Source organism: Saccharopolyspora sp. NPDC045941, assembly GCF_056431445.1.
This window is the reverse complement of record NZ_JBWKKU010000028.1, coordinates 1-57671: the sequence shown is the minus strand read 5'-3', so window position 1 is coordinate 57671 and position 57671 is coordinate 1. Positions and strand designations below refer to the sequence as shown.

The following is a 57671-nucleotide window of genomic DNA, read 5'->3' as shown; positions in this document are numbered from 1 at the left end:
TCGCGTTCGGTCTCTTCGCCGGCGAGGTGGACTGCAGCGTCATCGAGACTGGAATCGGAGGTCTGCTGGACTCCACCAACACGATCTCGCGGACGGACAAGCTCGCCGTGCTCACCTCGATCGGGCTTGACCACCAGGACGTGTTGGGCGAGACGCTGCCGGAGATCGCCGTGCAGAAGGCGGGAATCCTCGCCGAAGGCGGAAAGGCGATCAGCATCCGCAACAACCCCGCGGTGGACACGGTGCTGGAACAGGAGGCCGCACGGCGCCTGTGCGGACTGGAGTTCGTGGACCGGGCCGAGGCCCATGGCGACATCACCACGCTGCGGCTGCCGGGCTACGGAGAGCTGCCGCTCGGGCTTCCAGGAAATCACCAGGCCATGAACGCGCGCCTCGCTGTGGCCGCAGTACGAGCGTTTGCATCCCGTGACGGCTGGACCATCGATCCGGCCGCATTGCGCGCTGGATTGGAGCGCACGTCCCTTCCTGGTCGTTTCGAGCGCCGAATCGTCGACGGACGGCTCGTGGTCCTCGACGGTGCCCACAACGCGCTCAAAATCGGCTCAGTCGTGCGAATTCTCGATGAGCTCCATCCCGGTCGGGCGGTGCCGTGGGTGCTGGCGCTCAAGCAGGACAAGGAACTCGACGATGTTGTCCGCGCCATCGCACCAGTCGCCGGCCTCGTCGTCGCGACCGAGTTCACCTCGGAATGCGGCGACCACGCAGTTGCGGGCTCACGCCCAGCCGACGAGATCGCCGCTGCCGCTCGCGCTGTCGGCGTGCCCGCTGTCATCGAGCCCAGCCCGGAGTCCGCGTTGCGATGCGCCGCGGCGTTGAGCGATCACGACGTGCCGATCGTGGTGAGCGGCTCGTTCCACCTGCTGGCAGCCCTCGACCTGGCGACCCGTGCCACATGACCGTCGGCATCTCCAGGACGGCGCCAGGTGGAGGCGCCCGATTCGATGATCTTCGCGCCGGGACCGCATTGCGGTTCCCGGCGCCGTCCCGCGTGCTGATCGCGCACCAGCCCGAGGAAGTGGCGCCGATCCTCGACCTCGTGCAAAACGCTACCTCCAACGGGCATTGGACGTTCGGGTTCCTGGCCTACGAGGCCGCGGCAGGACTCGATCCCGGCCTCGCGGTCCACCCCTCCCGCGAAGGGCTGCCGTTGGCCTGGTTCGGGCTCACAGCACCGCCCCAGCAGGTGCCTGTTGTGGACAGTGGTTTCGAGGCGGGCGGTTTCGACGCCCGATGGGCCCCAGACTGGTCACCGCTGGAGTATCGCGCACAGGTGGACCGGGTCCGGGAAAAGATCGCGGCAGGGGAGACCTACCAGACGAACCTCACCGTGCGGATGCGCGGAAGTTTCGCCGGCGACCCGGCCGGGCTCTACAGAGACCTGGCGACTTCCCAAGGCGGGGCCTACAACGCTCATCTCGACCTCGGGCGGTTCGAGATCGCCAGCGCGAGTCCGGAGCTGTTCTTCGAGCTGCGGAGCGACGAGGTGTTGTTGCGGCCCATGAAAGGAACAGCGCCCCGGGGCCGTGATCAGGAGGAAGACCTGGCCCTGGAACGGGCGCTGCGCGGGAGTGCGAAGGAACGAGCCGAGAACGTGATGATCGTCGACTTGATGCGCAACGACATCGCGAGGGTCGCGGTGCCTGGCAGCGTCCGGGTGCCGTCGTTGCTGTCGGTGGAGCGGTACCCCACTGTGCTGCAGCTGACCTCCGACGTGACCGCGCGCCTGCGTCCTCGTACTGGGCTGACGGACCTCTTCCGGGCCCTCTTTCCCTGCGGTTCGGTCACTGGCGCACCGAAGGCGAGCACGATGGAGCTCATCCGTGAACTCGAGGATGGGCCGCGCGGGGTGTACTGCGGCGCCGTCGGCTGGTTCGCGCCTCCATCCGCCCCGGTCAGAGCGCGCTTCAGCGTCGCGATCCGCACCGCTGTCGTCGACCGGGAAGCCGGGCAGATCGAGTACGGCACCGGCGGCGGGATCACCTGGAGTTCGGATGCGGATGCGGAGCATCGCGAGTTGCTCGTCAAAGCCGAAATCCTCCGCCGTTCCGCACTGGAATCCGTGACCTGCTCGCGAGGTCCGGAGAAGCTCACAATGGACCGAAAGTGATTCGGGAACATCGGTACGGGTTTTGTGACCGGCCGTGGTCCGTTGCCGACGGTCACCACCGCGGTAGCCGTGGGCAACCCCGCCGACGCAGGGGGTTGCCCACGGGAGGTCCTACTGCGAATCCGTTCGTACGGATGTCTTGGCCGCTTCGGACGTGCTGCGGGTGTTGCTGGCTTCAGGAGCGTGCACGTCGATCAGCCTGGTGCTGTCGAGGTGCGGCTCTTCCACGGCCTCCTCCGCCAGCTGGGCGTCGGGAGCATTTGGATTGGCACTACGCACCTCGAGCTGGAAGTCCCCGTCGTAGCGCGTGTCTCCGGTGCGCACGGCCGCCTCGATTATCTCGGCGCCCTTCTCGGCGCGCAGGATCAACGGATCGCTGCGCAAGTCCTTCGTGAGCGATACGCACAGCAGGACTATGATTACTGTGAAGGGAGCAGCCACGATGATCGTCAGGTTCTGCAAACCGGTGAGCGCGTTGTCGCTGCCCCCGCCGACGATCAGCATGACCGCAGCGACCGCTCCTGTTGCTACGCCCCAGAAGATGACGACAGAGCTGCGCGGTTCGATCGATCCCCGCTGCGACAGCGTGCCCATCACCACGGACGCGGCGTCGGCGCCGGATACGAAGAAGATCGCCACGAGGACGATGACCAGCACGCCGGTGACCGCTCCCAACGGGAAGTGAGCCAGCACGTCGAAGAGCTGAGTCTCCGCTGCGCCTGCGGAAGCCAGGTCGGTGCCGTTTCGCTGCACGTCGATCGCGGTGCCTCCGAAGATGGCGAACCAGACCACGCTGACCACGGCCGGCACGAGAATTGCGCCGCAGACGAACTGGCGGATGGTGCGGCCACGGCTGATCCGAGCGATGAACATGCCGACGAACGGGGTCCAGGAGATCCACCACGCCCAGTAGAAGATCGTCCACGAGGAAAGCCACTGCTGCATGGCATCCCCGCCGGTCGCGCCCGTGCGCGCAGTCATCTCACCCATGTCGCGGAAGTAGTCCCCGATGGCCGAGGGCACCAGGTCGAGGATGAAGACGGTCGGACCCACCACGAAGAGGAACACGGCGAGGATCGCGGCGAGCACCATGTTGATGTTGGACAGCCACTGGATTCCCTTGGCCACCCCCGATACCGCTGAGGCGATGAACGCGACGGTCAGCACTGCGATCACTGCTACCAGCAGGCCAACCCCGGGCGAGTCCGACAACCAGCCGCTGGCCCTGAGCCCGCTGCCGATCTGCAGCGTGCCGAGACCCAGTGAGGCGGCTGAACCGAAAAGCGTTGCGAAGATGGCCAGTACGTCGATCAGCTTGCCCAGGGGCCCACCAGCGGTCCGTTTGCCGAGCAGCGGGGCGAATACGGAGCTGATCAATTGACGGCGACCACGGCGGAAGCTGCTGTAGGCGATGGTCAAGCCTACGACCGCGTAGATCGCCCACGGGTGCAGCGTCCAGTGGAACAGCGAAGTGGCCATCGCGGTCTCGACGGCCGCGTCGCTGCCCGGCGGGACGGTCCCGGGCGGGGGCTGGGTGAAGTGCGCGAGAGGTTCGCTGACGCCGTAGAACATCAAGCCGATACCCATCCCGGCGCTGAACATCATCGCCACCCAGGACACCGTCTTGAACTCAGGGGACTCGCCATCCGCGCCGAGCGGGATCCGCCCGTAGCGACTGGCTGCCAGCCACAGCGCGAAGACCACCAGGCCGCTGGCGACGAGCACAAATGCCCAGCCCCCGTTCACGATCAACCAATCGAGCACCGCTGAGGACAGCGCGCTCAGCGAGTCGGTGCGCCACAAGCCCCAGCCGACGAAGGCCAGGGCCAGGGCAGCGGAAACCCCGAAAACGATTCGGTCGACGCGGGCTGGTCTGTCGGCTTCGGGGACGGGGTCGGGTGGGTTGGCGGGATTGTTCGGAGCCATGCTGATCGGCGTCCAGGGGACGCCGCCTCCTCTCGTTTCGTTGAAGAGGTCGGGGTTCGGATACCTGCGCGCCAGCACGGAACGAGACGGAGGGAACTGGATGTTTCGTAGCATCTCGGTGGCGAGCAGCGGGCGAAAGCCCTACCAGAGCGAGACAATCTGGCACCATTTCGAGTGCGCTAGACAATGCCGTGCGGCGGACCCGGTGTCAAGAATCTACGTAGATCCACAACGCAGCACGATCGGAAGCGCTTACTACGAAAGGAAGAAACGGAATCGGCGGCGCTGGTAGACCGCGATGGTCAGCTTCGGGGTGGGAGCATCGTGATCAGGTCAGGCTTGATGGTCTGGTGGAGGTTTTTCGTCGAAGGTGGACTGGTTGTGGCGACTGAGGTCGCCTTCACCCATGTGCGCTGCTGTCCACGTCGGCGTGCAACTTGAAATCGTTGGGCGAGGAGCACGGCCGGTGCTCGCGGGGCGGAACTCGTCGACGATCGCGGTGATGACGAGCCCCCGAACTGTTGCGCATAGAAAAACACGAGGTCAAGCCAAAGCTCCTGCTTGACAGTGAGTGCGTCCGGCCCCATCGTGGGGTTCGCGTCGAGGAACTGTGTGCCTTATGCAAAACACAGATGTTCTTGTTTGGGTTTGCTTCGCGGAGGATCTGCCCGTGCGTGGTGAGGTTCGTGACGTGGTGGCACGCAGCGAAGGTGCATTTGTTGAGCTGCCGGAGAACCACTCGTGGTACGACGACCGCCTGCCCGAACACGACTTCCCGGTACTGGTCGAACTGCACCAGTCGGGGCGGACCGACCTGGACGCCTTCGTCAGTGAGCGGCTCGCGCTGGACGAGGTCGAGACGGCGTTCGAGAAGATGTACCGCGGCGGGGTGCTGCGCTCGGTGATGGTGCTGTGATGGCCGGGTGGAGCAGGTGGTGACCTCCGGCGTGCATGACGACGACCGGACCGACGGAGAGCCTCCTGACCACCCCGGCCGGCCAGTTCTACACCGATCCGGCGATCTTCGCCCTGGAGCAGTCCCGGATCGTCGAGGCGGAGTGGTTCTGCGCGGTGCGCAGCGACGATCTGGCTAGACCATCGAGAACTTCATGGAGCGCTACCACTGCGCGACGATCCACCGCGAACTCACCTAGGTGCTCCCGGAGTTCGCCGACGGTTTCGCGGCCCAGTACTACGTCGGCCACGGTGCGGAGTTCGGTTCGGAGATCGAGGGGTTCACGAGGGCTGAACAGCCTGTTGATGCCCTAGGGCATCCGTTGGGTAGCCGATGCACCCGGCGGATCTTGGTCGACATCATTGCTCGGCAGCCAGTCGCCTCGGCACGGACTGCCTGACCGCTGCGCGTAGTGGTGTCGGACGGCAAGGCGCTATTGTGAGGTCCTGCGGGGCCGAAGGGCTTGCGCAATCCTCTGGTCTGGCGTCGACGACGTCGCATCCGGGATAACCAGATCGCGGTCCGAACATGCATGAACGACAGCCCAGGTACCGGGCGGCGGTCAGCGTGGCCGTCGTGAACGTTGCTGTCGTTGCACTGGTGATCTCGGGCTTGCTGGGGACTGCGATCAGCCAGCTCGTTGCGGACTTGACCGGTGTGGTGGCCGCTGCTGCCGCAGCTGCGGTCTTCGCGTGGACGGGGTTGTACGGGACGGGTCCCGAGCGACGCTGGCGATGGTTGATGGCCCTGGCGCTCGGCTGCTTCACCACCGCGCATGCGCTGTGGACTTGGTACCGCAGCATCGATCCGATGACCTTCCCGAATGCTGCGAACGCCCTTTACCTCGGGCTTCCCCTGTTTACCTTCTTTGCTTTGTTCGTCCTGGTGAAGAAGGATCAGGGGGCAGTTGAAGAGCACGAAGTGGCCCCGCCGCTCGTGGTCGTTGTGCTCGATGGGCTCATCATCGTGGGAAGTTTGGCGGCGCTGAGTTGGAAAATCGCGTTCGGTGTGGTTTGGCAAGTAGACGGCGTCCGAGTGGGCAGGCTTCTCGTGGTGACTTCCTACGCCCTGGCCGACCTGATCCTGATCGTCATCGCAATTTTGTTCGCGATTGCGTTGTACGGGATTTTGCGGTTGCCCCTGGCGTGGTTGGTCGCAGGCCTCGTTGCTATTGGGTTTTCTGATGCGGTGTACATGGCGCTGGTCGTTGTTCGGCAGCTCATCACTCTGCGTCAACTGCACGCGGTCCGGCAGCAGCTGAGCTACCAGGCCAACCATGATCCTCTCACCGGTGCGTCTACGCGGAACGTCCTGCTGCTGCGGCTCGGCAGGGCTCTGTCGCAGGGTCAGCAACCTCGACGTTTCGGTCTCCTAGGGCACGAGGCGGGAGATACCGTGCTGTGTACGGCTTTCGCTCGCCTTAGCGCCTGCATTCGGCGCACAGATACGCTTGCGCGCATGGGTGGCGACGAATTCGTGATCCTTCTCGATCCCGCGCCTGAGGATCCTCGCGAGCTCGGCAGGCGAATTCAGGCGGCGTTCGGCGAACCCGTCAACATAAACGGCTCCTCCTGCACGATCAGTGTCAGCTTGGGGTATGTCGGATTGGGCAAGGACGACAGATCGGCGCTGCCCTGCTGCGCGCGGTCGAGCAGCACGCCAGCAAGGGCGTGCGACGGTTCGTGCTCCGCACAGGCGACCGCAGCCTGGCGAATATCGGCCTATACCGCAAGGTCGGCTACACCGAGACCCATCGCGAAGTCGTCGCCGAGACGCTGTCCCTGGTCCACATGGCGAAGCCGGCGGGATGAGGAGAGTGTGCCGATCACAGCATTGGAGCGAGCTCGCCAAGAAGATCATCGGCGGCGCGAATTTCGCCACCCTTGCCACCCTGAACGCTGACGGCGGCCCACAAGCCTCGATCATGTGGATCGCTCGCGACGGCGACGGAAAGTTCCGGCATCGTGGTAGGTGCTTGGGCCTATCAGGCAAATGACGGGAGCAGGGTGCGTCATCGCCTCTCCGCGTGTGTGGATCGATGGCTGATGCTGGCGGCGTAGCTGGTCCAGTCTCCGCTGGAGGAGCGTTGCCATGTGACGGCGACTTTGACGCTGATTCCGAGCATGCGGGCCAGCATCGCGGCAGGGAGTTCGCCGGCCAGGGTGAACATGACCCCACGTCCCACATCACCCGGGCCGGTCCTGCCTGATCACAGCAGCCTCAGCGACCACCCGAAAACGATCTTACCGAGATCACCTCATTGAGTCTGTATCAGTAGTGGCTATTTGCGGCGTCAACCGGTGCTGGGCAGACCCGCGGGGATCGCGTACACGCTGTTTGACGACTGCGCCAGCCGGACCTCTGGCTGGACCTTCGGTTCGTCCATGCACTTGACCTCCACGATCTCTCCGGATGCAGGATCTTCGGGACGGACTCGTCGGCTTGATCCTGGGCAGTTTTCGGAGGTGCCGGGGATGGTGTGAGAGTACAGCTCCCCGCGGCGCCGGCCGACCTTGATGTCCTGGTCGCAATCCCAGCAGTGGTTGCGGAGAACGCATGAACCCGACGAGCAAGCTCCGCGCCGGCCCGCGGTCCGGATGAATGAAAACCAGACCTGACCGAGATAAAACACCAGTTCAAGAAGTGCCACCCCGCGCACGCGGGGGATGGTGCCACCGGCACCCCCGGCGGGAGTTCGAGTGTGTCGCCGGCCCTCTCCTGGGAGCGGATCGACAGTCCCGAACCCCCGCACGTGCCCTTGCCCATGCCTGACGCGCGTGGCCGTTAGGCCATAAACATCATGTTCAGAGCACACTGCGCTGGGCAGTCCTAGCGAATTTCCGGCAAGTTGAGAGATTTTCCGGTTCCGTCCAGCTGACTCCGCTAGCATTGTGATCATGCGCACGAGGTAAGCCAACGAGCTTCTGGCGGCGCCGCATTGAGGAGGTGGGACTCTGCACGGGAACCCGACAACCAGGCCGGTAGCAGCGTCGCGACAACCACTGCCTACGGGGCACGACCGAGAACACGGCCGTTATTACGGCAGATAGTCCACATCGGGCGTGTCATGGAAAGTTCGTGACGGCGGCGCCGGTAGGGGAGCTCTCTGGCACAGTGCGCAAGATCGATGTCGTGCTTGCCGGAACCCGCCCGGCGCATGAAGTTTAGTTCCGGAGATTTTCAAGGAATCGACGCGCACGGCAAGAAGTATGTTCACGCTACCGAAAGGCAATGGGCGGTCATGACGCACGCAGACGAAGCACTCGATCACGTCTTTCAAATTGTCATCGACGGCACCGAAGTGGAAAGAATCCTGAAATATCATTATCAGATTGGTCACCGGGATGCAGGCGAGACGTCACTCGACCTCGATACTGACGCACTCTCGGATGAGCAGCAGCTCGCCGGACACGCGGGCGGTAGCGTTACGATCACCCGTGTCAGCCCGAGCTCCGAGTTCAGTCACTGGATCAAGACGACGATGAATGGCGATACCAAGAAGAATCTAGTAATCGTGACCAGGAACGCGCAAGGAGAAGTCGATCGCCGAATGCAGCTTTTTGACGCTTGGGTGAGCAAACGAGAGGGTGACAGCACGCAAGAACGGGTCACTGTCAAATCCAAGCGGATCACAACAGGATGAGATCCACGCCGCCCGCTGCACGACCTCGGCCTTCGCTGGGATGCAAGGGATTTGTATTGAGGTGATCTCGGTAAGATCGTTTTCGGGTGGTCGCTGAGGCTGCTGTGATCAGGCAGGACCGGCCCGGGTGATGTGGGACGTGGGGTCATTTGGTAGAAGAAATCCGACCAAAGATGATCTTCACCAGGTAGGACCCCACGTGATTACCTATCGCGCCTGTGAGGATGGTGGGGGCTTGTTCCGGGTCGTGGTCTGACCCGTATCGTGCCTGGCCTTGATGCCTTGAGTGTGATCAGTCGGCTACGACCCGGCGCAGGGCGTGCCGCCGTCGGTTTGGTGAGCGTGTCTCGATAGGGGCCTTCGCGTCCGGCACCGTCACAGGTCTGACCGCCACGGCCGGCGGTGGCCTGTTGTGTTCGGCGAGTAGACCAGGAGACAACGCCCCATGGCCAGCGTTCTGCCGCAGCCTCAGACCGACGGCCAGATCATCCTCGGTGTGGATACTCATAAGGACTTCCACGTCGCTGTCGTGATCACTGTGATGGGCGTTGTAGCGGGCAGTCGGGCGTTTCCAGCGACGGCGGCCGGTTATCAAGAGCTGATCGGGTGGGCCGGCTCCTACGGCGTGATGAGTCGCGCGGGGGTAGAGGGCACCGGCTCGTACGGGGCAGGGCTGACTCGCCTCCTGCGTGAGGCAGGCGTGGATGTCGTCGAGGTCAACAGACCGAACCGGGCAATGCGCAGGCGCCGCGGCAAGAACGACACGGTGGATGCCGAGGCAGCTGCCCGCGCGGTGTTATCCGGTGAAGCCGCGGTCACGCCGAAAAGCGGTGACGGGCCGGTGGAAGCGATTCGGGCGCTCAAACTCGCCAAGGACTCTGCGGTGAAGGCCAGGGTCCAGGCGATCAACCAACTCAAAGCTGTCCTGGTCAACGCCGAGCCGCAGTTGCGTGAGGAACTCGCTTCGCCTGAGTCTCAGCCGGCTCGTTGCCCGTTCCGCCAACCTGGATTCCGAGGCATATCGCGGTGTCACCGCCGCTGTCGCGCACACGCTCAGACGGCTGGCTTGTCGTATCCAGTATCTCGCCGAGGAGATCCACGACCTCCAGCAGCGCATCGCCACGGCCGTCAAGTCCGCCGCACCCGCACTGCTGGAGTTGCGAGGCATCGGCCCGGACTCCGCAGTGACGCTGCTCATCGCCGCGGGCGACAACCCGCACCGGTTGCGAAGCGAGTCCTCGTTCGCGGCGTTGTGCGGTGTCAGCCCGGTCGAGGCGTCCTCGGGCAAGACCCAGCGCCATCGCCTCAACCGAGGCGGGCACCGGCAGGCCAACGCCGCGCTGTTCCGAGCTGTGCTCACCGGCCTGCGATGGGACAAGCGCACCCGCGACTACCTGCAACGGCGAACCACCGAAGGACTGTCCAAACGCGAGATAATCCGCTGCCTCAAACGCTTCCTCGCTCGGGCCGTCTACCGCATCATCCGCGATACCCTCGCCACGCCCGCTTGACATCCATAGGGGCATCATCCTCGATGTTCCCCACGACCTCGCCCTCTACCTCGCCGGACTGCTGGCCACCCACCGTCGTGAGCTCGGTACCCGAAAGGACGCCGGGCACTGACCCCGTTCGACCAGGCAGTGCTGGGGCTGCGTTGGTTCCGGGACAACACCGATATCGCAAGACTCGCACGTGATCACGGGATCTCCCGCGCGACCGGCTACCGCTACCTCGACGAGGTCACCGAAGTGCTCTCCGACCAGCGCCCGGACCCTGCATGAGGCACTTCAACAGGCCACAGACGACGGCTGGACCCATGTGATCCTCGACGGCAAGATCTTCTCCTCAGACCGGGTCAACGAGAAGACCATCAGCGCCAAAAACACCGTGTGGGATTCCAGAAATCAGCTCCCTATGCCTGACCGCCCGGCCGGTCCAGTCCATCCGGGGTTTCGGGTTGGTTCTGCGCAGCACGGCCACCTCGTGACGCAGCACCAGCAGTTCGACGTCCTTCGACACCGACGAGCGGCCGAGCAACACCAGCCAGCCCACAAGCCGTATGAAGATCAGATAAACCAGACGCAGGGACACGGTTCGCGATCATGCTCTGCCCGGCGAGTGCAGCGATAGCCGCAGGTCGGACACGCGGGCCAACTTCTGGAACCCCACACGCTGACGAACCCAAGGCTCGGAGCCGACCAGCAATGCCCCAAAGAACTCACGGGTTCTGCTCAACCACGCGCAGCGCGAGTTCCGGTACGTGGTAGATGCGAGCGCCGTCGACCCACAGCGAAGCGTCGGCCACCGCGAAGCGGCCGTCGGGGCCCTCGCCGATTTCCAGCACGTCCAACTCGACTGTCACTGTTTGGTTGGCCGGCGTGACCTGTCCCCGGTACTTCCAGGTCAGCGGCCGATCGGTCACCAACGAAAACCGCGGGTCGGTCAGGCCGTCGCCCAGCCCACGGTCGATCATGTAGAACCTCAGCAGCTGGCACATCGCTTCCACCCCCAGCGAGCCCGGTTGCACGGGGTCCTGGAAGAAGTGGGCCTTGAAATACCACTCGCCGGGCCGGATGTCCTTCTCCGCCACCACTCGGCCGAGCCCGGCCTTGCCGCCGTCGGGCCAGTACCCGGTGATGCGATCCAGCACCAGCAACATCGGACCAGCCAGTCTCAACGAGCCGTGCCCGTCGCAGGGAAGCAGCTCTCGACATGAGTCGCCGGAAAGTCGCTCGCCACTTGTGGAGGGCAGGCCTATTTGCTCGGCGAATGCCCGTGCGGGAAAGAACCCGAACACGCTCGAAGCATGCAGCAACCGTTGCCCATCGGCCTCTACGTCCACAGCGAAGGAGACGATGATCGTGCCGGAATACCGGGAAATGTCCAGCAGGGTGACCGTCGTGCGTAGCGTCTGCACCGACTGGTCCACCTCGCCGAGAATAGTGGCGCTGCCGTCCAGATTGCGGAAAAGAAGGTCCTCTTCGGACGACAGCGTGCATCCCGCGTAGGAGGCGAACCACCCGCATGGCTGCAGCGCCACTTCCATCAACACCGCCAACGGCATCACCGGGTACCCGTTCTCCGCCCAGTACCAGGCATCCGCCGGCAGATCGTATTCGGCGACGGCGTGACCGCCTGCGGTCATCGCGCCCTGCGGCGCGTCGACCGAGACGATCCGCGAGATGAAGTGGTACGGCGGCCCCGGCAACCGCGCCGAACGACGGACGCCATCGAACGGGGCGAACGCGGGGCCGAACGCATCGGTCGGCTTGCCCCAGGCCGATGCGAGAAGCCCGGGACGGCCGAAGATGCCGCTGCCAACTTCGGCATCCTGAACGGGGACCAAGGTTGCCAGCGGCCAATCCGGCACCAGGCGCAGCCCGACTCGTCTCGCGTGGAACGCCTTGACCCCGTCCACCGTGCACAGCACGTCGGCGGTCAGCGTCGGCACCGGACCCGCCGAAACTTCGGTGACGAAAACTTCGTAGGTGATCGACCGGCTGTCCGGGGTCACCTGGCCACGACAGCGCATGGCCACCGGTACGCCGGTCACCGGCTCGAACCGCCAACCGTCGGCGTCCACGGTGTGCCCGAGTGCCGCAAGGTAGAAGGCCATTGCCTGCAGGCAGCCTTCGTACATCAGGGTTCCGGGCATGCACGGGTCGTCCTTGAAGTGGCCTTCGAAGAACCAGTCATCGGCGGAGACCGGTGTTTCCGCCCGCAGATAGCCGCGTTTCCACGGACCGCCAGCCGGATCGAACTCGGTGACCTCGCGCAGCAGCAGCATCTTTCCGCCGTCGATGCGCGGGGTGCGGACGTGCGCCTGGGTGCACAGCCATTCCGGGCCGAAGCAGTCGTCCGGCCGCCCCGCCGCGAATGCGGCGACCTGCTCGGCTGAGAAGCTGCGCGCCGAGGACACCACCTGGGGTTCATCGAGCCATCGAGCGGGTTCCGGGGTCTCGCCGGCCGGATCCCACAGGACGCCGCTGGTGTCGGCAAGCTCGTGGTCGTTGAAGAACCCCGCCTGGCCGCCGCGCACGCTCAGCCTGAGTTCGCCGTCGACCCGGCAGTCGTAGTGAAAGAAGAAAAGGCGCGTGCCACCGTGGTCGCCGTGCGCGTCGATGTGGATGTCGAAGTCGAGCATCTCACCGGGCGCGGGTGGGCTGCCGTGAAAAGTCAGCTCGCAGCCCAGCAGCCGGTACACGCGTTCGCCGCGGTTGAGCAGATCCACCCCCATCCAGCTGATCAGGAGCAAGTCTGCCTGTCCTGCCTCGATCATCAGCCCGGCTGGCATGCGCCCGGTCGGATCGAGATACCACGCATCGGCGGTCACGTCGGTCTGGGTCCAGATAGTGCCGGTCCCCAACCGCCCGCGCGGCGCATCGAGCCCGGTCACCCGGTCGGCCAGCAGCATCGGAGGCTGGGGCATCCGGACCTGACGCCGAAACCCGTCCTGTGCCCGGAACTCCGGCCCGAACACCTCCGAAATCCGGCCACTCGCCAACTGCACAAGCTGCTCCCGACCGAAGATCGGGCCGCTCAACTGCCCGGTTGGGTGCTGGGTGAAGGCCGCCTCTGACCAACGTACCTGGTCAACGGTGTCCTGCACCTCGCCCAGACCGGGCGTACCGGGCCGGCTCATCAGGACCATGCGTGATTTCTCGAGCAGGGCGAGGTACTGCTGATGTACCTGGGCATGGCTTTCGAGGAACTCCTGGTGCGTCGAGGCGACGATGCGGTGCCATTCGCCGTCCGCGTGGAGTGTTTTCCTCTCGACCGTAGTCTGGACGGGTGCCGGAGTCTGGACTGGCAGTAGCGGCTCACCGGCCGGATCCGGGACCGGTGCCAGCAGCTCGCCCACGGGAGGAAGCACCGGTGCCGGCTGCATTCGCTGCTCCGGGTGCGGTTCCGGTAGCACGATCGGCGGAGGATGCGCCGCGGTGACGAACGTCTTGACCACGGGGCGTGGCGCGGGCCGACCGGTCGCCAGCGCACCGAAAAGCCGTTCGTGGTCGATGATGACACCCGCTGCGACCAATTCCGCGACCGCGCGGGTGAGCTGGCGCAGGCTCCGGCCGTCAGCCGAATCCAGCGCTACGGCCACATGTTCGCGGTCGCCGAGAATGCGTTGAATCCATCCCGTGCACAGTCCGCGCGGCCCGTGCTCGATGAACACCCGGACCCCGTCCCGCCACGCCCGCTCGACGGTCCCGATGAAATCGATTGTGCCGACCGCCTGCGCGGTCACGGCATCGGCGGCATTCTGCTCGGTCACCACGTACGGCTCCGTGGTGGCGCAGGAGTAAAAGCGCATGTCCGGCAGGTCGAAGGTGGGCCTGCGGTGCAGCTCCCAATACTGGTTCCGTACCTCGTCGACCTCCGGGACGTGCGCGGCGATGTCGTAGTCGAGCGGCAGTGCGTTCGGTTGTCCCAGCCGCCGCAGCACACGCTGGCAGCCTTCGGATTCACCGCCTAGAACACTCACCCCGGGCGCGTTCATCGCCATCAGGTGCACGGCGGGTTCGCCGGCGACGGCCTCGCGGACGGCTTCCGCTGATGCGCTGACGATGTAGGCGGCCCATTTCTCGCCCGTAACGCCATTCCGCCGCCACGCCCGGCGAACAGCGGCGAACTCCCCGGCGAGCGCGCTGGTCAACACCACGGAGTCCTCGACCTCCGCAACCAGCCGCGGTACGTCGCGCCATGCGCCCATCGCGACCAAGGCGCTGGATTCCCCCGAGGAATAGCCGATGACCGCGGTGGGTTTCACGCCGAGCAAGCCCCGCGTGATCTCCGTGTGCAGCTGACCGAGTACTGAGGCACCCCAAATCTGGTCCAACGCGCGAGGTGCCGTCCCGGCAAACGCCCATCCGATCAGCTCGGTCAGCGAGCCACAACGCTGTTCAACTCGTTGTCGGATATCCGGCAGCGCGAGCATGACCTCTCGCCCCATCCGCGGGTAGCTGGCTGAACCATTGGAGAACACGAATGCTGTTTCGCCCAAAATGGGTTTGGGCCGGAACGCCACCCCTTCCGGCTGGAGGCCCTGCCCGGCCAGCCAACGTTCGGCGGCCCCGATCCGATCGTTTAGCTGAGTATGGTCGGCTGCCCGGACGACCAGTCGCGCCGGTCCCGTGTCGGTTTCCCGGCCTGCCCGCGCGGCAGCGAGGGCAGTGGCTGCATCGGCGCCGGAAAACACGTGCAATCTGCCAGCACCATCGGCGATCCACGAATCCACGGAGTCAGCCCGGAGTCCGAGATGTCGCTCCCGCGCCCCCAGCGTCGACACCGCCACAGCCGCGCTCCGACGGTCAACGGACGGATCGGCCGGCCGGTCGACACGCGGTATCGCCCCATGCCGCACGGCCACGGCGGCGCACGCCACGGCAAGCAGCCCCTTGGCCGCATGCGGCACCCCGAAAATCTCGGCGGGGTCGAAGGTTTCTCTGGAGCTATGAGCCACCTGATTCTGCTGGTTCGCAATTTCAATGGAAATCGGATCCCTAATTTCCATTGAAATTGCACCGTCACCCACGACGAGGCCAACGTCCGGTTGGGGGTCGGTGAGGACGGCGAGTACGTCGTCGCCGTCCCGGCGCGCGTCGTTTAGGCGTTTGAGGATCAGCACGACGGCCGCATCGCCGGGTGGAACGTCGATGTTCAGGTCTGCGAGGGCTTTGCGGTGCACCTGCTCGTGGGAGAGGTCGACGGCACCGACCAACACCGCATCGGCCTCCCGCGAGCGCAAGGCTCGCTCGCCGATTTCGAGCGCCACCAGACCGGATGCTTCCTCCGCCGAGACGGTGAAGCTCGGCCCGGCCAAGTCCAACTGGGCATTGATCCGGTTCGCCACGGCGTTCGGCATCGTGCCGACGACCGCGGGAGCGTCGAGGACCGGCGCGAAAGCGTTCGGATACTGCTCGCGCTGCTCCGATTCGCCGAGGTTGCTCGCCACGCGTGTGCGGGTCGGATAGCGGGCCACCTCGACATCGCAGCCCATGCCGATCAGCACCATCGTCCGATCCCGAACCAGACTGACATCGCGCACCGCCTCGCGGGCGGCCTCCAGAATCGACACCTGCTGGCCCAGCGACTTCTGCAGGTCCGCCGGTGGCACGCGAAGTTCCGGGACAGCGACCGCGTAGTCGACGGCACGGCCCAGGCGGGGGGTTCCACGCAGTAGCGCATCGCGGAACTCGTCGGAGTCCGCGCAGTCGGCGACTCGCGCGCCGATACCCACGATCGCGACCTCATCGGGTCGTGAGTGCGAAGACCGGTGGGGGGCGGTTTTCGCACTTACGACCACGTTGTCACCTGTCCATTGTTCGAGGACCAGGTGGGCATTGTTGCCGCCGAAGCCGAACGCGCTGATCCCGGCACGGCGGTGGCCTTCCCATGCTTCGGCTTCGTGCAGCAGGCGCAATGGGGTGTCGCGCAGCGCCTCGATCGGCTCGTCGGCTCCGAGCGTTGGAGGGCGAATGCCGGCGTCCATCGCGGCAAGCACCTTCAGCACACCGGCGGCTCCCGCGGCCGTGATGAGGTGGCCGGTGTTCGACTTCGCCGAACCGATCGGCAGATCCCGCGCCCCGGCGAAGGCCCGCGATGTGCTGCGAACCTCGACCGCATCGCCGAGGCTGGTGCCGGTCGCGTGGCACTCGAGAAGCGACACCGACTCGGGCGAGATCTCAGCGTCGGTATAGGCATGCTGGAGCGCGCGAACCTGGCCCTCCTCGGTGGGCACCAGGATGCCTTTCGACCGTCCGTCGTTGGACAGTCCGACCCCGCGAATCACGCCACGAATCCGAACGCCCGCGGCGAGTGCGTCGGACAACCTCATCAGGGCGACGAAGGCCGCACCTTCGGCCGGGACCAGGCCGTCGGCGTCGCGGTGGAAGGGACGGCTGCGTCCAGTGGGGCTCAGCGCGGACAGCGCACTGAACGCCTGGTGGATCGCGAGATCGTCGGTCCGGTTGACCGCGCCCGCCACCATGAGGTCCGCCGCGCCATCGTGCAGGCGATCGCACGCCAACTTCATCGCGTAGAGCGACGATGCGCACGCCGCGTCCAACGCGAACGCGCCCGCACCCAAGCCGAGCGCGGCCGCCGCGAAATGCGCCGGGATACCGGAGGAAAACCGGTTCAGCGCGCTGGGCTCGGGCCCATCGAGCAGGCCGGACAAAACCGCCCGGACAGCAGGCGTCTGGTCGGACAACCACACGCTCTCGGCAAAACGCACCATGCCATCCGTAGGCAGCGACAGATTGCCGAGCACCAGTCCGGCGCGTTCGTGGGGCTGGTTGATGCCTGCTTCTCCCAGTGCTTGACGTGCACCGTGCAGTACCCAGCGATACGACTCGTCCAGCACGTCGATCCGCGCGGCATCGACCTGCAAACCATCAGGATCGAAGACATCGGCGAAGCCGGAGACATAACCGCCGACGTCGCTGCGGATGCCAAGCGGCACGTCGCCGGCGGGCAGTCTCCAACGGCCTTCGGGAACCCTGGTGAGGCTGACATGGCCTTCGATGATGTTGTCCCAGAACGCATCCGGGTCAAGTGCGCCCGGTAGTACGCACCCACGACCAACGATGGCTATCGGCTCGAACACGCCCGTCACCTCCCGCTCGGGGCGCCATCGGGGCGGGCCACCAAGCGAAGCCGGTGAAGCTCGGCGACGGGTGTGCCATCGGCGGCGCAGAGCTGGAGATCGCACTCAGCATGAGCGCTGTGCACCTCTCCCGCTCGGATGATGCTCGTGCCCGCACCATCCAGCATTCCCGGACGATGCAGCCGGAATTCGCCGACGCCCATGGGCAACGCGGCGGTCCCCAGTGCCCGCTCAGCCCACAAAGTCGCCAACTGGATACCGCCGTCCACCGCCGCCGGGTCGGTGTGACGGTGCTCATCCGGCCAGCCCAGCGCACGCGCGCCGACAACCGTCCCAACTGCTCCGGCCGCGGAAACCCCGTCGACGCCGCGGAGGGCCTGGAACGCCGGACCGTGAAACAGCAGGTAGCCGTCGTAGATCGGCCTGTCGCCGAAGGCGTCCAGGCCCGCCGGGACGTCCCATCGGCGCGGTGCGTCGACCGCAGTTTCAGTTGTTTCAATTGAAACTGCGGTCTCTCGGAAGCCCAGTTGTGCTCGGTAATGCGGCAACTCCCCCGTACCATGCAGGACCAGGGATCCGCCCGGCGCACAGGTGATGCGCACGACATCGCCGTCTCCGGCGAAGTGGTCAAGGGTGATCTTGCGGAGTACGTCGAGGTCGCGAAGCGCAGCGGTTTCACACGTCCCGGACAGGCGCGCCGCGGCGGTGAACCACTCCAGCACCATCGCGACCGGCACCACCGTCGTTCCGGCAACGGAATGGTCCGCCAGATACGGATGCGACCGGTCGGTGACCACGATCTCTCCGGCTGCACTGGGCTCGGCTTTCGGGAAGGTGCCCGCGGCAACCACGACCTGCACAGGTTCGCGCGCACCCAGTACCTCATCGACGAAGGCTTTCGCCCCTGCTTCGATCGGGATCAGCTGGACTCCGGAGGCCCGCAAGCGGTCGGCCAGCGACGCATCCACCATCCCGCCGTCCCACGGGCCCCACGCAATGGTGCGGACCAGGCATCCCGGGCGTTTCGCGCGCTCTGCCGCGGCGATCTGGGTGATGACCTCGTTGGCCATGGCGTAGTCGCTCTGTCCCGCGTTGCCGTAGCAGGCTGCGACCGAGGAGAACACGCAGAGGAGATCAAGGGGATCCTCGGCTGTCACGTCGAGCAAGGTTCGCAGGCCGTCGACCTTCGTGCCGAAGACGTAGTCGAGCTGTTCGTCGGTCTTGTCCTTGATGGTCTTGTCCGCCAGCACCCCGGCACCGTGCACGAGCCCAGTGATCGGCCCCCACTCCGCGCGCACTCCCGCCAGGGCTTTGCTCAGCGCCGCGCTGTCGCGGACATCCACGGGCAGATAGCGGGCCGGCGAACCGCAGGATTCCAGCGCGTCGAGCGTCGCCCGGATTTCGCGGCACGAAAGCACTCTGGCGGCTTCGGACCTGATCCGCTGCGGTGCAGCTGACTCACCACTGGTCCGCAGGTGCCCGGCCACCGCTTCCCGCACAGCTGCCTCGCCGGACACGCCAGAGAGGTAAGACGGCTCTTCCTCCAAGGCCGTGCGGCCGAGCAGGACGACCTTGGGTTTGCGTGCGGCGGCGAGGGCTCGCGCCGCCATCGCGGTCACGCCGCGCGCTCCGCCGCTGATGACGATCACAGAATCCGGCCCGATCACGTCGGTCCACGAGTCGCCGAACGGCGCCTCGGCGTGGTGAAGCACGGTGCGGGCGCCGTCAGCGGTCAGTCCCACGTCGGTCACCGCACCACCGGTGAGCAGCTCAAGCGCGATTGCCCGCGCCAGCTCGGCGCCGCTGCGCCCACCCCGCTCGCAGTCGATCGCTTTGACCGCCGTCCCCGGCCATTCCTTCGCGGCGGTACGCGCCAGCGCCGCGACCCCGCCGACCCACACACGTTCCGGTGCGCAGCCGGACAGCCCGAAGTCACCACCGGTGTCCTGCACCGCAACGAAAACCCTGGGTGTTTCCGAACGACCAGCGACCATCGCGCGAGCCACCCGCAATGCCTCCCGGTTGACCGCGATGGCCTCCTCTGCCGAGCCGGAGCGCAGGCCCCCGAGGAAGATGACGCCGTCGGTGTCGGCCGGTACATCCGCGGTGACGAACGCGCGCACACCGTGCTCGACGAGTTCGGCCGCGAGAGGCTCGGCCACGCCGGTTCCGTCCTCGGTGATCGCTATCGACGCGCCGATCAACCCGGGCAGCGCGAAGCCGACCGCCGGTGCCCGCCGGGTGGAAATGGCCTGTCGCGTCAACTCGGTTTGGTTGTAACTCGATGTTACTTCCTGGGGCGCGGCAGGTTCGGCTTCGACCTTCACCACGCCGCTATCCCCGGCACCTAGCAGTTCAGCCACCTCGCCGAGCGTTCCGGCGGCTCCCAGCAACGCCGGATCAACCTCTGCCAGATTCCGAACCCGCTCCCGCACCGCCGAAAGAATCTCCACCCGCTTGATCGAATCAATGCCCAGATCCGACTCCAACTCCATGCCCGCATCCAGCACGCTCAACGGATAACCCGTCTTCTCCGCCACCACCTCCAACAACAACGCCACATCAACACCGCTGGAATCCGGCTGGGCAGCCGGGTTCTCAACCGAATCCCGGTATGCGTCGTATGACGGCGTGACGGAATCAGAAGCGGGAACCTGGACACCCACGGGTTCCGGTGGAGCCGGTGACACTTGGGGCAGGGCGTAGCCGGCATGGTCCCACGGGGCAACAGCGGGCTGCACGGCAGCCGCTTCGGGCACGCTAGCGGGAGACAACCCACCGGGCGCTGCTTGCGGCACGCCGCCGGAAGACAACCCACCGAGAGCCGCTTCGGACATGCGGAGGAACGCCAGGTGCGTCTCGGCCATCACGCGCTGGTAGGTGGCATGCGCTTCGCTCGCCTGCCGCTGCGTCTCCCGCAACGCGTCCAGCCAGGGGTCCGAAACGAGGTGAGAGCCACCCCGGACCAGGTTGCTCGGTGAAGGGTGCCCCTGGCCCTCACCTGGCATCCAATCGGGGGGAGGTCGATGTCCGTGGACGACAGGTCCGTCCACGGGTTCGGGAAATGGGCGGGTGCTTTCGGCTTGCTGTGGTGGGTTGGGTCGCGGGAGTTCGTGGGCACCGCCGGGCGGTGGATACGGTTTGCCGTAGTTCGCACCGAGCAGGTCCACTGTCATGCCGGGTTTTTCGTCCATTCGGGGTTCCTCGATCGGCGTGAACGGGCACCACAGTGCCTCGAAGTTCAGGGGGATGCCGCGCACGGCGAGCTGGGCCAGCCCTTCGTGCAGGGCGGTGACCCCGTCGGTGCGGGCGTGATCCAGGCTGACCGACAGGTGTTCGCGTCCGGCCAGGATGTCGTTGGTCAGCCTCGTGAGGGTCGCTCCCGCACCGACCTCGACGAACGTGCGGACACCGTTGGCGTGCATATTCTCGATCTGGTCGACGAACCGGACCGGCCGTTGAAGGTGGTCGGCGAGGCGGTCCCGGATCGCGTCCGGGTCGGGCGGGTAGCGATCGGCTTCCGCGTTCGAGTACGCCGCGATTCGCGGCGGCTGGAGTTCCACAGCCTCGAGGGACTCCCGCAGCGGTGCGCGGGCGGTGTCCATGAGCGGGCTGTGGAACGCGGCGGCTGTGTTCAGTTTCCGGGCGGCTCGGCCAGCTTCGGCAAGCCAATTCACCAGCCGATCGATTGCCTCGTTGGTGCCGGATACCACGACTTGCTTGGGGGCGTTGTGGTTGGCGACCCACAGCTGGTCGTCGAGTTCTGCAACGATCGAGCGGACGTCATCGATGGAACCCGCGACCGCGAGCATAGCTCCTTGTGCAGTGGCGGCGTCCCGCATCAGTTCTCCGCGCTTGCGTGCCAGCCTGATGAGCGTCTCGGCGTCGTAACAACCAGCGACGTGCAACGCAACCAGCTCTCCGAAGCTGTGCCCCGCAACGGCATCCGGCGAGACGCCCAAGGTACGCAGAACTTCCAGCAGCGCGAGGCTTTGCACAGCGAGAGCCGGCTGTGCCCACTCCGTGCGGGTCAGCCGGCGGTCTTGCTGAGCCCGCTCGTCCTCGGTGAAGACGGGAGGCGGGAACACCACGCGGTGCAGCGCGACACCGTCGAAGCAGATTCCAGCGGCCGAGTCCCATGCACTTCTGGCGGCCGGGTGAAGCATCGCCAACTCCGCGCCCATCCCGACGTACTGGCTCCCCTGCCCGGAGAACAGGAGTCCCAGCTTGCCGGGATCGATACGGCGAGGCGCATAGTAGACACCTCGCGGGCCGGACAACGCCGTTTCCGGATTTGCTTCGATGCGGTCCGCGGCCTCTGCCAGCTTCGCGGTCAGATCGGCGTCGGTGGTCGCCACGATTGCCAGTTTGGACTGGGCGGTGTGGTCGAACGTGCCTTGCGTCTCCCGCGCGATCGTGGCCAGCGGGCGGGAGACACCTGAGCTTGCCCGGCACGCGCTCACCAGCGCATGCGGGGAATCGGCCGAGAACAGAACCAGCTCGGACGAGGCTACCCTGGTCAACTCGGGCTCACGGCTCTCCGACCCCGGCGAGGGCCGGTACTCCTCCAAGGTGATGTGAAAATCTGTTCCGCCGAAGCCGAAGCTGGACACAGCGGCGCGCCGCGGCTGGCTGCCATCGCTGATCCACGGACGCGCCTGGGTGTTCAGGTAGAACGGGCTGTCGGCGAATCCGAGTGCCGGATTGGGGCGGTCGACCTTGATCGTCGGCGGCAATACCTTTTGGCTCAATGCGAGCGTGGCCTTGAGCAGGCCGGCAGCGCCCGCCGCGTTCTTGGTGTGGCCGATCTGCGACTTCACCGAGCCGAGCGCGCACCACTGGGCGTCGGACCGTCCGGCCTCACCGAACACCGCTCGAAGCCCGGCGAACTCGGCGGCGTCCCCGGCGGCGGTTCCAGTGCCGTGCGCCTCGACGAGCTCCACCGTTTCCGGACCGTAGCCCGCTGCGTCGTAGGCCCGGCGCAGCGCCCTGGCCTGTCCTTCGGGCACCGGCGCGTAGATGGAGCTGCCGCGCCCGTCCGAGGCGGTGCCGATGCCGCGGATGACCGCGTGAATCCGGTCGCCGTCGCGCTCGGCATCTTCGAGGCGGCGAATCGCGAACAGGACAATCCCTTCCCCGAGAACCATGCCGTCGGCTTGGTCCGAGAAGGGACGGCAATCGCCAGTTGGAGAAAGCGCGGGTGTCTTGCTGAAGCAGGTGTACATCACCGGATCGTTGAGCGTGTCCACCCCGCCCGTGATCACCAAGTCGGCTTGACCCGTGGCGAGTTCGTTTGCACCGCTGGACAACGCAGCCAACGAGCTCGCACACGCGGCGTCCGTGGTGTAGTTGCTCCCGTGCAGGTCGAACCTGTTGGCGATCCGCCCGGCCACGACGTTGCTGAGCAAGCCAGGCAGGCTCGCCTCCTGCCACGGGACGTAGTTGGCTGCGATTCGGTCGCAGATCGCCTGCGCCTGGTCTTCGTCGATGCCGCTCTCCCGCAACGCCTTCAGCCACACCGGCCGCTGGATGCGACTGCCCATGGTGGTCAGCAGTTCCAGCGACGACGTACCGAGGATTACGCTCACCCGCTCGCGATCCACACCCGACAAGCCGGTAAGACCGGAGAGCAGTTGTTCGGCTGCCACGAGTGCAAGCAGTTGACTGGTGTCGGTGGCTTCAATCACCTTGGGGGGAATGCCGTGAGCGAGCGGGTCGAAGGGCACGGGGGAGAGGAACGCGCCGCGATGCGCATAGGTCTTGTCCGGTGCCGCCGGATCCGGGTCGTAGTGGTCCTCGACCAGCCAGTGCGTGGCGGGCACGTCGGTGACCTGGTCTTCTCCCGCCACAGCAGTGCGCCAAAATCCGCCCGGATCGGAAGAACCGGGCAGCAGCGCGCTGACCCCGACTATCGCGACCGGCGGCATGGTTCTCGCTCTCGCCTCGGGCATGGCCTTGTCCTTCGGTTTCATCGGGGTTGTCGAGATCAGGACCCGTGAGTCAGTGGCTTCTCATGTCAGCCTGCGCGGCGTGAAGCGGAAAGCCGTCGCGGGCACCGGCACCCCGTAGGTGCGCAGTTGGTGGGCTCTGGTCACCACAGCCGCACCTTCCAGCAGATTGCGGGCTACCTGCACGACACCGCGGTTCGCCGGATCTGCCAGGAAACTGCCGGCCACCCAGCGGTTGAACGCCCCCGTTGCCGGCCCGCACCAGAGCTGGTAATCGGCGCGGCGCGGCGTCTCGCCATGGATCGCCCACCAGCTCGACCTGCCCAGGTACCAGCGGCACACCAGCGCCATGCGGTGTTTCGGATCGGCCTCGGCGCGAGAAAGCTCGGCAGGATCTCGTTCCAGCCAGTAGCGCCGCGTCTCCGCCCAGATGTCCGCGATCGTGGCGCCCAGCACAGTGCGTTCGAGCTTCTCGGCCTCCCGGTCGGGCATTTCGTCGAACGACCGATACTGCCGGTAGATCTGGTACAGCTGGTTGGCACGCGGGCCGAACATGGTGCCTTTGCGGAGCACCTGCACCTTGGCACCGAGCTCGAACATGTCCGAGGCTGGTGCCATCATCACGTCCGCGATGTCGGCCGCTGCGAGCATTTCCTTCGCTTCCGCCGAGATTCCGGCCTCCAGGCAGGTCTGGTTCACCGACCCGGTCAGCACGTAGGCCGCGCCGGCGGCAAGGGCCGACGCGACACCGTGGGGCGTGCCGAGGCCACCCGCAGCCCCGATCCGAACGTTGCGCCCATGCCGGAAGTGGGTGCTCAACGCATCGCGCAGCTCCATGATCCGGGGCAGCAACGATGCAAGCGGCCGGTTGTCGGTATGCCCACCGCTGTCCGCTTCCACGGTGATGTCCTCGGCCACGGGGACGCGCTTGGCGAGTTCGGCTTCGTCGGCGGTGATCCGGCCATTGAGGACCAGCTCATCCAGCAGGCGCTGCGGTGCCGGCGCGAGGAACTTCTCCGCGACCTCTGGGCGGGAAATCTTCGCGAACAGCCGTGTCCCGCGGACGATCCGACCACTGCGGTCTTTTCGCAGTCCGGATGCTGCCAACTGGACCACGGTCGCAGTCAGATCCATGAACGCGGAGGCCGAAACCGCAGGCACCTGCTCGCGGAGGAGCATGTCGACCAGGTGCCTCTCCCACGCCGGATTCTGTGGTGCGTGGATGAGGTTCACTCCCCAGTTCTGGCGTCCCGGCAACGCTTTCCGGAGGTTCTGCACCGTCGACGTCACCTTGGGAACGGGGATACCGGCGGCGCCGAAGAAGCCGAGCATGTCCGCTCGTGCCATGGCGATCACCAGCTCCGCGGTTGCGATCCCGTTCGCCATTTCGCCCGCGACATAAGGAAACCGCGTGCCATGAACCTCGTTGAAGGACCGGTCACCCAGCCATTCCGGGTACAGCGGCGGCAAGGTGGCCAGCACACGCCGACCGCGCGGGTCGCCGACGATGGCACCGATTCCGTTGTCGGGCGTCGCTACGATCTGAACTTCTTCACGAATCCTTGCTACCACGTCAGCGAGCGACTCCTGCGATCCTGGCCGCACGGCGCTGGGTGCCGTGGTCGAGGAAATCTTCATCACTTCTCCGGCAGCGTCTCGTCGAGCACTTTCCGCAAGGTCGCGGCCAACCCGCGCAGGTCAGCCCCGCCGATGATGGTGAAGTGGTTGCCGGGCACCTCATGCACGCGCAGTCGAGCCATCTGCACCGACGCCCAGCCGTTGTGGGGATCACCCACCGGTATCGCTGGTCGCCGCGCCTCGCCGAACACTGGCGGAAAAGGTTCGACAGCGCGAAGCAACGTCATCGACAGATCAGAGGGCTGAGGCCGGTAGGCGATGTTGGCTTCCAGATTCGACTGGAACACCGGCAACAGCCGATCGAGTAGTCGATCGGCTGCGACCGCGCCCATGATCCGGAGCTCCCTGCTGACCAGCTCCCGGCACTGGACCGACGTCAGTGCGGGATCCACCCTCAACGCATCCCATTGGGCTCCCGACATCGCCCGGTGCACCGCCACCAACTCCTCCAGCGCGGCACGCTCATCCCAAACCGGTGCGGTCTGCCCACCGTGCGGAAGGTAACTGTCGATCCCCACCACCTCGGCGACCTCTGCCCCATCACGCCGCAACCGGCAGCCGATCTCGTACGCGACCAGACCACCGAACGAGTAGCCACCAACGACGTAGGGACCACGCGGCTGGACCGCGTAGATGTCCTCGATGTACCGGTCGGCGAGTTCCTCGACGGTCGCGAGTGCCGGCTCGCCGCCGTCATACCCGGGGGCTTGAAGCCCGTAGAACGGGTATCCTGGCCCCAGATCGTCGGCGAGCGCCTGTAACTGATGCGCTGCTCCGACCGCGCCTCCGATGCAGAAGAAGGGCCGTGGCGGAGTCAGCGCAACAGCCAACATCGGTTTCCGCTCCACCTCACGCGTGTCGGCGTGCTCACCGTCCATCAGCGTGACGAGTTGGCGTGCCACCGTCTCCAGTGTGGGATGTTCGAGCAACAGCGTTGGCGGGACGCGGAAGCCCAGCCAGTCGGATAGCTCGGCCTGCAGACCGGTGGCCGTCAGCGAGTCGAGCCCGTAGTCATCCAGTGGGGTCTGTGGGTCGATCTCGGCCACGGGACGGCCGAGATCGGCCGCGAGCTGCCGAGTCAGCCACTCCAACAGCTCGGCTTCGGAGTGCACCTGGTATCGCGGTGCGCCGCGCCGGCCTCGCTCGCGGCTGTCGTCGGCCACTGGAGCTGCGAAGTAGCGGTGCGCGAGATCCTGGGCATAAGCCACATTGGTCTCGATCAACTCGAACCCCAGGAGACTCCCGACGTGGTACGTCTGCCGGTCTCCTTGCATGCGCTCGAGGCGATCGAGAACACCGGCCTTGAGATCCGCGGCACGGAAGTGCGGCATGAACGGCCATCGTCTGGCGACCAGCACATCGGTAACCTGGCCACCCATCGCGGCCACATCTTCACGAAGCTGCCGGACGATGTCCGTGGTGTCCAGGCCTTGCGCCCCGTAGGAATAGCAGGTGTAGACGTCCGTGTCATCATACCGGTTGTGGTAGGCGACGCAGTGGCCAGGTTGCGGTGCCGCCCCCTTGGAGCGCACGAGATACATGCCGGCTCTGGGCAGTCCGGAAATCCGGCAAAGCACGGTGTAGTAGTCGATCGTACGAACCCTCGACGCGATATCCCGCTCATCGGCGGTGGCGTCGAGCACATCGACGACCTGGTCGAGTGGAACGGACAGGATGAGCGAATCCGCATGTACGGGACCGGAATCGGTTTGCACGACGACGCCGCTGGATTCGCGCTCTATCGATGTGATGCGCGTACCGGTGCGCACATCGGAAAGACTGTCGGCAACCCGCTGCCACAGCCTCCCGAAGCCGCCGGATACCGTGAAGGGCCCGGCATGGCCGGTGGTTTGCGGACCAAGGGAAACCAGGCCGGTCATCTCGGCATGTTTGACGAAGTACAGCGCGGGGACATCGTCGTTCGGATAGCCGTATCCCGAAGCGGTGTAACCGGATCCGAGCGAATCCGTCATACCCAGGAGATCGTTGCCGACCACCCATTCCGATATCGACTGCGACAACGACACTGCGGAGTGCGCCAGGCCGGCCGTCGCGATGCCTGGAAAGGCCTGCTCCCGCAGCTGCGTGTACCGGGAGAACTCCGATCTCCGGAAGAAAGATGCACCCGGCGATCTGCGAAACCACCGGTCGGCGTCATATTCGTAGGTCGCTGTGGCTTTCACAGTGTCGACACCGAGTTCTGCCGCTAATTCGGCAAACCGCTCGTAGCGCGGTGTGCAGATGTGGGCGCCCAGATCGTAGGCACGCCCGTCGACGTCGATCGAGACAACCTTACCACCGACGACCGGCTCGCGCTCCAACACCACCACGGTGTGCCCGAGGCGCTCCAACTCACGCGCGATAGTCAGCCCGCTCGGGCCCGCACCGACGACGCAGACCGTTTTGGCGAGCGGCCCCTTTGACCCAGTTACTTGTTCATGGGCGCCCCTTGCCTCAACCAGCGCCGTCCGCGCGGCGTGCATCTTCCGGTATATCAGGGCACGGGCGTGGTTTACCGAGGCCGCTTCAAGCGGCGACCGGCCGAGCGCGATGCCAAGACCTTCCGGGGCGTGGGCAGGGTCGAACACCAGGGCTTTCGCCGTCTCGGTGTTGACAACGGCGTCGAACTGCACTCGCGCGATCGTGTGGTATCCCTCAGTCCACACGACCGATGGATCGAGCGCGGCCTGATTGCTGTCTGAGGAGTCGGTCACCGGATGCAGTTGGATTTGCAGCAGTGCACCGAATCCGCCGTCCGAAACCTGCTCGACGAGCTCATCCCGGAGAGCAGTCGGCGGTCGCGGATCAGTGGGATCCCTGGCGAGGAAATCCGGTGGCACGGGCGGAAAAAGGCGATGGCCAGCGACGTGCTGTCCGCAATCGGCCCTGTCTTCCGCCGGTACGAGCCGATAACGCGCCAGCCAAGGACGCCCGGTGGCGTCCACGTGCACGCGCGGCGCCTGCGAGTGGTAGTGGTACCGCATGAACGAGACCGGATCGCGGACCTGCTCCCACAGCAGTTTCCCGGCACGCGGATTCGACCGGACCATGTCCTGGCGGTCCTGATCGTTTCCCAGCAGAAAGCGCACGAAGGCCGCGGCATTGCCGGCGAAAAGTGCGCGACCGGTGTTCAGCGTCAGATTGAACTGCGGCTCCCCGGAACCAGCGGGATCCAACCACAACAGCGACGCACCACGGGTTCCGGGGGCGATGTCGTCCGACGATTCACCGTTGCTGTACCTGGCAATCAGCGGATATTGCTTGCCCGCCGCGAAGAACGGGTGCACGGAGATCCCCGCGACGTCAACGAACTCGATATGCCCGCGCACGCAAGCGCCTGCACCGTGGAAGAGGCGTTTGCCGGTTGAGGTCACCACCGTCTGGAATTTCCGGAGCAGTGCGGTGAAGTCCGCGTCGACGTCGTGCAGTCGGGGATCATCCGGCCCGGTGCAGATGCGCAGCCCCGGGACCAGAAGTTCACTACTCATCGGGCGTGCTCCTCTAAACGCTGAAGGTACTGCGTGCGGCACGCGGCGCGGCGCACCTTGCCGCTGGTCGTCTTGAGCACCAGTCCTGGCGCACCCACGACCACCTCGTCGCATGCGATCCCGTGGGCTTCCCTGATCGCGCGACGAACCGTCCTGGTGATTTCCTCGTCATTGTCGGCAACAGGCGCGCCATCCACCATTTCCACGAAGATGATCAAACGCTCGCCCTGGCCCGATCCTGCCGAGGGAACCGAGAACGCGGCGACCCCGCCGGGGCGGATCAGCGGATGACACCCGCGAACAGTTTCCTCGATGTCCTGCGGATAGTAGTTATCGCCCCGGATAACGATCAGTTCCTTGAGCCGACCGGAGACGAACAACTCTCCGTTGCGAAAGAACCCGAGATCACCTGTCCTCAGATACTCGCGGGGATCGTCGTCGGCGACGCGAGCACGGAATGTCTCGCGGGTCTCGTCCGGCAGGCCCCAGTACCCGAGTGCCTTGGTGGGCGAGTCGACCCAGATCTCCCCGACCTGACCGGGGTCGCACGGTTTGCTGGTGGCCGGATCGACGATGCGAACGTTGGCACCTTCCTTGGTGACCCAACCGCTGCCGTAGAAACCGGCGGCACCCTGGGTGGAGTCGGCTTCAACCGGCTCCACCCGGCCCTTCTCCAACTCGCGCTTGTCCACCCACAGCGGACCACCGCTTCCCATGCTCAAGCTCAACGTGTGCTCGGCCATGCCGTAACCGGGGTGGAACACCGCAGGTTTCAGTCCGGTCAGCATGAAAGCGTTCCAGAACCGCTCCATGGTTTCCGGGAGCACCATTTCTCCAGAAGAACCGAGAACTCGTACAGAGCTGAGGTCCCAATCTGCGCGCTGCTCCGGAGTCGTCTTCCGGACCATCAGGTCGTAGGCGAAATTCGGCGCCGACGTGTGCGTGGCGCGCACCCGGGACATGACGTCGAACCACACCGAGGGCCGCTGCAGGAAGCTGAGCGGAGACATCACGTAGGTCCGCCCGGAGTGCCCCGCGATGGTGTTCAGCAGGAAGCTGATCAGCCCGAGATCGTGGAAGTGCGGAACCCAGGTGACGGCGACCGTGTCGTCGCCCAGTGCCAAATCCGCGGCCAGGAACTGCAACTCGTGGCTGATGTTGCGATGGCTGACGATCACGCCTTTGGGGAACCCGGTCGACCCGGACGTGTACTGCAGGAAGACCGGCTCGTCCGGATCTTCCGGATTGTACCAATGCCGCGGCTCGACCACGTCCACCTCGCCGCCGCGGCGTGAATCGGTGGCCAACCACGGAATCCCGGGCATTTTGGGCGCTTCGGGCGGCAGTGGGTGTGCTCTCAACGCCGCATCGATCGCCCCCTGGTAGGCATCGTGGGTGAGCACGACACGCGCACCAGAGCTGGTGGCGATAGCCGCCAAGGCCCCGGTTTCCTGCGCGAGTTTCAGCGGGTTTTGCGGTGCGACCGGAACTGGAATCACTCCGCACGCCAGGCAGCCGAGGAACGCGCTGATGAAATGCAGCGATGGCAGGTACACCAGCAACGCCCGGTCGCCACGCCGGACGCCCTCTGCTTCCAGTAGCGACATGGCCCGCTGCGCGTCGTGAGCCAACCTACGCACCGTCATCGACTCGACGTCGCGGCCGTAGTCGTCGACGAACACGAAGAGCTCGCGGTTCATGTCACGGTCGTGGAGATCGATGAACGCCGACAGAATCGTGCCTGCACCAAGGCCCGAGGCCGGGTTCAGATCCGGCTCAACTTCCAAATGCATGGCGAGTCTCCCTGTCTACGGCCGGGCCGCGAACTCACTTGATCCGCGCCCAGCTGCTCGTGCCGGCACCGCCCTGGACGCACCACGCGGACGGTCTTGCGCCACAACTGGCCCAATCCGACCTCGACACCGAAATGCTAGGAATCTAGGCGCGGCGGACGGAAGATCACCATCCCCGACGCTGCCTGATCAGACAGCGTTTCCTGCCTACACCATCAGGCACCGTAATCTCATCGGCTTTTCGGCCTTCGAAACCCCACGTGGCGCGAGTGCGTGATGCGTACGGAAGCCGCTACGCGATGCGGCCGTGCAACGGTAGTTCCCACTTCCGGAGATGCCTCATTAGGCATGGTTTTTTGCCCTTTGGTTCGCACCGCCGGGCGGTCTCTTGACGAGAGCGCGCCCGGAACGTTAAAGATTCGACCGGGACAGGCAACCGCGACGGTGTGAGCGGGTTGGCCCTGCGAGGAGCGCATGAACCAATACCTCAAGGCCGTGATCGTCGGCACCGGATTCGGAGGACTCGGACAGGCCATCCAACTGGAGAAGGCCGGCATCCGGAACTACCTCGTCCTGGAAAAGGCCGATGACGTGGGCGGCACGTGGCGGGACAACTCCTACCCCGGATGCGAGTGCGACGTGGAGGCGCACCTGTATTCGCTGTCCTACGAGCAGAAAGCCGACTGGCTACGTGATTTCGCCACCCGGTCCGAAATTTTCACCTACCTGAGCAACATCGCGGACAAGCACCGGCTGAGATCCAAGATCCGATTCGGAGTCGGTTTGACCGGTGCGACCTGGGAGCCGGACCAATGCAGGTGGCGGCTCAGCACCACGACAGGTGAAGAACTCTTCTGCCAGTTCCTGATCTCCGCAGTCGGCGGACTGCACATCCCACGGCTTCCCGAGCTTCCTGGGCTCGAAACCTTCAAAGGCCAAGTCTGGCATTCCTCGCAGTGGAACCACGACTTCGACTTCGCCGGAAAGCGCGTCGCTGTCATCGGCACCGGGGCATCAGGGATTCAGCTCGTGCCACCGATCGCGGCCGACGCAGCCAAGTTGTACGTCTTCCAACGCACCCCCCACTGGGTGCTGCCCAAACGCAACCGAGACGTTCCCGGCTGGCTGCGGGCGTTGTTCAAACACATTCCCGGTGCCCAGCGCATCTACCGCAACACGATCTACTGGCGCCGGGAGATGCGCGCGCTTGCGTTCAACGGGCGCTTGGAGCTGTGGGAGGGGCCCGAGTCGATCGCCAAGCAACACATCGCACGGCACATCAAAGACTCCGCTCTGCGGGAGAAACTGACTCCCAAGTACACCATGGGCTGCAAGCGGGTACTGTTCTCCAACGACTACTACCCGGCCCTGGCGAGGGACAACGTCGAGCTCGTCACCGACAGCGTGGCCGACGTTCGGGCCGACTCGGTGGTGGACGCGTCCGGCGTCGAGCGCGAGATCGACGCGATCATCTACGCGACCGGCTTCCGCATCACGGATGCGTTGGACTACCTCCACATCATCGGTACCGACAAGCGGTTCTTAGCCGAGGAATGGGCGACTGGTGGCATGCGTGCTCACCTCGGCACCACCGTTGCTGGATTTCCGAACATGTTTTTCCTGCTCGGGCCCAACACCGCTGTCACCCATACATCCGTGACCGTGATGCTCGAAGCGCAAGCCAGGTACGTGGTGAACGCGATCAAGTTGGTCGACAAAAGCGGCGCTGCGGCACTCGATGTTCGGCGCGACGTGCAGGAAGAGTTCCAGACAACGATCCAGCAGAAGCTGGTCAAGGGCGTCTGGACCCGGGGTGGCTGCACGAACTTCTACCACGATGCGGCAGGCGTCAACCGAGCCATCTGGCCGGGCTTCACGTGGCAGTTCTGGCTGGCCACCCGAAGGGTCCGGCGCAAGGACTACCGGCTGCTCCACCGCGCACCGCAGGATAGGCGCCTCGAGACCATCTAGAACACCCCGGCTCGGTGAAATCCGCCGAGCCAAGCGCTGCCGGTGGATCATGCCGACGAAGCGGGGTACCGCTCTGCGATGCTCACTCCCGGCGCAGGCTGGCGACGCAGGTGATCACAAAGCTGCTGGCCGACTGGCCAGGCTGCCGTTGGAGCACGTCACCGATCAACGACCACGGGGCACTCTGCTTCTGGAAGTCGTTGGACTGGCCCGAGCCTGAAACGCTCGGTTCGCCTATCGAGTGCGCCCATATGCGACACGCCGACGAGCAGATGTCGTAGGGTGCTGTTGACTTGGGCATTCCCCGCCGCGGCGCCCCGCTGATCGGACAGGTTAGCCGTTCTCGCTACATTCTGCGGCGGGCAGACCGCAGGCCTTTTTCCGAGTCATCCGGCTTCCAGTGGACGACGCCGTCGGCACTGACGGCACGCGGACGACCGCCTACACCTACGACAACCGCGGCCGGGTCGACACCGTCACCGATCCCGAGCGCGGCGTGACGCGCACCGAGTACGACACCTTCGGTGAGGTCTTCCGGCTGATCAACCCGTTCGGCTCGATGTTCACTTACACCTACACCGAAGCCCGCCATCAACTCGCCACCATCACGGTCGCGGGGTTCACCGGTGACGGAGCCCAGCCGCGCGATGTCGTCCTGGAATCCAGGCCTACGACCCGGCGGGCCGCCTCGCCAGCATCACCGATGCGATGGGACGCACCCGCGCCTTCACCTACTACGACGACAACCTGCTCGCCTCAGAACGGCTTCTCGGCTACACCGACCCGGACAGCGCCGACGCACGGGACCTGCTGCTGCACAGCTACGAATACCTGGGCAACGGCGCCGAGTCCGTGCGCACCAGCGGCGACGGCCGCTACCGTACGACCACGTCCTACGACCCCGGTGGACGGCCGATCACGACCACCGGCCACGACGGCGGAAAGGTGCTGCGCTCGTCGGAGACGACGTTCGACCCGCTGGACAACACGATCCGGATGATCCAGCGCAACGCCGATGGTTCGGTGGCATCCGACGTCGAGGCGGCCTACGACCCGATGGGCCGGCAGAAGTCGAGCACGACCCACACCGGCACCGAAGCGCTGGTGACCACCGCAGACCTCGACGAACGCGGCCTGCCGCTGTCGGTCGTCGATCCGCGGGGCACTGCCGGTGGCGCGGACCCCGCCGCGTTCACCATGCACTTCGGCTACGACGCGCTGGGCCGGGCCACGACGGTGACCGAAGCCCCGGTGGAAGCGGAGTCTGGTGATGAACCGGCCGCTCTCGTACGCCCGGTGACGATAACGGGTTACCACACCTTTGGCGACGTCGTAGCGGCGCGTGATCCGAACGGCAACACCACGCGCTACGGCTACGACAAAGCCGGACGGCAGACATCTGTCACCCTGCCCGACTACACACCACCAGGAGCCTCCGCGCCGGTCACCGCCACGGTGCGCACGGCCTACGACGCGGCCGGGCGAGTCAAAAGCCGCACCGACGCGTTCGAGAACATCACCACCTTCGACTACGACCGACTCGACAACCTCGTGCGCCGCACCGACCCGCCACTGCCCGGAGCAGCGACCGGCGGAACGTGGACGGCGACGTTCGACCCACTGGGCGAACAACTGTCAGCCACCGCACCCACTGGCGCGCAGACGCACGCCACCTACGACAAGCTCGGACGCCAGATCACTGCCACAGTGGTCGAACGAGAGCCCGGGCCAGCACGGAACCTGACCACCCGCTCTACCTACGACGTGTTGGGCAACCCGGCCACCTCCACCACACCGACCGGCCTCACCACGCGGTTCACCCACGACGACCTCGGAAACCCGCTGTCCATGGTGGACCCGGCTGGGCTGACCACCGCAGCGGGTTACGACGGGGCAGGGCGCCTGACGGCGATCACCAAGGCCTCCGGCGTGACCACGACCTACGGCTACGACCTTGCCGGACGTCTGGTCGCGGCTTCGGACCTGGACGCAGCGGGGAAGACGGTCCGAACCCGCAGCTTCGGCTACGACCAAGCGGGGAACCAGACCTCCAGCACCGACGCCTACCTGGCCACGACCACCCTGGCCTTCGACGCGTTGAACCAGCTGAGGTCGATCACCCGCCCCATCTCCGCCAACGGACGCATCACCACCGGCTACGGCTATGACGCGGCGGGCAACATCACCCGTGCCACCGACGGCAACCGCAACACCACCGCGTTCACGGTGAATCCCTGGGGCCTGGCGGAATCGACGATCGAACCCGCCACCGCACAAACCCCCAACCCCGCCGACCGCACCTACACCGCGGCCTATGACGCGATGGGCCGGATCGCGACGCTGACCAAGCCCGGCGGGGTCACGATCACGCATTCCTACGACGCGCTCGGCAACCTCGTTCGGCAAGCCGGAACCGGCACCCCGGCGTCCACACCGGACCGCGTGTTCAGCTATGACGCGATGGGCCGGATGACCACGACGTCGGCACCTGGCGGCGTGAACACCTTCGTCTACGACGACCGCAACAACCTGATCTCGGCATCGGGCCCGTCCGGCGACTCCTCATTCTCCTTCGACGACGAAGGCCGCCTCACCACCGCGACCACCGCCGCCGGCAAGGTCACCTACGGCTACGACCCGGTCGGCCGCCTGGCGTCGGCGGTGGATCCGCTCAGCGGCACATCGGCGTATTCCTACGACACCGCCGGTCGCACGGCCAGAGTTGACTACGGAACCGGCGGCTGAGCTTCCCCCGTTTGTCCGGAGGCTTCCGAGTCTGGTCTGCTCGTGCACGTGGACTGACCGGTACTTCCCGGCGGAGCACGGCTCCGCCGGGAAGTGACACCTACGACAATGCCTGGTCCGATTCCACGGACCGGGTCGGGGAACCGGAAGCGGCCGCGATCTGGCAGGCGGCGGCCTGGGTGCGGTCCCAGGTCAAATCCGTGGCAGGAGAATGGGGTGTGCTTCGTCGACAGGCCGCGCAGCACGACCTCAACGATCGCCTTTCCCGGCGTCTCCCTTGTGACAACGATGGGGACATCGTGGTTGCAGTGACCGCAGCCTTGTCCGTGCCGCCCGAGTCCCATCAGGCCGCCCTCGATCTGCAACAACAGCGGCGAGAAGCACAGCTAGACGAACTCGCACGCAGGCAGGCTGCCGCCACCATGCGTTTCCTGCGGCAGGAGTGTTTCGACAACCCTGCCTCAGCGCGCCTGTTCCTGATGCTCAACGCTTCCTCACGGCTAGGTGTTTTTCCCAACGCAGACCAGGCAGAGGACGTCGTCACCGAAGTCAACAAGTGGCATCCGGACACGTTATGGGTCCAAGTAGCCCGGACACTGCAGACCGCACTGGCCTCATTGACCCCGGGCCAGACCGACGAACTCCTACGGCTGCTGTCGGTGATGCTGCGCACCACTGGCCACCCCAGCCAAGCCGACGAGCTGAATGACCTCCGCTCGCCTGCAACTGACTCGGCTGAGGCCAACGGACATTCCTTCGGTGCTACTCAACGCCACTGACCTGGCCAGCCCCGAGAAGGTGCACGTCTTTCACGTCACTTGGATGGCCGCTGCCTTGACCCAGATGGCCGGTCAAGGCAGCGGCTAGCCGCCAGGACGCAGATGGAAAGGGCGTCGACGACGTCCGCCCGATCCGCGACGACATCGACCGCCGCGTCGGCGCCCTCTCGCCGGACTCGTGCCCGAGGGCGGCGAAGTGAGAGCGATGTCCGCAACGTGATCATCGTGGGTCGAGCGCTCCGATCCACTGCCCAAGTCCGTGTCTGGTGTCCGCGGCCATCGTGGACACCAGACACGGAGGCTGTTCAGTGAAACCAGGATCCGGTTCTGCTTAATTTTCAGCCGTCAAACCGCCTGGGCTCTGCTGGGTCTGCCTCACGCCAGTAGCGCCGTCGGTTCCCGCTTCACCAAGAAACTCCGCCAGGCCGATATCTGGAAGCCCGCGTTCATCGCGCTCACCCAACTCGCCTCCAAAACACCCTGAATGGAGCAAACTTGCCTCCGAACGGTGCGATGTGCCGAAATGTCCTTGCTCTCTGCCCGTTATGGCTTTGATACTTACAGTCACGATGATCTAGGTGCTGAGACCCACGGGCGAGTGGCCCCTTGCCCGGGTTTACCTTTTCCGCACGAGCGAATGGGGATACCTGTGACCTCTGTCGAACCGTCGAAGCCGCTCACGATCCTCAATGGTCCCGTGCCGCACGGGGTACCCAAACCGCCGGATAAGCGGTTTATCGTGTTTGGTCAGGATTGGCTCACGATGCAGACGTACATCAAGCAAGCACTCGCGCTGCCCATCAACAAGGCGGACTGGGAGAAGGATTACGGCGGTTTCCCGGAACAGGAGAACGAAATCAAGAAGGTCCTGAGCGCCATGAAAAACGTCCAGGACCTGTGTCCAGATTTTGGCGATCCCGACATGATCCGGAAAAAGATAATTAGCGACGGAGCTTACCTTACGGGCAAGACTCCACCCGCTGAGATATACGGGCACATCATTTGGCTTTCCACGCAGGTCAGCAATACCGCGGGCACGTTCAAGTATACCTTCGAAAGCCTGAAGGATGTGCTCAGCACAGGAACGGAAAAGCAGCGGGCCGACAACCTGCGGTTGATCCTCGGCGGCAGTGGAGGCCTGCTCTCCGAAGCCGAGAAGGAAAAGAAGAAGGTTGCCGAGCTCAGCCAGAAACTGGCCAAGTTCGATCAGAAGATCACCGAGGCGAACAACGAAGTCGCCATCTACACGAGTTCTTCGTCCAAGATCCTCACGGCGGCGAACAAGAAGATCGGAGCCCTCGAGACGGACGTCAAAAACCTGCACACGGCTGCGGACGAGGCATACGAGGAGTGGCGCAAGTACACCATTGTCGCGGTCAGCACCTCGGTCGGGATCACGGTGATCAGCCTGGGGCTTCTCGCCTCGGTCGGATGGGCGTTTGGTATTGGGTTCGGGATCGCCGCGATCAAGGCCCGGAAGCTCTACAATCAGATGCTCGACCAAATCAAGGACAAAGAGGATGATATTCAGAAGAAGACCCGACTGGTCACCGATCTGACCGGCCTGAACTCCTCCATTCCGTCGATCGGGGATTCGCTGACTCGTTTCAAGAACAACCTGCAGGAGATCGAGGGGGTGTGGACCGACATCGCCGGCAAACTTGGCTACATCTGCTCGAACTACCAGGACAAGGACCTCGCCAACCTTGCGTGGGTCCAGCAGTCCCTGAAGATCCTCGATGCCCAGCACAAGTGGGCCGAGATCCAGACGGCGGCTCAGGAGTTCACCCAACGGTCCCTCGTCACCTTCTCTCCGGTCGGCAAATGGGGCAACAAGCTCACCGAGGAGCACCAGCAGGCCCACGCACTGGCGATCTGAAACGCGACCGGGCGCATTTGCCACGCACCGAGCATGACCAAGGAGGCGTCGACATGCCCAACTGGGATGTGCTAACGAAGAAGACCGCCGCGTTGACGTTCAGCGAAGTGACCAAATCCGACGGCAACCAGAAAGAGGTCACCGTCAGCGGGCTGCGGGTGCGCCTGTCGGAAATCGGTGCCTGTACGCAACTGATGTCCGTGTTCGCCGACACCCTCGTCGTCGACTATCCCACTTTCGACGCTCCTGGTGTTGTGGTGGTCGCCCGGTCGCTGGACCTCTCGGCACTGAGCGGCTCGGCCCTGCCTCTGAGGGTGCCTGCCGGCCATGGCCCCAACGTGGCACAGTTCCTCATCGGCGGCACCGTCGGCGGCGACTTCCGTATCAATACGGAGAACGTGACCAGCGGCGCGAAGACCGTGCCGGTCGGGATGACCCCGCTGAAAGCCGCCCTGCACCAGGTCGCCCACGACGGCACGATCACGCAGGACATCAACTCCGGTGCCAAGGACATCGCGGACTTGACCGGTCGTCCCTGGGCCCTGGGCAGCCTGAAGGCAAGCGTCACCGCCGCGGGATCCTTAATGGACACCGGCATTCCCGCGGACACCGCACTCGCTCGCTCGATGTTGGCCTGGGTTGTCGCGTGCATTCAACAGGCTGGCCAAACCTGTTTCAGCAGTGCCACCGTGGCCGAACTGGCTACTGTCGGACGACAGGCCGCAGCCCTGCTCGCCACACTCGACGTCGCATCCGGTGCCCGCTACGTGCCCGTCCTGCCAGGGGCCTTCTACAAAGACAAAACCACGGCTCTGCTTGGCGTCCTGGGCGGTTATCAAGCCGATCTCAGTACCCTGTCCACCGCGCAGGAAACTTCGAAGGCCCTGAAAAGGGTCGCCGGGACACTCGCCGCCAATGCCAAGACCGAGACCGACCCGCTGACCGTCCGGCTGCACAGCATCACGTCGAACGTCGACCATCTCAAGGCCGACCTCGCCACCTTGACCGGTCAGCTCGACACCCAGTACAACCGGGCCCACACCGCGTTCACGGTCATGCGCGCCAAAATTGCCCTGCAAGACGTGCAGAACTTCGTAGACGCCTACTTCGGCGCGGTCATCGCAGTCGTCAAAGTAGGTGTGGGGGCGGCCCAGGCCGTCGAGGACCCGACGAAGGTCTCGGAAGTCGCCCACGGACTCTACGACGCGGCGGACAAGGCATACACGGCGATTGGCCAGATCCCGGAAGACCAACCCGGCGACGACGAACTACTCCAGGCGACCCGCACGCTACTGCGTACCCAACAACGCATTATCGCTTCCTTCGAATCCGCGACCACGCTGTGGAACGCCCAGGACAACGAAACCATCGGCGCGTCCCCCCGGCCACTGACGGAGTCCGACCAGCAGTTCGCGGCCGATCCGACCGTGGCGTGGGATGTGTACCTGACACGGGCGCAGGCAGCCCTGGACACCATCAAGCAGCGGATCGGCCAATCCCACGCCGAGGAGGCGCAACAGGCGGCGAACAACTACTGGGCCGAGTTGATGATCTTCGGGCGGTATGGCAAGGCTCTCGCGGTCACGGCGAACGCCTATGCCGCCCAGCTCGCCGAGGCTAGTATGGTGCGCGCCCAGATCAAGGCGACGAACGAAGTGGCCGATCGCTGGAAGGCTCTGGAGCAGACCTGCCGCACCAACAAGGAGCGGCAGGCCCTACTCATGGGGATACTGCAGACCCGGGTGGACACCGTCAAACGGTCGCTGCACGTGGCGTGGACCTACTATCGCGACGCGTACTTCTATCTTTACTTTGCCCAGCCGCCAGCTATCGATCTCGACGCGCCTATCTCAGATATCCGGCGCCAACTGGCTGCGATGACCGACTGGGTTGAGCGAGCGATCAGCCAGAGCGGTAACAAAGTCCAGTTGCCCGGAAGAGACGCGACGATCAGCCTTGATCTGCCGATCATCCACGCGGACACCGCACACCAGTCGGCAGCCGGCGTCATCGCCGCCACGCTCGCCCAAGACCCCACGAACAAGATGTGGACGCTGAGCTGGACCGTGCCGATGGGCGCACCGCTGCTCGCGCAGCAGCTTCCGGACAACGGCAATGTCGCAATCTGGGTGACCTCAGCGGAGTTCTTTGTGGACGACGTGACTCCGAACCCCGCGGGCAGGGTCATCGTCGAGGTGGCGACCTCCGGCTGCTACCAGAACGGATTCGGGCCGGCCGAGTCACACACCTTTGTCGCCAAGGGGATCACTGGGACCTACGCCTACAAGCAGGAGGGGAAGCAGGTCTACTCGCCGTGGGAGATCGGCAGAGACGTCTACATGACACCGACGTTATTCACACAGTGGACCATGACCTTCGACCAGAACGGCGGGAATCCACAGCGGGCGACGAAGCTGCGTCTGAACTTCCACGTCGACTACCAGAAGAAGCCACATTAAGCGCGGCGAACCACCACGGGAGCGCACGATGAGCATCGACCAGACGTCTGCTGACACCCCCAAGACGAACGACCTGGGCCCGTCGGGAGTACAGCTCGACCAGATCAAGCCCGCATGGGACGCCATTACTTCCTGGCTCGCCGGAACCAAGGCCATCCCGCATGACGTGGACGCCGTCCTCGAACGGTACGGGGTGTTTCAGGATGAGGAGAATCTGGCTCGGTTCCTCGCGGCTCTCGAAATCGTCCGCGTGTGGGGAGACCTGCTCGGATCACCCGCGAGTCTGACCGCCCGTATCGCTGAGAACCCCAATTACATCACCGGGCCCGAAGTCCCGGAGGAACTCTACGCTGCTGTTGTCAGGCTGACGATCCGCGTGGAAAACACCGCTGGCACGGTCGTCACCACCTACGACAGTCTGCCGACGCTCCTCGATCCGGCCCATGGCACCGCCAAGGAGCGTGCCGACGCGCTGAAACAGGTCCTCCGAGGAGAGAATCGCGGGCTCACCAAGACCATCGACCAGCTCGCCACCGACAGCGCAGACCTGCGTGCCCGTCTCACTGCCCTGCAGAAAGAACTGGCCAGTTCCGTCGTCACCCTGACGACGACGTCGCCACTGAACGAGGCCAACCGAACGATCGGTGCACTCCGCGCCGAGATCGAGACACTCCACCAGCAAACAGCGACACCAGAGACCGAAAAGCGGATTCGGGAATACGAGGCGGAAATCAGCAAGAAGGAGTCGCTTGTCCATGCCCTGCACGACGTGTTCTCCACCGCGCACAAGGTGACACCGAAACTGATCGAGGTGTGCGGTGTCCTGGAATACCTGGGCGGCGTGGGGCGCTCCGCGAAAACCACGATCAACATGGTCTGCGGCTTGTCCAGCGATGAGCAGCTCAGCACTGCGGATTGGGTGAAAAAAGCCCTGGGTAACGCGAGCATGCGGACCCAGTGGCAGGAGCTGCAGGACAAAGCGAGGGCGTTGGTGCAACACGCACAGGTGACGCCATGAGCGCCCTCTACGCGCTCGACGCGTCCGGCATGCGAACCGCGAAGGACGCAGTCGACACTATTGGTCGGTACCCGCACGCCCTCGTACATGTGGAACACGACATCGCCCGAATCCATCTCGGTCCATATACCGTATACACCGTGTGCGGCGACCGTCCGCCGGCCACAGTGTGGGGTAAGACTTTCTCCATCGCCGAGCCCACCCATTTGCTAAAGCCGATCCTGACCGAGATCTCCGCCAGTAATGTGGAGTTCCTGAGCGACTTCAAGACCTTCCTTGGTTGGTTGTCACAGGCGCTGCCAGCCGCCAACGAGAATTTCAGGAATGTGACCGACAAGCTGGAAACGTTGTCACAGACGAAAAATCCCACCAAGGACCAGCGCGACAACGCCTTGACCGAGTTGAGTGAGCTTGTCATGTCGTTGCGGCAAGGTTCCGAGAAGCTCAAGCCATACGTCAGCGCGAGCGCCAGGAAGGTGGAAGAGAACAACGACCACCTCAAGACCGTCCAGAATGTCATCACCGCTCTGAACGACCGACTCGACAAAGCGTTCAACTTCCTGCGGAACATGTACGAAAAGGACGGATCTCCTTGTGGCATGGCGAAATTCGAGAGATCCGTTGGCAAGGTACGCGATGAGCACACCGCCACCATCGGCAAACTGGACGCCGTCCTCGACATGCTACGCATCCGGACCACGGAAGTGAACAGCGCCCTCGCGTTGATCAGCGGCACCCTGATCAACTTCTCCGCGTCCTACAACGCGGTGATCAACCCGCTTGAGCGGGCACGGAACCCGGAACTGAGCAGCGTCATCCAGGAATTCCAGGTGACAGTCTCCTGGAAGAGCTGGAAGGCATTCGCCAACTACGTCAAAGACCAACTACAGCCGTCTCTGACCAATGTTTACTGCAGCTTGGTCCCTGACCTCATCCCGGGCTGACGGCCGACCGAAGCAGTCACCGCTCGACGGTCGTCTCAGCGCGTCGGCGGGACAAGATCCAGCTCCTTTGGCATCAGGGTCCGCCGTCCGTTCGCCGAAGCAGAGTCAAATCGACCACTAGACACCGGGACCGTCTACGAACTGTCATTAGTCGATACGACTGCCCGCCCAGTACGGCAGAGACATGGCCGCCCTCGGAGAAGGGGGCAGAGCAGTCGGGTACGTCTTCCCACTCGCTTGCCAGGTGAATGAACCTGGTCAGCGACGGTTCGGCGGCAGGGACTTTGCGCGCGAGGCGCCACAGTTGCCGTGCTCCGTCCTAGGGTCGACCTGGTCGTTCAACAGCATCCTCGCCGTGCTGGAATCCCGACCGCTGTTGTGAAATCGGGCGAGGAACCGGGTGGATGCCGAGGCGTTGGTGGAGTACCGCTATCGGGCGGTCTGCGAGGTACTGGGCGGTTCGCCGATCGGTGAGGTCGCTGCCCGTTACGGCACGTCCCGCGCTCGACGCCGGCGAGGCGTGCAGCCTTGATCGCTTTCGCAACCCCGTCGCCGTCGATGGCTTTCGTGACCTCCTTGCTGCCGCCATTTGATCCGGCACTGAAGACGATCACATCGACATCACCGAACGTCGCCGCCAGATCTTCCACGGTCATGCTGGAGAGATCGCCGACTCGTGCGTTCATGCCTCGCGTTGCGAGCTCAGCCTGCTGGTCATCTCGGCGAACGAGCCCGTGCACGGCGTCCCCTCGAGAGCGCAGTTTCTGCGCGAGCAGACCGCCGATGCCGCCGGTGATGCCAATGATGAAGACGTCCATCGTGGATGCTCCGTTCTCCGTATGCAGCTCTTCGGCTTCGTCGTCGTGCTGCGCACCGTCCGTCACGACTCGGGCCGGACGGATCAGCTGCTCGCGGCGCTGCGGCCGCCGAGGTGCTCGGCGAGATGCCGTTCGATCGCGCGGAACAGCATGACCTGGTTCTCCGGGTTGTCGAAGCCGTGGCCCTCGTCGTCGGCGACGAGGTACTCGACCGGTACGCCGCGCTCGCGCAGCGGGGTGACGATGTTGTCGGACTCGGCGTGGACGACGCGGACGTCGTTGGCACCCTGGGCGACGAGCGGGGGGGTGCGGATGCGGTCGATCATGGTGATGGGGGAGCGACGGCGCATGTCGGCGAGCTGGTCGGGGTCGTCGGGGTCGCCGACGTAGGCGATCCAGTTGTTGGTCATGTTCGCGCGGACGAACGGGGGCAGCGTCGCAAGGAAGTTGGCTAGGTCGGAGATGCCGACGTAGGCGACCGCGGCGGCGAACTTCTCGGGGGTGACGGTGACGCCGACGAGTGCGGCGTAGCCGCCGTAGGAGCCGCCGACGATGGCGAGGCGGTCGGGGCCGGCGTAGCCCTGGGCGATGGCCCAGTCGACGGCGTCGATCAGGTCGTCGTGCATCTTCCCGGCGAACTCGCCGATCGCGCCGGTGAGGTGTCGGCGTCCGTAGCCGGTGAAGCCGCGGAAGTTGACCTGCAGTACGGCGTAGCCGCGGTTGGTGAGGAACTGCGCGGCCTTGTTGAAGCTCCAGGTGTCGTGCATCCACGGTCCGCCGTGCACCAGCAGGACCAGCGGCAGGTCCTGGGGCGCGATGCTGACGGGCAGGGTCAGGAAGCCGTGCAGCGGCAGGCCGTCGCGGGCCGGGAACCGGACCGGGGTCATCGGTGCGAGGTCGGCCGGGTCGAGTGCGTGTCGCGGAACAGCAGGCGGCTCTCGCGGGTGGCGTGGTCGTAGAACCAGGTCGTCCCCGGTTCCCGGTCGTGGATGAAGGTGGCGACCCAGCGCTGCCCGGCCAGATCCGAGTGCACCCAGCCCAGTACGCCGTCGGAGAGCTTCTCGAGGGCGGTCTGGACCTGGGCGAAGTGGGAGTCGATCGGCACGATGCGGGGTCGGTCGCCGGTGAAGCGGGCTGCGATGACCTGGCCGGTGCGGCGGCTGGTAAAGACAGTGGGGGGCAGGGTGTCGCTGGCGGCGCTGAGGGTGTCGAGGCTGTGCCCGCCCACAGCGGCGATCACGGTCTGCTCGCCGGTCGCGCGGTCGAGGCGCAGCAGCCGGAGGTCGTCGGAGTCCTGGTAGTCGCCGATCAGCGCGGCGCTGCCGTCCGGGGTGGGGAGCAGGAACACGCCCATCGGGTGTTCCGGTCCGCCGGCGCGGTGCAGCAGGCGCAGGTCGCCGGTGTCGGGGTCGGCGGCGGAGATCTCGTGGGTGCCGTCGGTGTCCTTGGACAGGTACCAGGACGCCCGGCCGGTCCGGTCGACGAGGAAGGTCTCGGCAGGATCGGTCCGCTCCACGAGCGGGGTGGTCTCGCCGGTGACGACGTCGATCCGGAACACGTCGACGAACAGGGGGCGGGGGTTCATCCAGGCGATGACGGTGCCGGGCACCGTGGTCTCGGCGTCGACGGCGAAGACGCGGGACCCGGCGTCCATCGGAGTCAGGTCGACGGCGGGGGAGTCCGGGTCGTCGAGGTCGACGCGGTGGAGGTGCCAATCCTCGTTGCCGTCGGTGTCCTGCAGGTAGAGCAGCCAGCGGGGGTCGTCGGTCCAGTAGTAGGTGCTGATGCCGCGGCGGGTGTCGTGGGTGACGGGGACGGCGTCGTGGTGGGTCTGGTCGATGCCGCGGATCCAGACGTTGCGCCGCCCCCGGTGGGAGGCGAGGTAGGCGATCCGGGTGCCGTCCGGGGAGATCGACGGACTTGCGAACTTTGGGTCGGCGAAGAGCGCCTCGGCGTCGATCAGCGCCGGCCGCTGCTGGGCCGGACGTCCGGTCGGGGTCATCTGTGTGCTCTGTTCATGGGTTCCGGTCCTGTTGAACACCGTGCCGTCGCGGCATGCTGAAGCCCCGGGCCCGCGCAGGGTCAGCAGACGAAGCGCTCCGGATGCGCCAGCATCCAGGTTCTCCTCGCGGTCGACCGGCGGCCCGCTGTGAGGCTGCGGGGGACGAGTGACGGCGATGCTACAAAGCAGCGCCGGCACCCGAATCGGTCGAGCAATCGGTCGCTCGCCTGGCGGTCGCCGTGGGCATGTTCGGGATGATCAAGTTCGACGGGCTGTTCCGGCTGGCTGGGCGGTGGTGGGGCGCGAAGATCGTCGAGATGTTCGCACCGAGTGACTTCGCGCGAAGCGGTTCGTGTCCCGGATCCCGGTCCTGGCTGGCCGGTCAGGCTTCATCGTTTCGGCGAGGCGCAGGGGTTCCGTGCCACCGGAAGGGGTCGTCTTCCAGCGCGGAGCGGTCCCAGTGTCCGCGGTCTGCGGCGGCTTGGTAGGTGGTGTGGAGGAACTCGGCGACGGCGCGGTCGGGGTCGGCGCGGGCGGCTTCGTAGGGCAGCAGGAACTGCTGGAATTCGGTGCTGAAGTATGCGCCTTCGGGACTGATCGGCTGATCGGCGAACCCGTCGGGTTCGGGGTAGGCGTAGGACCGGCGACCGGATCGCGTTCCTCGAAGAGTTCACGAAGGGCTTCTTCGCGGCTGGGGACCGGACCGACCTGATCAGCGAGCCGAACCGCCTCTACCACCACGCGATCGCCGAGTTCGCCTCACCGAAGGGCACCCTGGACTGCATCACCGCGTTCGGGCGCACCGACTTCCGCGACGACGTGCAGAAGGTCTCCGACGCCGGGATCCCCACCCTGGTGATCCACGGCGACGCCGACGCGATCGTCCCGTTCGAGGTCTCCGGCAAGCGCGCCCACGAGTCCATCAAGGGCTCGACGTTGGCGCTGATCGAGGGCGGGCCACACGGCCTCAACGCCACCCACGCCGAGGAGTTCAACCGGGCGCTGCTCGACTTCCTGGCGAGCTGATCCGACCCATGCGGACGCGGCCACGGTGACCGGACCGACGCGACGGCACCGTGGCCCGCCGGAGAAGCCCCGCGGTGTAGCCGTTTTGGTCTGCGCCGCACGACGGTTCCACCACAGAGGAGCACCATGGCCGCCGACACCCTGACCACGGAGGACCTCGAGTTCCTCGCCCGCCCGCTGCACGGCTTCCTGACCGTGGCCGGGTCACCACCGCCCCGCAGCCCCGGCCGGTCTGGTTCGAAGCCACCGCGGACGGAACCGTCCAGCTGTTCACGCCGTCGGACTCGGTCAAACTGCGACGGCTGCGCCGCGATCCGCGCGCTTCGATCGTCATCGCCGCCCCGATCGGCGAGCGCGAGCGCTGGGTGTCGGTCACCGGCCGGACCACCGTCGAAGACGACGGCGCACGGGAGCTCGCCGGGTGGAGGACGACACGGACGTTCTCGTCGGCGATCATCGCGGCCAGGTCGTCCGCCCGCTCGTCGAGATCCCAGTAGCGGGCGGCGAGCCGCACGGGGCGCCGGAGCCCTGGTCGGTGTAGTGCAGCTCCGCCGGACTGCCGCTTTCGGTGGCCGCGGCTGTCACAGCCCGGGTGGCCGACGGGACGGCGGAGACGTCGGTGCGTCAAGTACTCGATCTGGTGCGCGCACGGCTCGCCGGGCAGGATCTCGGTCTGGAGCAACGGGTACTCGGCGCGATCCGTGCCGTGTTGCCTGACACAGCGGCGAGTTTTTGGGACATGACCATCCTGAGCTACTGGGCGTGGTCCGCTTTCGATCCGCGCTCCGGCCCGTTCCACTCCGCGCAGGGCGCCGGCGGGCTCGGTTACGGGCTTCCCGCGGCGATCGGCGCCGCCGCGGCAGGCGGCGATGCTCCGGTGCTCGCAGTTAGCGGGGACGGTGGCGCGATGTATTCGATCGCCGAGCTGGCGACGCTGCGTCAGCACGACTTGCCGGTGACTTGGCTGATCGTTGACGACCGCGGTTATGGAATTCTCCGCGAATAAATGACTGGTGCGTTCGGTGAGGCCACCGCGACGGAGCTGACTCGACCGGATTTCGCGGCGCTCGCCGAGACTTTCGGTATCCCCGCCGTGGTGACCAACCCCGAGGGCCTGGCGGACGATCTGGCCGCGGCTCTGGCATCCGGTAGCCCCCGCGTCGTGGTCTTGTCCTGCCTACTGCGTATGTTCGCCCCCCACCCATCTCGGGGGCGTGTGAGGGCGGCTTCGCCGCCCTGCGGAGCGGCGAAGCCGAGTTAGGGAATCTCGCTGTTTCGACCGGGCGCGTTCCCCGACGTGCCTCGGTGCCGGGAGGGCACCATTGGCGAATACGCCCCGGGGTGCCCTTTGCTGCACCGGGGCCGGTTCCGGCGACGTCGGGGCTCCCGCTGTGGTGTCGGGATTCCTGCCGAGTGGCTGGCGGAGGCGGTGCATTGGCCGGATGTGCAAATCATGCTGGGCGTGTTTGCGGCCGATGTACGCACCTTCACGTCTCTGGTTTCCGCATGATCTGGGCCACACGACGCTTCTGTGGAGGCAGTTGAGCATTGTGGGCGCTTCTGGGCCATGCGTGCGGAACGAGCGCTCATCCAGAGAAATAGCAAGCAGTGCGGGCAGATTGATGCGTCGCCGACTGCTACAGGTTGGGATCGCCGAGCTCGTGGGAGAACGAGTACGCGCGCAGGCGTTCGGCCAGCTCGTCGAGGCGATCCGCTCCTGGATCACTAGATAGCCGGATTCCGGCGTGAGCCCGGCCGCTGCGGTCGGTCACCGTCACCTCAGCGGCTAGACCGGCACTCCGGAGTTCCTCGCGCACAACTCGACCGACCGCATCGTGAATCAACGCCGCCTTGTTCACCTTGCCTACCGCGGTGACCGGTAGCGCCTCGATCGTGTGCACGAACTTGGGCACGGCCGCACGTTCTGGTGCGTGTCGGCGCGCCCATTTCTCGAGTTCTCCGGGAGTTGGATTCGCCCCGTTGCGCAGGACGAGGTAGGCGGCGGGGACCTCACCGGAGTGTGGATCCGGCCGTGGCACCACGGCCGCGGCCGCAACATCCGGGTGCGCCAGCATCGCCTCTTCGACCAGCCGCGGGTCGATGTTGTGGCCGCCTCGGATGATGACGTCCCTGGCGCGCCCGGTGAGATGGACGAAGCCGTCGCCATCCACGCGTCCGAGATCGCCGGTGAGCAACCAGCCGTCGATGACCACGCCGGTCGGATCCGGAGCCGGACCGTTCGGCCCGGGGCGGAGATAGCCCGGAAAGACGCTGGGCCCCTTGATGGCCAGTTCTCCGGTCTCACCGACGGCGCAGTCGGTGAACGAAAGACCGTCTGACTCCCGTCGAACCGCCTTGACATCCTGATAGGGCAGCGGAATGCCGACGGTGCCTGGCGGTCCGCCGGTGATCGGTGTGAAGGTGTTCGCGCAGGTGCCCTCGGTCAGGCCGTAGCCCTCGACCATCGGCACTCCGGTGCTGGATTCGAATTCGGTGCGGACGCGATTCGGCAGGGGCGCCGCGCCGACGATGCCTGCCCGCAGACTGGAGATGTCGACGCCGTCCGGGAGTGGCGGCAATGCGGCGTACACCGTTGGAACGGCCGAGAACGTCGTGATCCGATACCGCTCTACGATCTGCCAGAAGTCCGCCATCGCCCCCCCCGGTCCCGGAACCCGAGCGTGCCCATCGAAACGGCGGCGCCGCCTTTCAACAGCGGGGCGAGTGTGGAGACCAGGATGGCATTGACGTGGAACAGCGGCAGACCGGAGAGCACCACTGCATATCCATCGAACACCGGGTGCTCGCTCAGCGCCCAGGCGACATACACCTCATTCGCATGCGTGTGCGGCGCGACCTTCGGCATACCGGTGGTGCCTCCGGTATGGAAGTAAGCGGCGATATCCGTTGCCGCGGAACGGTATTCGTCGATGAGGTGATCGCTGGGCTGAGTATCGGCGAAGAGATCGAAATCGCCCACCCAGGCTGGGGACGCGGCTCTTGTCGTCCCTCCCACGGAGATCAGTGCCCGCAGGCGTGGCAGGGCCTCGGCGACCGTGCAAGCCTTGTACCAACCGGCGGGATCCAGTTCGGGTGCCGACGCGACCAGTATCCGGACGTCGGTGAGCCGCATGATCTCGATGATGTGCTCGGTGGCGAGCATTGGATTGACGGGATTGGCGATGCCGCCGACCTGGGCGCCCAGGAGCGCGGTATAGGTGGTTCCGGTATTCGGCAGCAGCAGCCCGACAACACCGCCGGGCTCGAGCCCCAGGGACGAATAGAGGTTCGCGGCCTGGTCTACCCGTGCCAGGAGATCGCGATACGTCCAGGTTCGCGGTTCGTCCCAGCGGTTGCCACCGGGTAGCAGGTGCAGGGCGGGCGCACCGGGGCGGCGGCGCGCGGTTCGGGTGAGGAGTTCGTATGTGGTTGCCGGCAAATCTCTTTCGGCCAGCCGCACGGAAGCTGTCGGCGGGGTCATGCCACCACCCGGTTGCTCAGCACACCGATGCGTTCCACTTCGATCTCGATGACATCACCCGCGCGCAGGAACCGACCGGAGAAGGAGCCGGCGCCACTCGGGGTGCCGGTGCAGATCACGTCACCGGGTCGCAACGTGTGGAACCGGGACAGGTGGGAGACGAGCTCGGGGATGGAGTGGATGAAGCTGCTCGTCCGATCATCCTGGCGCAGTTCACCGTTCACGCGCGTCCGGATCGCCAGATCGACGTCCTCGGCGAATTCGTCGGCGCTGACCAGACATGGTCCGAGTGGTTTGAAGGTGTCGAAGCTCTTGGCTATGGCGATCGACGCGACAGCGTCGCCGGTCATCGCGTGGCGTTGGATATCGCGCGCGCCGACATCGTTGGCGACCGTCAGGCCGGCCACGTGAGCCCAGGCGTCCGCGACGGAGACATTCGTCGCCGCACTGCCGATGACGACGGCGAGTTCGCCTTCGTAATCCACCTCGTCGGCGGCAACTGGTGGCAGCACGATCGGGCTTCCCGGGTCGGCGACCGCGGAGCCTGCGGTGATCTGCATATTGGGTTCGGTCGGCAGCTCGATGTCGCCGCGACCGATCGCCGCGAAGGCGGCGAGGGCTTCTTCGGCATGAGTGGGGTAGTTGAGCCCGACGATGACAACTTTGCCGGGCCTGCGGACCGGGGCGTGCAGCGTTGCTTCCCTGAGCGGGAGCTCGCGAATGGTCGCCGCATCCCGTGCGGCGGCTAGGCCCGGTCCGTCGAGTAGCTGACCGATATCCCGATACGGCAGGTCGAGGACCGAAAGCTGGCCCGGCTGATCCTCTCGAGCGACGCCGACGGTGGTGGTGTAGAGACGCATTCCGGTACCTCCGCGATCATCGGCGGCCCCGCCGCCTCTCTTGTCTGTCAGTTAAGAGCATGTCATGACTCGCAGTCAAGAGGTCGTCGTCGAGGAGTAAGCTCGCGTCATGCCCAGGAACCGACAGCACATCCCGAAGGCCGAGCGCCAGGCGGCCGTCGTCGAGCGGGCGGTGGAATTGTTCGTGGCGAACGGATATCGCGGCACGAGCATGAGTGCGGTCGGGCGCGCGGCGGGGATTGCTGCGGCTGCGGTGCACTGGTACTTCCCGACCAAGGACGATCTCTTCGCGGCGGCCTTGGGGGCGATCTTCGAGACTGCTCGCGACCGGGTCGAGGCTGATCCGGCCATCGGCGGCGACCCCCGTGACGAACTGGTCGAACTGCTGGTCGAGGTGCAGCCGTACCGGGCGCTGCACCGGGAGGCGTACGAGCGGATGGCGGAGTCCGAATCGGTGTGCGCCGCGTACCAGCACGTTCACCAGTGGCTGGAGCAGCGGCTATTCGCCGCGATCGCGAGTCGGTTGCCCGAGGGGACCGATATCGACTTGGTCGCAGACGTGGCACACGTGTTGTTCGAGGGCATCTTGGTCAGCGCTCGTCGGCTCGATCGCCCGTTGGGTGATCTGATCGATCTCATCATCGATTCGCTGGTCGCCGCCGCGATCGCGAAGGTGCCACGTTGACCGGTCGCTGATCGACGTTGCCAGCCGCGGTTCCGGTTCGGGGCCGCGGCGCAGTTGTTCCGTACTTGCCGGTGAGCTCGGTCTTAGCGTTGTCGGGCATCGTTGCGCCGCCGACGATATCCAGCTGCCGCGGCGCCATCGACATGTCCCGCTCTCGGCGCCGATGTTCCAAGCGCTCGCGGTCCTGGAGGCGTGGGTTGATCGGCCCGTGGCGCATCGGGTGCCCGGCGCGCCAGTTCATGGGTCGGGTGCTGCTTCGGTCGACGGCCGCCTGTAGAACCGATCAACGCCCCACGCCGCTGCTGCGCAACAGTGCCAATCCTGGCCTCCTGCCAAGGGATGCCGGCGGGGTCACCGGTGGGCTGTGATGTGGAACGACCCCTCTCTTGACTCTCATTCATGAGAACGGCTACGGTCTCTTGTATCGCATTCAAGAGAATTTGATCTCCCTACCGGAGGTGCCAACGATGGCGTCACCCGTCAAGCTCGCGCACATCGTGCTGCGGACGAATCGGCTTCAGCAAATGAAGGACTGGTATGTGCGAGTCCTCGAGGGGCGTGTGGCGTTCGCCAACGACCAGCTCGCGTTCATGACCTACGACGACGAGCACCACCGGGTCGCCTTCATTGAGACCGGCGCGTCGCAGCGCCCCGAGGACGTGCACACCGGTCTGCATCACGTGGCCTTCACCTACGCCTCGCTCGGCGATCTGCTCGGCACCTATCGCAGGCTGAACTCCGAAGGGGTGCAGCCGTTCTGGTGCGTCAACCACGGACCGACGATGTCGATGTACTACCAGGATCCCGATGGCAACCAAATCGAGTTGCAGATCGACAGCTTCGACACCGAGGAGGAGACCCAGGCGTTCTTCGAATCCGATGCTTTCGTGGCCAATCCGATTGGTGTCGACTTCGATCCGGAAGAGCTGATCGCGCGGTTCGAGTCGGGTGAACCGTTCGCGGAACTGGTGAGGCGTCCGTGAGCGCGGATGACCGAACTCCGGTGCTGATCGTCGGGGCAGGTCCGGTCGGGCTGGCCACCGCGTATGTGCTTGGCAGGCACGAAATTCGAAGCATCGTGTGTGATCAGTACGACGGGATCAACCCGCACCCGCGCGCCCATGTGGTCAACACCAGGTCGATGGAGCTGCTGCGCAGCTGGGGTATCTACGACGGCGTCATCGAGGATGCCGTCGACCTCAACTCCGGGCTGAGCTTCGTCTGGAAGCACACGGTCGCGGGGGACGAATTCGGCCGGATCGACCTCTCCGACTCGCCGCCAGAGCATGTGGCACGACGCCTGGAGGCCTCGCCGGTCACCATCGGATCGTGCGCGCAAGATCGGGTGCAGCAACGGCTGCTGGATGCGGTATATGAGCAAGGCATGGCCACTGTCCGATTCGGGACGCGAGTCACCGCCGTCGAAGATCTCGGCGCGTCGGTGGCCGTTGCCGTCGAGACCTGCGGCGAGACCGAGCAGTTCAGCGCGGACTATGTCGTGGCGGCGGAGGGCGCTGCTGGGACGATTCGGCACGGCCTCGGGATCGAAGTCGATGGGGCCCCGGAGTTCGGGCGCCAGATCAACGTCTACTTCCACGCCGACCTCAGCAAGTGGGCTGATAAGGACTCGGCCCTGCTGTTCTGGGTGCTCAACACCGCCTGTCCCGGCGTGATCATCCGGATGGGCGGAAACCGCTGGACTTTCAACGTCGGCTTCGACCCCGCGCGGGAGACGGTGGCGGACTACACTCCGGCGCGCTGCGCAGAACTGGTCCGCAGTGGGGTTGGAGCGCCGGAACTGGAAGTCGACGTCCGCTCCGTCGGCACCTGGATTCTGGGTGCGAGCACGGCACGGAAGTACCGGAAAGGCCGCATCTTCTTGGCGGGCGACGCGGCGCACCAGTTTCCGCCGACCGGCGGTCTCGGCATGAACACCGGCCTCGTCGATGCCGACAACCTCGGGTGGAAGCTGGCCGCGGTTATCCAGGGATGGGCTGCGGAAGACCTGTTGGACACCTACGAATCCGAACGACACCCAGTCGCCGTGGCCAATGCGCAGAGCAGTATCGACAACGCCGTCAAGATGGCCGAAAGCGGGATCGGGACCGGGACCAACACCCTCGAAGTGGCGGCCCGATTGGAGAGCCCGGATCCGGTGATCGCCGCCGCCGAACGGAGGCGACTGAGCGACGCGTTGCCCGAGCAGCGCCCGCATTTCGACTCCCTGGAGCTGGAAATCGGCTATGTGTACGGCACTTCGGATGAAGCGAAGCCGCCGGTCGACCCCATCACTGCGGCAGTGCCCGGAGGTCGGCTACCGCACGATTGGATCACCAGGAACGGGATTCGAGTGTCGACCCTCGACTTGATCATCCCAGGGTTCACCCTCCTCGCCGGGCGTGACGGCGCGGCTTGGGCCGACGCCTGGACCCGAGTGGCGGCTGGAGTGCCGTCCCAGGCGCTCGTCGTGGGCCGGGACTTCATGTTCGAAGAGCCAAGACCGTGCGGAATTCCCGACACCGGTGCCGTGCTGGTTCGCCCCGACGGCCATATTGCCTGGCGCTCGGCGCAATTGTCTGCCAACCCTGTCGTCGACCTTGCGGGGGCGCTGCGAACCGCCTGCGGGGTAGCAGAACCGGCTTCCTGACGTGAGCTATTCGCCTGGATCCGCCGGCTTTCGGTGGATCCAGGCTTAGGACTTCCTACGCGGCTGGCGACCCGGACGGCGAAGCTTTGAGCCCGCGTTCCACCTTCCATGGATTCCGCTACGTCCGGGTCTCAGGTCTTCTGGGGTGTCCGCGGGTGACATCACTAGGATCGTTGGTCTCGGGCCTCGAATCGGCGAGTGGCCTCCAAGGTTCGGATGCGGCAAAGCCTGCAGAATAACGGGTTTCACTACGGTGACGGACCCGCACCCTCCTCGACGTCCATGCCGATCGCACCCCAGCGTACGAGCGAGCTCATCGACGATCCTGCGGTGTCCGCCGGCCGAGATCGGCCACGGCGCCGAACACGCCTCCGGTGGCTCTCTTCGTCGAATACGGGTGTGGCGTCGGCATCGCGTGAGTTCAGGCTGCGGATACCCGGTTGGCCAGGGTTCCGATGCGTTCGACTTCGATCTCCACCACGTCGCCAGGATGCAGGTAGCGTTCAGTGAACTGCCCTGCTCCGCGCGGGCTTCCGGTGGCGATGACATCGCCTGGTTCCAGGGTCTGGTAGCGGGACGTGTAGGCGATCAGATTCGGGATCGAGTGCAGGAAGTTGCTCGTCCGATCATCCTGGCGCAGTTCGCCATTCACCCATGTGCGTAGGCGTAGATCCACTGGTTCGGTGAATTCGTCGGCGGTCACCAGGCATGGTCCGAGGGGCTTGAACGTGTCGAAACTCTTGGCCACCCCGATCGAGGCAACCGAATCCCCGGCGTAGGCACGGCGCTGCATGTCGCGAGCGGTGACATCGTTGATCACCGTTAGCCCGGCTACGCACTGCCACGCCTCGAGCGGATCGACATCCGCGGCCTTTCGGCCGATCACGACCGCGACCTCACCTTCGAAATCGACGTGGGTGGCCGCGACCGGAGGCAGCGCGATCGGCATGCCATGCCCGGTTGTCGCCGAGCCCGCGGCGACTTGGACGTTCGGTTCGGTCGGCAGTGCGACGTCATGTCGTCCGATCGACGCGTACTTCTCCAACGCTTCCTCGGCGTGGCTCGGGTAGTTGAGCCCGACCGCCAGGATCTTGCCGGGCCGGGAAAGCACGGGACGCAAGGTCGCTGATTCCAGCGGCACCTCGCGCACCGGCTGAGCGGTCCGGGCCGCCGTGATCCCGTCGCCAGTGAGCAGCCCGCTCAGGTCGAAAGCCGGCAAGGCGAGCAGAGCAAGGATTCCGCTCGTATCCTCTCGCGCGATCCCCTGATCGGTGGCGTAGAGACGCATCAGCTGGTTCTCCGGATCTTCGTGGCAGGGAGCAAGGCCTGCTCGCAATGTTCAAGCAATGGTGGCGGGCAAGGACACGAACGTCCCGCGTCGTGGTGGCTGGTGCTCAGTCGCACGTACGGTAGAAGCTTCTTGATTGACAGTCAAGACGACGGTGGCGTCAATCTCTTGACTTGCAGTCATGAGGCCGTCTTGAATGTCAGTCAAGATCATCGGTGCCCATGCGCCCTGAGTGAAGGAGGAACACCATGACCGACGAGACAACCCGTGCGTTGCCGCGCCTCGACGAGACCGGTCGCGCGGCGCTGTTCACGCAAGCACGCACCGCAAACAGCTTCGCCGACACTCCGGTCGCCGAGGCTGATCTGCGAGAAATCTGGGAACTCGCTCGCTGGGCACCGACGGGCGCGAATACTCAGCCCTTGCGGGTGTTGTACGTCGGGCGCGGCGAGGCACGCCTGCGGCTGGTCAAGCACATGGACGACGGCAACAAGGCGAAGACCGAGACGGCGCCAGCCGTCGCGGTGCTCGCATCAGACCCCCGATTCCACGAGCACATGTCGACACTGCTGCCCTTCAAGCCCGAGCTGGGCGATGTCCTCGCGGCCAACGAAGGACTGCGCACCAGCACAGGGCAGTTCAACTCGGCGCTGCAGGCCGGATACTTCATCCTCGCCGTGCGCGCTCTCGGCCTCGCAGCAGGGCCGATGAGCGGTTTCGACGCCGCCGGTGTTGATGCCGAGTTCTTCCCCGACGAGCAGTGGCGATCGATCCTCGTGGTGAACATCGGCCACCCCGGCGATAACCCGTGGTTCGATCGCCTGCCTCGCCTCGACCCGGCCGACATCGTTCGGTGGGCTTGAAAATCTACTCGCCGCGCAGGCGTGCCCCGCGGCACCGAAATCAGTATGAGGAGACGGTCAATGACCGACTTGCGGCATCACCACGTCGACGTCAACCGGATAAAGCTGCATTACGTCGAGGCAGGTGAAGGGCCCGCAGTCGTTCTGTGCCACGGCTTTCCCGAGCTCTGGTACAGCTGGCGCCATCAGCTCCACGCCCTGGCGCGGGCGGGCTATCGCGCCATCGCCCTCGACATGCGTGGCCACGGCGAATCCGACGCACCGACCATGATCGACGACTACAACGTATGCCAAACGGTCGGCGATGTCATCGGCTTGATGGACCTCCTGGGCATCGACCGGGCCGCGCTGGTTGGGCACGATGCCGGCACGTCGACGGCCTACACCGCCGCCCTGATGCGACCGGACCGGGTGCGCGGTGTCATGGGGCTCTCCGTGCCCTATATCCCGCGCGGGCCGCTGAGCGTTCTCGAAGCGTTCGACGGCGCGGTACCGGACGGCTTCTACATGCGTTACTTTCAGAAACCCGGCGTTGCCGAACAGGATCTGGAACGCGACATCACCGAAAGCCTGCGCCGCCTCATCTACGCCAACTCCGGCCAGAACCCACGCGCTCCGTTCATCATGACGGTGCCAGAGGGGAGCACTCTCGTCGACGAACTGCCCGCGCCGGATGGTCCCATGCCCTTCCTCTCCGATGCCGATCTCGATGTCTACTCGACTGCGTACTCGCGCACCGGGTTTCGCGGTGGACTGCACGGGTACCGGGTGTTCCAACGCAACTGGGAGCTCACCGCCGCGTGGCACGATATGGCGTTGCCCGTGCCGGCGGCCTACATCGGGGGGACCTCGGACACCGTGCTGCAGTTCCAGGGATTCCGGGCCGCAGCGGAAATCATGGATCGAGCCACCTTCCTAGAGGGTGCGGGGCACTGGGTTCAGGCGGAACGACCTGGCGAGGTCAACGAAGCGCTGCTGGCGTTCCTGGATTCGTTGCCAACCTGAAGACTGACCCGAAAAGCTGCAGTGCCTCCGTGTCGCGGCGACCGGTACAGAGGGCGTGTCCACCCTCCGGGATCGCGGATGGCACGATCCGCCCGAAGTTGGTCGATCAGCTCGGCGTGTTCGATCGGCAGTTCACCACCACGACCACGGATCGGCTTTCGATGCGTGACGGATGCCGTCCTCCTCGCACCTGTGAAAGGCGCGGTTCGCCCCTATGCCAGTGGGAAGGGGCCGACGAACTCTGCACGGGGACCGCGGTTCAGGGCGGTGAGCGCAGGGCCGGAACGGCTTTATCCCCCCGGTCACGGTTTCTGAGACGCGAAAAGGAAGCCTCCGGCGACGCCCTCCACCTTGGCCGGGCGCCATGATCTGAACCCCCCTACCCCTCGACTTTCACGGGCTGTGGCCCCGCCCTGGCCGGAGGTTCCGGCATCGTGCTGGATGTCGCTCCGGTCTCGTGGCCATGGGCGATGATGAAATTGAGTTGCGCCGGCAGCCCGACAGTCGCAGAATCTGCCTATGATCACGATTGCTGCCTTCCAGCCGCTGGCCTCCACCGTTGCATCGGTGCGGGTCCAGCAGCAGCCTGGCCGACCGTGGAGGCCGATTCTCACTCGGCCGTGATCGCCGCGCTGGTCGCGGGACTCCTTGCCGGTTATGGCATCGCCATACCAGTGGGAGCGGTTGCGACATATCTGGTGGCTCTGACAGCTCGAACGTCTCTGAAGATCGGTGCTTGTGCCGCGCTCGGTGTCGCGACCGCAGATGGCACCTATGCGCTGATCGCCGCGATCGGGGGTTCCGCACTCGCGCAGGCGCTCCAGCCGATCATGTTGCCGTTGCGGTGGGTTTCGGGCTTGGTGCTCATCGCGCTGGCGGTTCGCGGTGGCGCCGCGGCTATCGGTCAGTATCGCGAATACTCGGCGGCCGACCGGATAGATGGGGCGGGGGAATCGGTGAGTCCTGCACGTGCTTACTTAGAGTTCCTAGCAAAAGGACCACTGGTTGTGTCTGGGTTTCCTTGATCGTGGATCATGGTTGGGTGAGGAAGGGTGAGCAGCCGCCGTGGATCGT

Annotated in this window: 38 protein-coding genes and 4 pseudogenes (1 of these 42 running past the window's edge); 26 read left to right on the top strand and 16 right to left on the bottom strand. The window is 65.4% G+C overall.

Features of this window, described 5'->3' with window-relative positions; translation table 11 throughout:
- Positions 1-917, top strand: the 3' portion of a protein-coding gene (locus AC07FN_RS22840) for a bifunctional folylpolyglutamate synthase/dihydrofolate synthase (RefSeq protein WP_478397435.1). The gene continues 454 nt to the left of window position 1, outside the view; the window shows 917 of its 1371 coding nt (coding positions 455-1371); its start codon lies beyond the left edge, outside the window; its stop codon occupies positions 915-917.
- Positions 914-2128: an aminodeoxychorismate synthase component I gene (gene pabB, locus AC07FN_RS22835; protein ID WP_478397434.1), complete on the top strand. Its 1215-nt coding sequence runs from the start codon at positions 914-916 to the stop codon at positions 2126-2128. The genes AC07FN_RS22840 and pabB overlap by 4 nt, the downstream gene beginning before the upstream one ends.
- A gap of 111 nt (positions 2129-2239) precedes the next feature.
- On the opposite strand, the gene AC07FN_RS22830 is transcribed toward pabB, so the two are convergent.
- The gene (locus AC07FN_RS22830) at positions 2240-4054 is read right to left on the bottom strand and encodes a BCCT family transporter (RefSeq protein ID WP_478397433.1); all 1815 of its coding nucleotides are present in this window, start codon (positions 4052-4054) and stop codon (positions 2240-2242) included.
- A 670-nt stretch (positions 4055-4724) separates the two neighbouring features.
- Between AC07FN_RS22830 and AC07FN_RS22825 the strand changes: the two genes are divergently transcribed.
- The 3 genes and pseudogenes from AC07FN_RS22825 (at position 4725) to AC07FN_RS22815 (ending at position 6911) form a co-directional block, all read left to right on the top strand.
- Positions 4725-4970 (top strand): hypothetical protein, encoded by a 246-nt coding sequence (locus tag AC07FN_RS22825; RefSeq protein WP_478397432.1) that lies wholly within the window; start codon positions 4725-4727, stop codon positions 4968-4970.
- Positions 4971-5151: 181 nt separating this feature from the next.
- Positions 5152-5295, top strand: a pseudogene (locus AC07FN_RS22820) (SRPBCC family protein); the annotation flags it as partial.
- A 290-nt stretch (positions 5296-5585) separates the two neighbouring features.
- Entirely contained in the window at positions 5586-6911 is a 1326-nt protein-coding gene (locus tag AC07FN_RS22815; RefSeq protein WP_478397431.1) for a diguanylate cyclase domain-containing protein, read from the top strand.
- A gap of 109 nt (positions 6912-7020) precedes the next feature.
- On the opposite strand, the gene AC07FN_RS22810 is transcribed toward AC07FN_RS22815, so the two are convergent.
- The gene (locus AC07FN_RS22810) at positions 7021-7179 is read right to left on the bottom strand and encodes a hypothetical protein (protein WP_478397430.1); all 159 of its coding nucleotides are present in this window, start codon (positions 7177-7179) and stop codon (positions 7021-7023) included.
- Positions 7180-8145: 966 nt separating this feature from the next.
- On the opposite strand from AC07FN_RS22810, the gene AC07FN_RS22805 reads away from it, so the two are divergent.
- The 4 genes and pseudogenes from AC07FN_RS22805 to AC07FN_RS22790 all read left to right on the top strand — a co-directional run bounded on the left by AC07FN_RS22805 (position 8146) and on the right by AC07FN_RS22790 (position 10433).
- Positions 8146-8652 (top strand): hypothetical protein, encoded by a 507-nt coding sequence (locus AC07FN_RS22805; protein ID WP_478397429.1) that lies wholly within the window; start codon positions 8146-8148, stop codon positions 8650-8652.
- 445 nt (positions 8653-9097) lie between these two features.
- A pseudogene (locus AC07FN_RS22800) lies at positions 9098-9574 on the top strand (IS110 family transposase); the annotation flags it as partial.
- Between the two features lie 28 nt (positions 9575-9602).
- On the top strand, positions 9603-10163 hold the full coding sequence (locus AC07FN_RS22795; RefSeq protein WP_478397428.1) for a transposase: 561 nt from the start codon (positions 9603-9605) through the stop codon (positions 10161-10163).
- A gap of 129 nt (positions 10164-10292) precedes the next feature.
- A complete protein-coding gene (locus tag AC07FN_RS22790) occupies positions 10293-10433 on the top strand; it encodes a hypothetical protein (RefSeq protein WP_478397427.1) in 141 nt (46 codons plus the stop codon).
- Positions 10434-10497: 64 nt separating this feature from the next.
- Here AC07FN_RS22790 and AC07FN_RS22785 read toward each other — a convergent pair whose 3' ends face one another.
- From AC07FN_RS22785 to AC07FN_RS22760, 6 genes are all read right to left on the bottom strand, one after another.
- The gene (locus AC07FN_RS22785) at positions 10498-10743 is read right to left on the bottom strand and encodes a hypothetical protein (protein ID WP_478397426.1); all 246 of its coding nucleotides are present in this window, start codon (positions 10741-10743) and stop codon (positions 10498-10500) included.
- Positions 10744-10870: 127 nt separating this feature from the next.
- Positions 10871-17260 carry a beta-ketoacyl synthase N-terminal-like domain-containing protein gene (locus AC07FN_RS22780; RefSeq protein WP_478397425.1) on the bottom strand — a complete coding sequence of 2130 codons (6390 nt, stop codon included), beginning with the start codon at positions 17258-17260 and terminating at the stop codon, positions 10871-10873.
- 5 nt (positions 17261-17265) lie between these two features.
- Positions 17266-23232 carry an SDR family NAD(P)-dependent oxidoreductase gene (locus AC07FN_RS22775; RefSeq protein ID WP_478397424.1) on the bottom strand — a complete coding sequence of 1989 codons (5967 nt, stop codon included), beginning with the start codon at positions 23230-23232 and terminating at the stop codon, positions 17266-17268.
- Between the two features lie 39 nt (positions 23233-23271).
- Positions 23272-24846 carry a PfaD family polyunsaturated fatty acid/polyketide biosynthesis protein gene (locus tag AC07FN_RS22770; protein WP_478397423.1) on the bottom strand — a complete coding sequence of 525 codons (1575 nt, stop codon included), beginning with the start codon at positions 24844-24846 and terminating at the stop codon, positions 23272-23274.
- Positions 24846-28334: an FAD-dependent oxidoreductase gene (locus AC07FN_RS22765; protein WP_478397422.1), complete on the bottom strand. Its 3489-nt coding sequence runs from the start codon at positions 28332-28334 to the stop codon at positions 24846-24848. The genes AC07FN_RS22770 and AC07FN_RS22765 overlap by 1 nt, the downstream gene beginning before the upstream one ends.
- On the bottom strand, positions 28331-30127 hold the full coding sequence (locus AC07FN_RS22760) for a fatty acyl-AMP ligase (RefSeq protein ID WP_478397421.1): 1797 nt from the start codon (positions 30125-30127) through the stop codon (positions 28331-28333). Before AC07FN_RS22760 ends, AC07FN_RS22765 begins: the two co-directional genes overlap by 4 nt.
- Positions 30128-30601: 474 nt before the next feature.
- Here AC07FN_RS22760 and AC07FN_RS22755 point away from each other — a divergent pair, with 474 nt between their 5' ends.
- The 7 genes from AC07FN_RS22755 (at position 30602) to AC07FN_RS22725 (ending at position 41922) form a co-directional block, all read left to right on the top strand.
- Positions 30602-32098, top strand: a complete 1497-nt coding sequence (locus AC07FN_RS22755) for a flavin-containing monooxygenase (RefSeq protein ID WP_478397420.1) — start codon at positions 30602-30604, stop codon at positions 32096-32098.
- A gap of 708 nt (positions 32099-32806) precedes the next feature.
- Positions 32807-34843, top strand: a complete 2037-nt coding sequence (locus tag AC07FN_RS22750; protein WP_478397419.1) for a hypothetical protein — start codon at positions 32807-32809, stop codon at positions 34841-34843.
- Positions 34844-35061: 218 nt separating this feature from the next.
- The gene (locus AC07FN_RS22745) at positions 35062-35622 is read left to right on the top strand and encodes a hypothetical protein (RefSeq protein WP_478397418.1); all 561 of its coding nucleotides are present in this window, start codon (positions 35062-35064) and stop codon (positions 35620-35622) included.
- 649 nt (positions 35623-36271) lie between these two features.
- Positions 36272-37501 carry an alpha-xenorhabdolysin family binary toxin subunit A gene (locus tag AC07FN_RS22740; RefSeq protein WP_478397417.1) on the top strand — a complete coding sequence of 410 codons (1230 nt, stop codon included), beginning with the start codon at positions 36272-36274 and terminating at the stop codon, positions 37499-37501.
- Positions 37502-37554: 53 nt separating this feature from the next.
- Complete coding sequence (locus tag AC07FN_RS22735; protein WP_478397416.1) at positions 37555-39960, top strand: hypothetical protein; 2406 nt, start codon at positions 37555-37557, stop codon at positions 39958-39960.
- 28 nt (positions 39961-39988) lie between these two features.
- The gene (locus AC07FN_RS22730) at positions 39989-40978 is read left to right on the top strand and encodes a hypothetical protein (RefSeq protein WP_478397415.1); all 990 of its coding nucleotides are present in this window, start codon (positions 39989-39991) and stop codon (positions 40976-40978) included.
- Positions 40975-41922 carry a hypothetical protein gene (locus AC07FN_RS22725; RefSeq protein ID WP_478397414.1) on the top strand — a complete coding sequence of 316 codons (948 nt, stop codon included), beginning with the start codon at positions 40975-40977 and terminating at the stop codon, positions 41920-41922. Before AC07FN_RS22730 ends, AC07FN_RS22725 begins: the two co-directional genes overlap by 4 nt.
- A 338-nt stretch (positions 41923-42260) precedes the next feature.
- Here the strand turns inward: AC07FN_RS22725 and AC07FN_RS22720 are convergent, their stop codons facing one another.
- The 4 genes from AC07FN_RS22720 to AC07FN_RS22705 all read right to left on the bottom strand — a co-directional run bounded on the left by AC07FN_RS22720 (position 42261) and on the right by AC07FN_RS22705 (position 45340).
- Positions 42261-42806, bottom strand: coding sequence for an NAD(P)H-binding protein (locus tag AC07FN_RS22720; protein ID WP_478397413.1), 546 nt, complete (start codon positions 42804-42806; stop codon positions 42261-42263).
- Between the two features lie 17 nt (positions 42807-42823).
- Positions 42824-43627, bottom strand: a complete 804-nt coding sequence (locus tag AC07FN_RS22715) for an alpha/beta hydrolase family protein (RefSeq protein ID WP_478397412.1) — start codon at positions 43625-43627, stop codon at positions 42824-42826.
- Positions 43624-44742 (bottom strand): TolB family protein, encoded by a 1119-nt coding sequence (locus AC07FN_RS22710; protein WP_478397411.1) that lies wholly within the window; start codon positions 44740-44742, stop codon positions 43624-43626. The genes AC07FN_RS22715 and AC07FN_RS22710 overlap by 4 nt, the downstream gene beginning before the upstream one ends.
- 382 nt (positions 44743-45124) lie before the next feature.
- Positions 45125-45340, bottom strand: a complete 216-nt coding sequence (locus AC07FN_RS22705; RefSeq protein WP_478397488.1) for a DUF5996 family protein — start codon at positions 45338-45340, stop codon at positions 45125-45127.
- 221 nt (positions 45341-45561) lie between these two features.
- Here AC07FN_RS22705 and AC07FN_RS22700 point away from each other — a divergent pair, with 221 nt between their 5' ends.
- From AC07FN_RS22700 to AC07FN_RS22690, 3 genes and pseudogenes are all read left to right on the top strand, one after another.
- Positions 45562-45768: an alpha/beta fold hydrolase gene (locus AC07FN_RS22700; RefSeq protein WP_478397410.1), complete on the top strand. Its 207-nt coding sequence runs from the start codon at positions 45562-45564 to the stop codon at positions 45766-45768.
- A 126-nt stretch (positions 45769-45894) separates the two neighbouring features.
- Positions 45895-46187 (top strand): annotated as a pseudogene (locus tag AC07FN_RS22695) (pyridoxamine 5'-phosphate oxidase family protein); the annotation flags it as partial.
- A 161-nt stretch (positions 46188-46348) separates the two neighbouring features.
- Positions 46349-47029, top strand: a pseudogene (locus tag AC07FN_RS22690) (thiamine pyrophosphate-dependent enzyme); the annotation flags it as partial.
- A 376-nt stretch (positions 47030-47405) separates the two neighbouring features.
- Here the strand turns inward: AC07FN_RS22690 and AC07FN_RS22685 are convergent.
- The 3 genes from AC07FN_RS22685 to AC07FN_RS22675 are packed head-to-tail and all read right to left on the bottom strand — an operon-like array spanning position 47406 to position 50109.
- Positions 47406-48422: an AMP-binding protein gene (locus tag AC07FN_RS22685; protein WP_478397409.1), complete on the bottom strand. Its 1017-nt coding sequence runs from the start codon at positions 48420-48422 to the stop codon at positions 47406-47408.
- Positions 48398-49249: an AMP-binding protein gene (locus AC07FN_RS22680; protein ID WP_478397408.1), complete on the bottom strand. Its 852-nt coding sequence runs from the start codon at positions 49247-49249 to the stop codon at positions 48398-48400. The genes AC07FN_RS22685 and AC07FN_RS22680 overlap by 25 nt, the downstream gene beginning before the upstream one ends.
- A complete protein-coding gene (locus tag AC07FN_RS22675; protein WP_478397407.1) occupies positions 49246-50109 on the bottom strand; it encodes a fumarylacetoacetate hydrolase family protein in 864 nt (287 codons plus the stop codon). Before AC07FN_RS22675 ends, AC07FN_RS22680 begins: the two co-directional genes overlap by 4 nt.
- A gap of 109 nt (positions 50110-50218) precedes the next feature.
- Between AC07FN_RS22675 and AC07FN_RS22670 the strand changes: the two genes are divergently transcribed.
- The 4 genes from AC07FN_RS22670 to AC07FN_RS22655 all read left to right on the top strand — a co-directional run bounded on the left by AC07FN_RS22670 (position 50219) and on the right by AC07FN_RS22655 (position 53680).
- Positions 50219-50794, top strand: coding sequence for a TetR/AcrR family transcriptional regulator (locus tag AC07FN_RS22670; protein WP_478397406.1), 576 nt, complete (start codon positions 50219-50221; stop codon positions 50792-50794).
- 467 nt (positions 50795-51261) lie between these two features.
- Entirely contained in the window at positions 51262-51777 is a 516-nt protein-coding gene (locus AC07FN_RS22665) for a VOC family protein (RefSeq protein ID WP_478397405.1), read from the top strand.
- Positions 51774-53441 (top strand): FAD-dependent monooxygenase, encoded by a 1668-nt coding sequence (locus tag AC07FN_RS22660; RefSeq protein ID WP_478397404.1) that lies wholly within the window; start codon positions 51774-51776, stop codon positions 53439-53441. The genes AC07FN_RS22665 and AC07FN_RS22660 overlap by 4 nt, the downstream gene beginning before the upstream one ends.
- 8 nt (positions 53442-53449) lie before the next feature.
- On the top strand, positions 53450-53680 hold the full coding sequence (locus tag AC07FN_RS22655) for a family 78 glycoside hydrolase catalytic domain (protein WP_478397487.1): 231 nt from the start codon (positions 53450-53452) through the stop codon (positions 53678-53680).
- Between the two features lie 182 nt (positions 53681-53862).
- Here AC07FN_RS22655 and AC07FN_RS22650 read toward each other — a convergent pair whose 3' ends face one another.
- On the bottom strand, positions 53863-54729 hold the full coding sequence (locus tag AC07FN_RS22650; RefSeq protein ID WP_478397403.1) for a fumarylacetoacetate hydrolase family protein: 867 nt from the start codon (positions 54727-54729) through the stop codon (positions 53863-53865).
- 248 nt (positions 54730-54977) lie between these two features.
- Here AC07FN_RS22650 and AC07FN_RS22645 point away from each other — a divergent pair, with 248 nt between their 5' ends.
- The 3 genes from AC07FN_RS22645 (at position 54978) to AC07FN_RS22635 (ending at position 57622) form a co-directional block, all read left to right on the top strand.
- Entirely contained in the window at positions 54978-55592 is a 615-nt protein-coding gene (locus AC07FN_RS22645) for a malonic semialdehyde reductase (protein ID WP_478397402.1), read from the top strand.
- 60 nt (positions 55593-55652) lie between these two features.
- Entirely contained in the window at positions 55653-56597 is a 945-nt protein-coding gene (locus tag AC07FN_RS22640; protein WP_478397401.1) for an alpha/beta fold hydrolase, read from the top strand.
- Positions 56598-57193: 596 nt separating this feature from the next.
- Positions 57194-57622 (top strand): LysE family transporter, encoded by a 429-nt coding sequence (locus tag AC07FN_RS22635; protein ID WP_478397400.1) that lies wholly within the window; start codon positions 57194-57196, stop codon positions 57620-57622.
- The last annotated feature ends 49 nt before the right edge of the window (positions 57623-57671 follow it).

What these genes read in the sequence shown, in the direction of transcription:
- pabB (WP_478397434.1), top strand. Translation starts at nt 914, where the DNA reads ATGACCGTCGGCATCTCCAGGACGGCGCCAGGTGGAGGCGCCCGATTC.
- AC07FN_RS22830 (WP_478397433.1), bottom strand. Translation starts at nt 4,054, where the DNA reads ATGGCTCCGAACAATCCCGCCAACCCACCCGACCCCGTCCCCGAAGCC.
- AC07FN_RS22810 (WP_478397430.1), bottom strand. Translation starts at nt 7,179, where the DNA reads ATGTTCACCCTGGCCGGCGAACTCCCTGCCGCGATGCTGGCCCGCATG.
- AC07FN_RS22775 (WP_478397424.1), bottom strand. Translation starts at nt 23,232, where the DNA reads ATGAAACCGAAGGACAAGGCCATGCCCGAGGCGAGAGCGAGAACCATG.
- AC07FN_RS22770 (WP_478397423.1), bottom strand. Translation starts at nt 24,846, where the DNA reads ATGAAGATTTCCTCGACCACGGCACCCAGCGCCGTGCGGCCAGGATCG.
- AC07FN_RS22765 (WP_478397422.1), bottom strand. Translation starts at nt 28,334, where the DNA reads ATGAGTAGTGAACTTCTGGTCCCGGGGCTGCGCATCTGCACCGGGCCG.
- AC07FN_RS22760 (WP_478397421.1), bottom strand. Translation starts at nt 30,127, where the DNA reads ATGCATTTGGAAGTTGAGCCGGATCTGAACCCGGCCTCGGGCCTTGGT.
- AC07FN_RS22755 (WP_478397420.1), top strand. Translation starts at nt 30,602, where the DNA reads ATGAACCAATACCTCAAGGCCGTGATCGTCGGCACCGGATTCGGAGGA.
- AC07FN_RS22750 (WP_478397419.1), top strand. Translation starts at nt 32,807, where the DNA reads ATGGGACGCACCCGCGCCTTCACCTACTACGACGACAACCTGCTCGCC.
- AC07FN_RS22735 (WP_478397416.1), top strand. Translation starts at nt 37,555, where the DNA reads ATGCCCAACTGGGATGTGCTAACGAAGAAGACCGCCGCGTTGACGTTC.
- AC07FN_RS22730 (WP_478397415.1), top strand. Translation starts at nt 39,989, where the DNA reads ATGAGCATCGACCAGACGTCTGCTGACACCCCCAAGACGAACGACCTG.
- AC07FN_RS22725 (WP_478397414.1), top strand. Translation starts at nt 40,975, where the DNA reads ATGAGCGCCCTCTACGCGCTCGACGCGTCCGGCATGCGAACCGCGAAG.
- AC07FN_RS22715 (WP_478397412.1), bottom strand. Translation starts at nt 43,627, where the DNA reads ATGACCCCGGTCCGGTTCCCGGCCCGCGACGGCCTGCCGCTGCACGGC.
- AC07FN_RS22710 (WP_478397411.1), bottom strand. Translation starts at nt 44,742, where the DNA reads ATGACCCCGACCGGACGTCCGGCCCAGCAGCGGCCGGCGCTGATCGAC.
- AC07FN_RS22685 (WP_478397409.1), bottom strand. Translation starts at nt 48,422, where the DNA reads ATGGCGGACTTCTGGCAGATCGTAGAGCGGTATCGGATCACGACGTTC.
- AC07FN_RS22680 (WP_478397408.1), bottom strand. Translation starts at nt 49,249, where the DNA reads ATGACCCCGCCGACAGCTTCCGTGCGGCTGGCCGAAAGAGATTTGCCG.
- AC07FN_RS22675 (WP_478397407.1), bottom strand. Translation starts at nt 50,109, where the DNA reads ATGCGTCTCTACACCACCACCGTCGGCGTCGCTCGAGAGGATCAGCCG.
- AC07FN_RS22670 (WP_478397406.1), top strand. Translation starts at nt 50,219, where the DNA reads ATGCCCAGGAACCGACAGCACATCCCGAAGGCCGAGCGCCAGGCGGCC.
- AC07FN_RS22665 (WP_478397405.1), top strand. Translation starts at nt 51,262, where the DNA reads ATGGCGTCACCCGTCAAGCTCGCGCACATCGTGCTGCGGACGAATCGG.
- AC07FN_RS22650 (WP_478397403.1), bottom strand. Translation starts at nt 54,729, where the DNA reads ATGCGTCTCTACGCCACCGATCAGGGGATCGCGCGAGAGGATACGAGC.
- AC07FN_RS22645 (WP_478397402.1), top strand. Translation starts at nt 54,978, where the DNA reads ATGACCGACGAGACAACCCGTGCGTTGCCGCGCCTCGACGAGACCGGT.
- AC07FN_RS22640 (WP_478397401.1), top strand. Translation starts at nt 55,653, where the DNA reads ATGACCGACTTGCGGCATCACCACGTCGACGTCAACCGGATAAAGCTG.